Origin of the sequence: Pseudomonas sp. I3-I5, assembly GCF_022699445.1 — a bacterium.
GTDB lineage: Bacteria > Pseudomonadota > Gammaproteobacteria > Pseudomonadales > Pseudomonadaceae > Aquipseudomonas > Aquipseudomonas fulva.
In genome coordinates this window covers 2,011,575-2,067,325 of the sequence record NZ_CP093940.1, presented here as the reverse complement: position 1 = coordinate 2,067,325, position 55,751 = coordinate 2,011,575, and the positions used below count along the sequence as shown (strand labels likewise).

Here is a 55,751-nt window from a genome sequence, read left to right as displayed (position 1 = left end):
CACTGCTCGTGGACAAATTGACTTCGCCCAGCACCGACAGAACTGCCCAGGTCTATCGCATTCTCCTTGGCGAGCGCGGAGACTACTATCTGTTCATGAAAATCGGAGAGCAGCCAGGCCTGCTCAAGCCGTTGAGCAAGGAACGGGCTTTGCTGGCGGTGCGGGTCAATGGCTAATATGCTTTGGCGGTGGCCGATCAGGCATCTCACTAGGTGTCAGAATTCGAGAGCATGCGCTTGGTCGGCTTCTTGTAGAAAGCGTGTTTATCAGCGGCATGATGAACGTTGAACGATAGGAGATGACGCGCGCTGGCTGAGTAAAGGGTCGAAACTTACCGCTGAGTCAACGGACCTATCCGATTCGACTTTAATCTGCCCTGCCAGTTGCCAGTACCGTACTACGTGGGACATTTGAGGGCTGAATGTGCAATGAATAAAGGTCTACTGATCGGGCTGGTGGTGACCCTGCTTACGGGGTGCAATCATTATTTCAACAGCCCCTATGGAAGTCGCTGGGATCAACGAAATATCCCCTGTAACGCCACGCCACCTAATCAACCTGGGTGCTACGACAATGTGCACCAAGAGGGGCTGCTCAACAGGCTTTTAAGAAAGGACTAGTCATGCCTGCTTTCTTGGCCCGCTTGTTCAAGCGCACAGAGAAGCCAGGGCACGCTGAACTCAACCGTTCAACCGACTCCAGCCAGATCAGCCCTCCCTCCTCCGTGCCCTTCATGGACAACGACGAGACCACGCGCCTGACCACAACCTGCTCGATACGAAGCTACGACGTAAGCGCACCAGCCATTACACGTTGCAATTGAAGTTGCGTAATGGCTGACATCCCATCCAAGCGATTCCTAGATGGAGCGTTGATTTATCCTGGCCGATAGAGCTTCAGCGCTTTCTTTTCGCTCCGAATATCGATCTACCAAATAGCCCTCACGGCCACGAACCAGCAGCGTGAACTTCACCAGTTCCTCCATCACATCGACCACGCGGTCATAGTACGGCGAAGGTTTCATTCGGCCAGCATCGTCGAACTCCAGATACGCCTTCGGCACGGACGACTGATTCGGGATGGTCAGCATGCGCATCCATCGACCTAACACACGCATCTGGTTCACAGCGTTGAATGACTGAGACCCACCGCACACCTGCATCACCGCGAGTGTTTTGCCTTGGGTGGGCCGCACGGCACCCAGGGTCAAAGGAATCCAATCGATCTGCGCTTTGAATACCCCGGACATAGCGCCATGACGCTCGGGGGAACACCATACCTGTCCGTCTGACCACAGCACCAGATTACGCAGCTCTTGTACCTTCGGGTGTTCGACTGGCGCGTCATCCGGCAAGGGCAAACCTGACGGATCGAAAATCACCGTCTCGGCGCCCATGTACTGGAGCAGTCTAGCGGCCTCTTGCGTCAAGAGACGACTGAACGAACGCTCTCTGGTCGATCCATAGAGCAGAAGGATGCGTGGTTTGACATTCGACGCATCAGCCAGGTTAAGCTTATCGGCAGTGGGCAGATCCATCAGCAACAGATCGAGGGCAGGAAAGGCCTCGGCAGAGTCGATATCGAACTCGCTCATCACAATGCTCCAATCCGATCCAAAGCCTGCTTCAGGTCGTCGCCTTGAAGTGTCTTCAGATCCAACGCGAATAACGCTGCGAACCGCCTTTTGATGTGTTCAACCGTTGCGTCGAATGCGACCTGAATAGCCTCGTCGCTGCCATCCACTTCCGATGGGTCAGGCAGCCCCCAGTGGCTCTTGATGGCCGGGCCAAAATACACCGGACAGGCTTCGCTACTTGCCTTGTCGCACACAGTGATCACGATATCGGGTGGCGAGTCCGCGAACGCTTCTGATCCCTTGCTATAAAGGGCGGACGTGTCGACACCCAGTCCTTGCAGCGTGCTCACCGCACGGGGATTGAGTTTGCCGCTGGGGAGGCTGCCCGAACTGATGGCCGTGAAGCCGTCCGGCGCAACATGGTTGAACAGTCCTTCGGACAGGACGCTGCGACAGCTATTGGCCGTACACATGAACAGCATCTTCATAAGTTACTCCTACGTGCTGATGCTCAAGCGCACGGCAAGCGCTGCCAGTGTCAGCAGCAGAATGGGGAAAGTGATTACGCAGCCAACCTTGAAGTAGTAACCCCACGTGATGCGGATGTTTTTCTGAGCCAGGACATGCAGCCACAGCAGCGTCGCCAGACTACCGATGGGGGTTATCTTGGGGCCAAGGTCGCAGCCGATGATGTTGGCGTACACCATGGCTTCGTGGGCGAGCCCCGTCGCGCCACTGTCCTGAATCGACAAGGCAGCAATCAGCACGCTGGGCATGTTGTTCATGAAAGATGACAGCAGCGCAGCCGTGAAACCGGTGCCGAGTGTCGCAACCCACAGACCATGATCGGCGAAGGTGCCGAACAATGAGCCGAGTCCTTCTGTCAGCCCTGCATTCTTCAGGCCGTAGATCACCAGATACATGCCAAGTGAAAACAATACGACCTGCCAGGGTGCGTTGAGCATGACTTTGCGGGTCGAGATCACATGCCCTTTCGCGGCAATTATCAGCAACACCAGTGCGCATACAGCGGCGACAGCACTGATCGGTATGCCTAGGGGCTCAAGGGCGAACAAACCGACTAGCAGATGCAGCAACACCCACCAGCCAGCAATGAACGTATGGCGATCCTTGATGGCCTCTTCTGGTCGCGGTAGTTCTTCGGGTGAGTACGCCAGCGGTACCTCTTTTCGATAAAACAACCAAAGCATGCCTAGCGTCGCCCCGACACTGGCCAGATTCACCGGCCACATAATCGAGGCGTACTGACCAAATCCGATGTCGAAAAAATCGGCAGAGACGATGTTCACAAGGTTCGAGACAACCAGCGGCAAGCTGGCAGTGTCGGCAATGAAGCCGGCAGCCATCACGAAAGCCAAGGTTGCTGCCGGGCTAAAGCGCAGCGCCGTAAGCATTGCGATGACAATGGGGGTCAGAATCAATGCTGCGCCATCATTAGCAAACAGGGCCGAGACAGCTGCACCCAAGAGTACCATTAGTGCAAACAGGCGTGCCCCGCTGCCTCTCCCCCAACGAGCCACATGAAGCGCTACCCACTCGAAAAAGCCTGCCTCATCCAGCAGGAGGCTGATGATGATCACCGCAATGAACGTCGCCGTTGCGTTCCACACAATGTGCCAGACCACCGGGATATCACTGAGCGCAACAACGCCAGTTAGCAACGCGACCACCGCTCCGGCAGACGCACTCCAACCCACGCCAAGCCCTCGGGGTTGCCAGATCACCAGTACCAGCGTTACCAGAAAAATAGACACTGCCAACAACATCTCGGGTCTCCAATAACACTTAGCAACAGGAAACCTGGCGTACCGGGCGACCTTCCATGGAAGCAAGGCGACCTTGGTCATCACCGAGCCAAGTGCGGTTAGCCTCGAGCGTCGCCTGAAGTACATCCAGTGCCCATAGGGGCATTTCCGGATGAAGACGGTAGTAAACCCATTGGCCCTGCCGACGATCCTCCAGCAGCCCGCAGGTACGAAGCTGAGCCAGGTGGCGTGAGATCTTCGGCTGGCTGTCGTCGAGTGCCCAAATCAGTTCACAGACGCACAGCTCACCCTCAGCTGCGAGCATGAGCATGATCCGGGCGCGGGTTTCGTCACCAAGGCATTTAAAGAAAATAGGCGGCTGAATGAGCATGACCAACCTTTATATTCGATTCTACGCATATGCGAATTTACAGATATGTAGCCGCAATTGGAAGCGGCTCATCTCGCTTCAGGCGCCCACGTATGCGCAAGCAGATCAGGAAACTCGCTTACCCTTTGGGTTGGCAGACGACTAGGGACGTCTTTCAGGTAGGCGTATGGATCATGTCCATTCAGCCGTGCTGACTGGATCAGGCTCATGATCGCCGCTGCCCGTTTACCGCTGCGTAACGACCTGGCAAGGAGCCAGTTCGAACGACCGAGGGCCCATGGGCGAATCTGATTTCCCCCCTGATTGTTATGGATGGGCACATTCGAAGCGAACAGGTCAAAGAATTTGCGACGGGCATGGGCCATACAGCCAATGTCGAACAAGCCCTGTACGAAGCTGGCGTTGTAACCTGCAAAGTCATCGCAGACCAACTAGCGATTGCACGAGCCCAGAAAACGAGGCTGCATAGGAAATCCGCTTGATGGACCAGAAATGGTGTCCACTCAAACTTCGGGGGCTCCATGGCCTTCAGCAGTCGTGCGGGGAAGATGTGGTTGCCGGACGGTTACACTACGACTGCCATCACGCCAGCAATAGCGCCCTATCGGGGACAGCCACGCTAGCGACAGCGGATCGAGCACCAGCAGTTGCGACTAACGATCTGTCATCTTCTGGGTAACCAGGCCGCGAGTAGCCATATCACGCCTGTCGCCAACACCCAAGGCCACCTGCTCGCGGGATTCATCGCCATACCCACCAACGCGATAACGATCAATGCCCCCCCCGCCCATCGTTTGCGCGCTGGTGTAAACCATCTCTGAAACCGCCTAAGCATGGCCTGCACGTTTATCACCACCTGTGCTGCACTCTAACGATCGCAGTCTCTGTCGTCGTTCTGATTCACCGCGCCTTGTATCCGCATGAATTGACGTGTGCCGGAAAATTGCGGCCATCAGCTACTATGTCCCGGTTATCAGTAGGTCAGGGAAGAACACCCCGCGCCCGCTTCATTGCCTGCAAGGTCATGCGCTTGTGCTGCAGCGCTGACTGATCTTCGATCCTGCGCACCGCCAGCGCTCTCATTACCTCATAAGCAAGCGCATGACAGACAGGCTCAGTCACGCCATGCCCACGCTGCAGGTCGATAGCGGCTTGCCGACGCTCAATTTCCATCCTTGCTGGGTCATACTCGAACGCCGCAGCTCGCGCCTCGAGCATCACACTATTGGCGGCGGCCAGGTCGACATCCAGCATCCCAATGAGCGCGCACTGCTCACCTGTAATGGATGACAGCGCAAAACCCTTGTACTGAGCCTCACCCATAACCGACCGTACAGGTTGCGCAGTGCAGCTCGAAAGCACGACAGTGGCCATGAGCAGATATCGATAATTTTTCATCAGGTCACGTCAGGTCAAATACAGTGGATGAGCCATACGTTACAATTGGCCTCGTCAAAACCACGCTCCAGGCGCTGCTCGTTCGGCCACCCTACCGATGTGCCACGCTTAGACTCACTATCTTCCCTGCCACCCCTCTTTTTCCGCTATCACCCGTTAAGGATGATGCCATGATCATTCGCCAGGCTACTAATACCGACCATCCGCAGTTGCTCGACCTTTGGCTGCGCGCCGTTCGTGCCACTCACCATTTCCTACAGGAAGCCGATATCGAGGCGTTGTTTGCTCAACTGCGCGATAGCTACCTGCCGGCTGTCGAATTATGGATGGCAGAGGATGCCGTAAACGGCCCGCTTGGGTTCATCGGGCTTAACGTAAGCCACGTAGAAATGCTGTTTATCGAACCCAATCGGCGAGGTGAAGGCATCGGCCGCGCGCTACTGGATCACGCCCGGAGTTCACGCGGCCAAATTAGCGTTGATGTGAATGAGCAGAATCCGAAAGCGGTCGGGTTCTACCTGCATTATGGTTTTATCCAAACAGGCCGCTCCCCTCTCGATGGTGAGGGCCGCCCGTTCCCCTTGCTGCACCTGAGCTTGCCCGACTAGCACTGCAGCCGTGGGGTGCTGCTGGTCCGCTCATTGACCATTACGAAACCTTCATCGAAAACCAACTGCTCACCTAGGGAGGCAGTGAAATGATCAACCATCTGGATCACCTCGTTTTGACAACCATCGATGTCGAGGCATGCAAGGATTTCTATACCCGCGTCATGGGCATGAACCTGGAAATTTTCGGTGCCGGGCGCTTGGCTTTGCGCTTCGGTGAGCAAAAGATCAACGTACACGTGCGTGGCCACGAATTCGAACCCAAGGCTCACTTGCCAGTCTCAGGCGCGTTGGACCTCTGCTTCATCGCCTCGATCAGCCTTGAGAAAGTCGTGGCCCATCTAGAAGCACAGCAGTGGCCAATTATCGAGGGCCCCGTTCAACGCACCGGCGCCACGGGACCTATCCGATCCGTTTATGTGCGCGACCCGGATCTCAACTTGATAGAGATATCGGAGCGACTCTAGCAGGGTTTACAGGAGCAGAATGAAGCGCGATCCAGACAGGCCTGGGTGCTCTCGAGAAAACCAAGCAGGCTATCGGGTTGGGGCTTGCCGGTAACGGCCCCGACCGATCAGGAAAAGAGCTTGAACGCTACCCAGCTCGTCGCCAAAGCGAAGACTGCGCCCGCAGCAGCCGACAGAAAGATGCTGCGCGCTTGGTGCTGCGTGCCCTCGCGGACCTCACTGCCCAGCTGTGCCAGGTTCTCTTTCATCTGCTTGATAACTTGATCATGGCTCATGGTCGCCCTCGCTTGTGATGCCAGGTCACGCCTGTTGCTAGACCCTATGGCGATAGTGTCGGCCGAATTGGCGTAAAGCTCAAGACCACTCGGCAAGCCTGTTTCTCAGGACGGCAGGCTAGAGCTTTTGAATGAAGGCCGCAGCGGTAACGATGACGGTGACTAGCCCTCCCACCGCGACAAAGGGGTAAAACAGCGTCTCGCGCTTCATTTTGTTGGCCTCGGCGATCAATTTTCGCGCCTCGGCGGTGAGCTTGTGAATTTCAGCTTGGAGCTTCTCAAGCTCCAGCTCCTCCTTCTCGGTCATTGGCCGTCCTTTCGTGCCTTGAGCCGCACCCCGTCGTGCGTCCTCTGTGCTGCATTATGTGTTCTTAGGTTAGGGAATGCAGCACGCCACAGCATTCATTGATGCTGTACTCCTCAGTGGCGGGCACCATGGCCTTGAGCGTGGCCACCACGCGCTCGGTAGCAGTCAGCGACCATTGAAAAGCTATCCACCCCGGATAGGTCAACCGGCGCATGACCTGACCGCATCTGTCACGCGCTCCAACGGTGACTGCCAGGTGCGATAGAAGTGATAACGGACAGTCGAACCACTTGGTGCTGATGCCACATCGACCAAATGGATAGGCGTCTGCGCGTCAGGCGCCAAGACAGCGTAGCGGTCGCCAGATGTCTGCAAGATACCGCCGACACTTACCCCCAGCACCGTGGTGTTCTGCCAGGCATCTCGGATGCACTCGGCAACCTGCTGGGGTGGCCTTGACGACTTCAAGTCCAGCAGTGGCGGATTGCTTCGGGTGTCGCCAACGCTCGCACACCCCGCCAGCAATGCCAAGCCCGACCCGACTATGATGTTTCGCATATTTTCTATCTCCTGAAAGTCGAGACCGTATCAGCCCGGCATCTGCGCGCTCGACGGAACCGCTACAGACAGCCTTGCAATGCTGACAGGCGCTTTTTTGCGATCCAGTTCCCCAGCACCACGTAGTACTTTCCTTCAGACCCACTCGGTGCTGGCTGGATGTCTACGAAATACTCTGATACTTGCGTGAAGACGGTATAGCCGACATCGCGGCCTGCTTGAAGAGTGACGCCAGGTGTTCCACCAAAAATCGGCTGATTTTGCCATTCGTATTGGACACACTTCGCCAGCGCGGCGTCAGTTTTGGTCGATCTCAGAACTTTATAGGGACCAGCCTGACGAGCTTCATTCATGGTTGGAGCCATGCATCCCGCTAGCAAAGCCAAACCCATTGCCCCGATCAAGATTCGAATTTGATCCCTCCTTGATGATGCCGGGAATCTACCACAAGGCGGCGTGGCCCAGCCCAGATGCGAAAAGCCCAGAACAGAGCTGGGCTGATACAAGGAAATCTGCTTACTACTCGAACACTGGGCGCAAGAAGCTTCGCTCGTAATTCAGAATGAATTTCCTGTCGCTGGCCTCCTTGACCAATTCCATACATGCCGAATCGCCTGCCGCCTGCTGTCGATACTGCTCATAGGCAGCAAGGCTCTCGAAGCTGAACAGACAATAGGCGACATTGCTCGCCCCCTCAGAAGGCAGGAAATAGCCATGGTGCTGGCCTCCCATGCGCTCGACCAGAGCGATCCAGTGACGGGAATACGCCTCAAAAGCGGGAAGCTGGTAGGGATCAATCACATAACGAACATGGCAGGTGACCATGGAGTCATTCCTTTGCAGGCTTGAGTAAAGCGCAAACTCTAAGGCAATCCTGCACAGACTTCCAAGGATGACCACCTATCCCCCTGGACGCATCACCCGTAACCGTACGGCCTCATGCCGTCGTAGCGTTGTCTCCCAACGACCTGCCCCGGTCCGTTGCTGGAAATGGATGCTCAAGGAGGATCAACTTGAGCGAGCAACGCGCAATGACCTCCCACGAGGTCGGCGTGTGCGCTGCACTTCAGTCAGATGGCGCATTCTTTGCGACTCTCGCCCTCTCGCAGCGCAGTAAGAATAAAGACGTAGCTAATGTACCGATAGACGTCATGCCAGCCGATGGGATGTGATCAATCTGCAGAAGAGGATGCAGCAAGTCATAAGGAGAGTCGCCCTAAGCAAGATAGAGGAAGGAACGAAGACAGAAAGGGACTTGTGTGCTGCTGAACGACCAGGCTTTGCGTGCTATCCAGTTCGCCAGGCCATACGCCGACTGCCTCTGTTCTAAGTCCCGCATTTATAGCCCAACAGCTGGGTCACAGCGTTTACATGCTGATATCGACCTATGCCGTTGGCTCAACCCAAGCTCCGACTGGAGCAAGCTGGAAAAACTCGAAGGATTGGACGTATCAAAACCTGGCCGAGTGTTTCAACGACGACGCCACTGCCATCCTGAGCTTCGTAGTTCGCGCTGCCGCCTAACCCTGCGGCGCTGCCCGCCAGCACCCAAACAAAAAACGCCGCCTAGAGATAGGCGGCGTTAGAAATTCCCCATCAGGGCTTGAAACCCTTATCTGGTGTCTTCGGAGGTGGGATGTCCCATAGCCTGTCGCTGGATTCCTGCTGCGCCTTTGCTTTTTGCTCTTCTGTTGAGCCAAAGCAGCCGCTCAGCAACAGCGCAGTAACGGCGACGAGAATTGCGCCAATCATGGTGTGCTTCATAAGGTTCCTTCCTGTGAAATGGTCGGGCATTACATCAAAAATCGCCAATCGCCGCAAAGCATGGCGCTGAGCCAGTAGCCACCACCTGCCGTACTCAAAACATGAACGCTTCCATGGCGAACCGAATTCTTTGAAGGAGGTGAAAACGCCTCCATGTGGGTTTAATTATAACTAGCCTCCATATACTCTCTACTTCGCTGCAGGCACATTCCTTTTACGTAAGCTTCTGCGTACTCAAAGTGCCTCACCCATCGGAGTCTTCGACCAAATTCGACCCAAGATCTCTGACCTAATTGTAACACCGTAAATATAAACGCAACTGGGGAAACTATCAGTATCATTTTTCCAGGCAGATCACCGATAGACCTCACCATCACTAAAGATCATCGACTGCAACGGTGGTCTTTTCAGCTCAGCCAAGTACGCAACACTTTGTGATCTAGTCATGCTAGGAAACACCTCACCTTTAGGTATAGGTAACCTTGAGCAGGCTGGGCTGCCGATTGTTGGGCTGGACCTATGTCGATAGCGCCGACATCAATCAGCTGCTGGAAATCGCAGAGCTGCAGCTGGCATTGACGATCCACGATGACGCTGACATCCAGGATAGATGTATTCGGGCCGAGAATTTGGAACTGCACACCAAGCTAGCTGACTGGAACACCACAATCATTCCAGCGCTCAGCAGCGACCTTCGCGAAATCCTCGGACGCCCGAACCTTACTTGCCACCACATCGCCAAGGCTCAACGTATCATGGGGCTCACGATCGCACCCAATGCCGAAGTCAAGCAGGCCGTCGTGATTCACTGGCCTCTCGGGCACACCCTAAGGCACGGCGCGGATTGGCGTCAGCGTGTAACAGCCGAGCTGGCGAAGGCAGGTAATACGCTGAAAGCCTAATAGGAGTACAAATGTACTACACTCCGCTATACCCCCTTTCTCTCTACTCACTGCTGCGCTATGTCGATAAAGCCTGACCCGCCCCACATAAAACCATACTAGCGGCTCGGTTCCCCCTCGTGCCCAGCGAACAGCCAGCTTAGAGAAGCCTCTGCTTCAATTGGTTTGCATGCAAATTTGAGGCTGAGGCACAGGCTCCGGCATCAGGTTGGCATGTAACAGATCACCGTAACCCCAGACCAGCGTTCCCAAGACTGCCGCGATGGCGCAAACAGCGCGCCACAACGTGTAGTAACTGCCATGCGATCTTCGCATCTGCCTGTTGAGTCTGCTCACACCCTCGCCCAAAAGCGACTCGCCAAGAAGGGCAAATACAGTTATAACAGATCCCGACCGTGAAAATTGCGCAGCGTCTCCCTCAAACCACCACGTGATACTCCAAGCGAATGAAATAAACACCGCGATTGCAGCTGCATATAGGCGTCGCCTAACCTCAAACAATGATGCCGCTGCCTTGCCAGTTACCTCAGGCACGTACCTTCCATCATCAATTGAATCGCAAGATCCCCCGTAATTTTCCTCTTTCCTCTTTAGGGCGCCTTGAATCAGAAGTGTGGCAGCAACGCCTACGATCAGGGTTAGGTATGTTTTGCGCACGTGGCTATCTCTCTTGAAATTTGAATTATCTTAATTACTTGTCCGGCTAGTATATATGCCTGACGCATTTTTAATGGTGTATTTACGCATCAGTGCCGAGATATGGCGGCCAAGAAATCCGTAGGCCCAGCGCACAAACGGCGGCACGGTGGTGCCCGTTGATGAGGTGAGCGAATGACCCGCCTCGCCTTCTGCCTCCTGCTGTTGGCCACAGGCGCAAGCGCCGGGCAAACCTTTCATGTCGAGGCATTCGGGAACATCGACAGGGGCGGCAATTGTGTGCACGACGAGGAGCGCGGCATTACCTGCTACGTATTCTACGGCGGACACTTCGGCGGCATCAGCTGCATTTCCGACAGCCAGCCGCAGGCCAGCAATCAGCGCCAGCTCTCCCAGCACGAAACCCAACCCGAACCTCCACCTGCTCTGGCGCCTGGGCGCTGGATTGATGAGAGGTATGAGTTGTGAGGAAAATTCGAGATTTCTTGAAGGCTTTCATAGGGTGGGCTAGTTGGAAGATGGCCGACTCTCTGCATAAGACGTTCGGCGCCTGGCATCCGCATGATGCTATTGACGAAGACCTTGGCTACTGGGGCTAGACATGACCGACCGGATCGAAGCAGAAGGCTGGCTGCTGAGGCAGATCGTCAAGGACGTGGGCCAGTGGCAGAACCCCGCCAAATACCACGAGGCAGCGCGTTGGATGGCGTGGCGTACGCCTCACTGGAGGCTGAGGCCCTGGCCGCTGGAGTCAAGCCATGAGATCTTTGGGAGAAATCATCGAAGCTTCGAAATCGAGCGACTGCCCCGACTACGACGACCTGCGCCTATCAAACACCATCAAAATCACCATTCGTCCAAGTCGTGGAGACGTTGTATCTGGTGCTTGTACTCGCACACTATCTGATAGGTAGAACTCGCGGTCCCAGTGACGAGAGCACCTACCACGTCGCAATCTGCCTCTACGAACTTCTCCCACGCTGCCTGCGCCTGGGGCATCATGGCCGGTACATTTTTCGGGAGCGAGCCTTCATCGACATACCCCTTTGCGGTGGCCAGGGCCTTCTGGTACTTCTCTTCCACCGCGTCCTTGGCCGCCTCCCGCATTTCATATGCGCAATGAGCTGAATCCTGGGTGGTTTTGGTCTCCGGCTTTCTCAAGCACTGCTGCCAATCGGCCTCAAGCTTCGCCGCGTACTGACGCACCGCTGCATCCCGTGCTGCAATCTCTGCTTCTTCCCCGTGCAGCTCGGCGTGGGCTGCGCCCACTACTGCCAGCACCGCGCCAGCGATACCGGCCTTGATAACGGTCTTCATTGGTCTCATTTCCCTGAGTCATAGCCCGGCCGGCGTGATGCCGTTCCAGGCGGGTTTGGCTCGGCCAGAAGCCGGGCGAGGTGATCCTGACGCATTATATGCGTTGCCATTACCCTCGAGTTGGAGCACCGCAACATTTCAACCGCAATCAAGGCCTGATCAAAGCGCGCGATTAGCTTCGACAAGATCGTGACGCCCTGCGGTATGCCGGAGGACACCTTCTATGACCCTAGCCCTGATGTACATGGCCTACCTGATTTGCAGGGGGCCGCGATGAGCGCAGCGGTTGAAGTGCTCGACACATGCAGTGCCCGCCGCATGATGTGGTTCGACAAGGAAGACCAGCGCGCCCTGTTCGGCGACATCCGCGACGACGAACACCAGCGATGCGACAGCCGGATACTGAAGGTTGAGCCAGATGTGCTGATGGACTTTCGGAGTCTGCCTTTGGGGACGCCGCTTTGCGCTTGGTCGTGTTCGATCCGCTGCATCTGACCCGGGCCGACGTGGCTCGCTGGATGCGGGCAATGTACAGAGTGCTCACCAGTGAATGGCGGGAGGATATCCCCCAAGGCTTTGCCGAGCGTTTCCGTGTACTGGAACCTGAGGGAATCCTGATCTTCAAGTGAAACGAAGCCCAAGTGCTGGTTAGCACCAACCAGTCCCTTCGTGTTCCAACCTAGCAAAGGTGGGCTGTGGATCAACGAGCCAAGTGTTACAATCCGCCACTTCAAATCGGCGCTGAAGGCGCTGAACATCCGTGAACGCCGTCAGTACGACACCCGCCACACCTACGCAACCATGTGCCTGATGTCTGGGATGAACCCCGCGTTCATCGCGAGCCAGCTCGGCTACAGCGTCGAGATGTAGCTCTCTACCTACGCGAAATGGATCAGCTCCTCCTTGGACTGGAGGGAGCTGGAGAAGCTGCCGCCCCGAGTCGAATTGGCCCAAAATTGGCCCAGAACTGACGAGAGGGCCTAAATACACCTCTGGAACCCCCGCAGGACAAGCACTTGATCTCCACAGCAAACATCACCATGCAATTCGGCTCCAAGCCGCTGTTCGAAAACGTTTCGGTCAAATTCAACAATGGCAACCGCTATGGCCTGATCGGCGCCAATGGCTGCGGCAAGTCGACCTTCATGAAGATCCTGGGCGGCGACCTGGAGCCTTCTGGCGGCCAAGTGATGCTCGAGCCCAATACGCGCCTGGGCAAGCTGCGCCAGGACCAGTTCGCCTACGAAGAATTCACCGTGATCGATACCGTGATCATGGGCCACGGCCATCTCTGGAAGGTCAAGGCCGAGCGTGATCGTATCTATTCGCTGCCTGAAATGTCCGAAGAAGACGGCATGGCTGTCGCCGAGCTGGAAACCGAGTTCGCCGAAATGGACGGCTACACCGCCGAGTCGCGCGCAGGCGAATTGCTGCTGGGCCTGGGCATTCCGCTGGAGCAGCATTTCGGCCCAATGAGCGAAGTAGCGCCGGGCTGGAAGCTGCGTGTGCTGCTGGCCCAGGCACTGTTCTCGGACCCGGACGTACTGCTGCTCGACGAGCCGACCAACCACCTGGACATCAACACCATCCGCTGGCTGGAAACCGTGCTCACCGCGCGTAACAGCACCATGGTGATCATTTCCCACGACCGCCACTTCCTCAACAGCGTGTGCACCCACATGGCTGACCTGGACTACGGTGAGCTGCGCCTGTTCCCCGGCAACTACGATGAGTACATGACCGCCGCCACCCAGGCCCGCGAGCAGCTGCTGTCGGACAACGCCAAGAAGAAAGCCCAGATTGCTGAACTGCAGACCTTCGTCAGCCGCTTCTCGGCCAACGCCTCCAAGGCCAAGCAAGCCACCTCGCGGGCCAAGCAGATCGACAAGATCCAGCTGGCCGAGGTCAAGCCGTCGAGCCGGGTCAGCCCGTTCATCCGCTTCGAGCAGACCAAGAAACTGCACCGCCAGGCTGTGACGGTCGAGAAAATGGCCAAGGCCTTCGACGACAAGGTGCTGTTCAAGGACCTCGGTTTCACCGTCGAAGCCGGAGAGCGCGTCGCGATCATCGGGCCCAACGGCATCGGCAAGACCACCTTGCTGCGTACGCTCGTAGGCGAGATGACCCCGGACAAGGGCGAAGTCAAATGGACCGACAGCGCGGAAGTGGGCTACTACGCTCAGGACCACGCCCATGATTTCGAAGACGACATGACCCTGTTCGACTGGATGGGCCAGTGGACATCGGGTGAGCAGGTGATCCGCGGCACGCTGGGGCGCATGCTGTTCTCCAACGATGAGATCCTCAAGTCGGTCAAGGTCATCTCCGGTGGCGAACAGGGCCGCATGCTGTTCGGCAAGCTGATTCTGCAAAAGCCCAACGTGCTGGTGATGGATGAGCCGACCAACCACCTGGACATGGAATCGATCGAGGCGTTGAACCTGGCGCTGGAAAACTACCCAGGCACCCTGCTCTTCGTCAGCCACGACCGCGAATTCGTCTCCTCGCTTGCGACCCGCATCATCGAGCTGTCAGCCGACGGCGTGGTGGACTTCAGCGGCACCTACGACGAATACCTGCGCAGTCAGGGCGTGGTGGCTTGATTCAGCGTATTCACTGAGCGCTTTTCAGGCTGCGGGGCCTCGAGCGTCTGCTCGAAGAACGCAGCCGTCTCGCGTTGCAGCGAACGATGGATGTGCCGGCGGTCCACCCCCTCGGCATCCTTGCACAGCGCCGGCATGCGCAAGGCCTGCTCGGCGTCACAGCGCGCCATGAACACGAAATGACCGGCGCCTGCCAGCAGGCGGTAGTCAGGTGTGACGGGCAACTTGCGGGCCAGGGCTTGGGCGTTGCGATCGACGGCGACGAGCTGGTCCTTGTCGCCACTGTAGATGAGCACCGGTAGGTGCACATCGACCAAGGCGTGGCGTCCGAACAGCAGGCTCAGCGGCGCCATCAGCATCACCGCCCCGACGCGGGAATCTGCCTGGGGTGACAGTTCGCTGCGGTCGGCAATCAACACACCGTGGGTTTTGCAGGCGTCGTGATCATCGGGTCGCTCGAGGCAATATGCACGCAGGCGGTCAAGGTCAGGGCGCGCGCCGGCCAGGATCAAGGCGGTTTCGCCGCCGGCCGAATAACCGATCAATCCGACTTTCCCACCGTTCAGCCGAGGCCCAAGCAGCGCATCGCTGCGCGCAGCGGTGATGGCGGCGCTGACTTGCAGTGGCCGACCGTACAGATTGCTCAGGGTGCCCAACCGGCTGGGGTCGCGGGCATTGTCGCCTGGGTGGACCACAGCGACCACCACATACCCTTGCCTGGCCAGTGACGTTGCCAGGTAGTGCAAGGCCAGGGGGCTACCGGTGTTGCCATGCGAAAGCACGAGCAACGGAAAACGCCCCTGGGCCACAGGCACCTCTTCAGCCACCTCCAGCGCGTAACCGTCGATGTGGCTGGCCCGAGCATGCCCCTTGGCAGGATAGAACGCCAAGGCTTGCATGGGTCGGCTGTCTACCGGGTCGGTCAGCATCATATGATGCAAGCCGGCTACCCAGGGCGAAGCATTGGCTGCGCCCATCGAGCCAACGACCATGGCCAGTGCCAGCAAGCAACGAGGAAGGATCATGGGGGCTCTGCGCATGGCCGCTGGATAGGTTGAGCTTAATCGCTGCCCTTGCGTCAAAAATGAAAAACCGATGAAACATCGGCCGCGCCAGGGCTGATCCGTTTTGTGTTTGTGCCCGCCATCGAACCCGTGGCATATAGGCAGGTCAATCAGACGTCGTCGATCATTCGCAATCGTGGAGAGCCGAGCATGAGCACACCCGCTTACCAACCCCCGAAGGTATGGCGCAACGAAGCGGCCTCTGGTGGCCACTTCGCCAGTATCAACCGGCCGGTCGCCGGGCCTACCCATGACAAGGACCTGCCAGTGGGCGAGCAACCGCTGCAGCTTTATTCCTTGGCTACACCCAATGGCGTCAAGGTCACTATCGCCCTGGAAGAGCTGCTGGAACTCGGCCATGCCGGCGCTGAATACGATGCCTGGCTGATCCGTATCGGCGAAGGTGACCAGTTCTCCAGCGGCTTCGTGCAGGTCAATCCAAACTCCAAGATCCCCGCATTGGTTGACCGCAGCGTCGAGCCGCCGGTGCGGGTATTCGAATCGGGGTCCATCCTGCTGTACCTGGCCGAGAAGTTCGATGCCCTGCTCCCGCAAACTGCAGCCGAACGCACCGAAGCCCTGAACTGGCTGTTCTGGCAAATGGGCGCGGCGCCGTACTTGGGTGGTGGGTTTGGGCATTTCTACGTGTATGCGCCGGAAAAAATCGAGTACGCGATCAATCGCTTCACTATGGAAGCCAAGCGGCAGCTGGACGTGCTCGACCGCCGTTTGGGCGAAACCACCTACCTTGCCGGCGGTCATTACAGCATCGCCGATATAGCGGTGTGGTCATGGTACGGCCAGCTTGTGCTGGGCAACCTCTACAACGCTGCAGAGTTTCTCGCAGTTCACGAATACCCCAACGTTCAGCGCTGGGCCCAGGCGATCGCTGCACGTCCCGCCGTGCAACGCGGCACGCGCGTGAACCGGACCTGGGGTGATGAAGCCAGCCAGGTACCGGAGCGGCATTCGGCAGCGGATCTGGACTGAACGGCCTGCTGATCCTCGGGCGGCCCTGCTGGCGGGGCCGCCCAGGTGTCAATGAGGTGCCCCCATTCAATGCCCCCTTGCACGCACCCGTTTGCTCCTGCGCACACCTGCGTACGCTTTAACCTTCTTGTACACTCCCCGCATTAGCCTAATGCTGTTCACTTAGGGCCGCTGCGCGGCCCATCGCGGTCCCAACGATCTCAGATGAACAGCATTACCGCATTAGCTCAACCTGCATTTTCTGGTGAACGCATGATCGAGGTAACCGAGGTTTCCATCGCCGAGTTGCGCAGCGCGCTCGAGGCGGGCCGCACGACGGCGGTCGAACTGGTCAAGGCCTACCTGGCCCGCATGGACGCCTACGATGGCGCCGGCACCGACACCGCCCTCAACGCCGTGGTAGTGCGCAATCCCGATGCACTTGCCGAAGCCGAGGCCTCGGACGCCCGCCGGGCCCGTGGCGAGGTGCTTGGGCCCTTGGACGGCATACCCTACACCGCCAAGGACAGCTATTTGGTAAAAGGCCTGACCGCAGCGTCCGGTAGCCCAGCCTTCAAGCACCTGATAGCCCAGCGCGACGCCTTCACCATCGAACGGCTGCGCGGAGCCGGGGCCATCTGCCTGGGCAAGACCAACATGCCGCCCATGGCCAACGGTGGCATGCAGCGCGGCGTCTATGGTCGCGCCGAGAGCCCCTACAATGCGGCGTACCTGACCGCGCCCTTCGCTTCGGGCTCCTCTAACGGTGCCGGTACCGCGACAGCTGCGAGCTTCAGCGCCTTCGGCCTGGCCGAGGAAACCTGGTCCAGCGGCCGAGGCCCTGCGTCGAACAACGGGCTGTGCGCCTACACCCCCTCACGCGGGATCATTTCGGTCAGGGGTAACTGGCCCCTCACGCCGACGATGGATGTGGTCGTGCCGTTCGCCCGCACCATGCATGACCTGCTGGAAATTCTCGACGTGGTCGTGGCCGATGATCCCGATACCCGGGGTGACCTATGGCGGCTGCAGCCCTGGGTCTCGATCCCGAAACCCTCGCAGGTCCGCCCGACCAGCTACCTGGACCTGGCAGCAGGCACCGCCGCCCTGCAAGGCAAGCGATTCGGCGTACCGCGCATGTACATCAACGCCGACGAGCACGCGGGCACGTCGGAAAAACCGGGCATTGGCGGCCCTACCGGCCAGCGCATCCAGACGCGGGCAAGCGTCATGACGCTGTGGCAGCAAGCTCGCCAAGCCCTGGAAAAGGCCGGTGCCCAGGTTGTGGAAGTCGACTTCCCGCTGGTCTCCAACTGTGAAGGCGACCGGCCGGGCGCGCCGACCGTCTACAACCGGGGCATCGTCAGCAAGGCATTCCTGCACGATGAGCTGTGGGAGCTCTCCGGCTGGGCGTTCGACGACTTCCTGCGCGCCAATGACGACCCGAATCTCAACCGGCTGGCGGATGTGGACGGTCCACGAATTTTCCCACACGACCCTGGCACCCTGCCCAACCGTGAGGATGATCTGGCCGCCGGCATGGATGAGTACGTCAACATGGCCAAGCGCGGCCTGAAGACCTGGGATCAGATCGAGACCCTGCCTGACGGTCTGCGTGGCCTTGAACAGACTCGCAAGATCGACTTGGAAGACTGGATGCAAGCGCTTGGGCTCGATGCCGTGTTGTTCCCCACCGTGGCCGACGTCGGGCCGGCCGACGCCGATGTGAACCCGGCATCGGCCGACATTGCCTGGAGCAATGGCGTGTGGGTGGCCAACGGGAACCTGGCCATACGCCACCTGGGCGTGCCCACGGTCACCGTGCCCATGGGCGTGATGAGCGACATCGGTATGCCGGTAGGCCTGACCTTCGCGGGGCGGGCCTACAGTGACACTGCACTGTTGAGCTTTGCCGCAGCGTTCGAAGCCACCGGTTCACGGCGGATGATTCCACCCCGCACCCCGCCCTTGGGCTGACGGCACAACAGAGCGCCAGGCATCTCGCGAAAATCAACGTTATGTGTAAATATGCACAAACTGTTGATTCTAAGAGTTCGCATGGCCCTCTTACCCGAAGATGAACGCCGCTTGACCTTGAGCGTGCTCAAAGCCTCCATTGAGGCCTTGGGCAGCGTTGTCACACAAAACACCGAAATCCTGCTTCACGACCTGGACCATCCCGAACGGTCCGTCGTTGCCATCGTCAATGGCCACCTCTCCGGCCGGCAGGTGGGAAGCCCTATCCTGGCTGTACCGGAGCAGGATCAAGGCCTGAAAGCGTTGCTCAAGGCCGCGGCTGATCAGCAAGGCTGCGGGCCTGTCGTACTGCCCGACTACCCGACCGCCATCAAGGGCCGCACGCTGCGCAGCGCTACCGCGATCTTTCGCGACAGCGCTGGCCACCCCTTCGCCAGCCTGTGCATCAACACCGATGTCACGGGCTTGGAGGCTGCCATGGGCTTTTTACAAAGCTTCGCGCCCATGGGCAGCGCGCCCGCGCCGGCGGAGCCCGCCGACATGGAGGCGCTGATGACCGAGATCATCCAGGCGGCCCTGCATGGCACCGGCCAAGGCCGCATGACCAGGCAAGCCAAGATCGAAGCGGTGCGCGTGATGCAGGAACGCGGGCTGTTCATCGTCAAGGGCGGCGTCGAGAAAGCGGCCAACGCCCTCGGCGTGACCCGGTACACCGTCTACAACTACCTCGAACATTTGCGCGGAGCCTCCCAGTGACCTTGCACATCCCTACCCCCCTTATCGAATCACGCCCACTGTCGCTGGCTGCCGATTGCACAGTCTGGCTCAAGCTCGAGGCATTGCAGCCCTGCGGCTCCTTCAAGCTGCGCGGCGTCGCCCACGCCTGTGAGTTCCACCACGGCCGCGGCGCTAAACGGTTCGTGTCGTCGTCAGGCGGCAATGCCGGGCTCGCCGTCGCCTATGTCGGGCGCAAGCTCGGCCTTCCCGTGACCGTTGTCGTGCCCGAGACCACCACCGCGCGCGCCCAGCAATTGCTGCGCCTTGAAGACGCGGAGGTCATTGTCCACGGGCAGTCCTGGCAGGAGGCCAATGCGTTGGCGCTGAGCCTGATGGGCGACGATGCCGCGTTCATTCACCCGTTCGACGATCCGCTGCTGTGGGAAGGCCATGCCAGCCTGGTCGACGAGGTGGCAGAAGCCGGCATCAAGCCCGATGCCGTCGTGCTTTCCGTGGGCGGCGGCGGTTTGCTGAGCGGCGTCGTGCAGGGGCTACAGCGCAATGGTTGGGCCGATGTGCCGGTCCTGGCCGTGGAAACCCAGGGCGCAGCCTCCTTGCATGCCGCCATCGAAGCCGGCGAATTGGTGACGTTGGAGCGGCTGGATACGATTGCCACCACGCTGGGCGCGAAACAGGTAGCCGAACACGCGTTTCTCTGCACCCAGGAACATCCCGTGCAAAGCCTGCTGGTCAGTGACCGGCAGGCCCTGGAGGCGTGCGAGCGCTTTTTGCTGGATCACCGTCTGCTGGTCGAGCCGGCCTGCGGCGCCGCTTTGGCGGTGGGGTATGACGCCGGCGCACTGGCAAGCTACCGCAATGTACTGGTGGTCGTGTGCGGGGGCGCCACGGCAACCTTGGCGCAGATCCAGGCGTGGCGGGCAGCGCTCGAGGCATGAAACCAGCCTGCGGGTGCGGGGAGCGGCCCTGAACCCGCTCCTTGCGTCACAGGCTGCAAAGTGCACCTGACGAAACGGCTCATAAAAAAGCCCGTGATACACACGGGCAACTGAGCACCAACGCAATAACCTGTGTTCTCAGCCCTTCTTCAATGCCTGCTCTTTGTGCATGGCCATGTGCCCGGTCTTGTCGCTCTTGACCTCGTACTGTGGCTCCTCCTTTGAGCAATGGCGCTGACGCCCCATGAATTCGACATCCTGGGTATGCACTTTCTCGACGGTGCCATGTATGACGCCGGCCTCTGAGTTCCAGTGCACCTTGTCACCTTTCTTGAAGGCATTGCTCATCGATTTCTCCTTGCACCCTGCGTGGGAAGATTGAGAGTGTCATCTGTCGTTGTTCTACTGAGCACGCCGAACGCAAAAAGATTCAGTCACGGCGACGCTGCCCGGACGAAATGCAATTGCACCCTTTCGATCTGCGGCGAGTGAAGGCACAATGCGTGTCCTTTTTTTGGCCGGCCTTGCCGAGGGCCTCTAAATGATCAATACGCCGTACTACCTCATCGACAAGACCAAGCTGCTGAGCAACATGCAGAAGATCGCCTATGTGCGCGAACACTCGGGTGCCAAAGCGCTGCTGGCGCTCAAGTGCTTCGCCACTTGGTCGGTGTTCGACCTGATGCAGCAGTACATGGACGGCACCACGTCGTCTTCGCTGTACGAGCTCAAGCTCGGCCGCCAGAAGTTCGCCGGTGAAACCCACGCCTATAGCGTGGCGTGGGCCGACGACGAGGTCCAGGAGATGCTCGAGAACTGCGACAAGATCATCTTCAACTCCATCGGCCAGCTGCAACGCTTCGCCGAGCAGTCCGAAGGCAAGGTCCGGGGTCTGCGCGTCAACCCCCAGGTCAGCAGCTCGGACTATCAGCTGGCCGACCCGGCGCGCCCGTTCAGCCGCCTGGGGGAATGGGACCCGGCCAAGATCGAGACCGTGATCGATCAGGTATCAGGCTTCATGTTCCACAACAACTGCGAGAACGGCGACTTCGCCTTGTTCGATCAGATGCTGTCCCGTATCGAGGAACGTTTCGGCCACCTGCTGCACAAAGTGAAATGGGTAAGCCTGGGCGGCGGCATCCACTTCACCGGCGAAGGCTATGCACTGGACGATTTCTGCGCGCGCCTGAAGGCGTTCTCGCAGACCTATGGCGTGCAGGTCTACCTGGAGCCAGGTGAAGCCGCGATCACCCAGAGCGCTTCGCTGGAAGTGACTGTGCTGGACACGCTGTACAACGGTAAGCACCTGGCCGTGGTCGACAGCTCGATCGAAGCGCACATGCTCGACCTGCTGATCTACCGCCTCAACGCCAAGATGGCGCCCAACGACGGCGAGCACACCTACATGGTATGCGGCAAGTCTTGCCTGGCCGGCGATATTTTCGGTGAATACCAGTTCGAACGCCCGCTGGCGATCGGCGACCGCCTGTCCTTCGTGGATGCTGCGGGTTACACCATGGTCAAGAAAAACTGGTTCAACGGTTTGAAGATGCCATCCATCGTGGTCAAGCAACTCGACGGCAGCGTCGAGGTGGTACGCGAGTTCGGTTTCGAAGACTACGTTTCCAGCCTGTCGTAAGACAGGCCTCGTCTGTAAGGAGCAACAGGTAAATTGAAGAAGAACGTTCTTATCATTGGTGCAGGAGGTGTCGCCAAGGTGGTGGCCCACAAGTGCGCGCAGCATAACGACGAACTGGGTCGTATTGCCATCGCGTCACGGAACATCTCCAAATGCCAGGCCATCATCGACAGCGTCAAGGCCAAGGGTAGCCTCAAGGTACCCGCCGACATTCAGGCCTTTTCGCTCAATGCCCTCGACGTCGAGGCAACCAAAGCATTGATCCGCGAGACCGAATCGCAAATCGTGATCAATGTCGGCTCCGCGTTCCTGAACATGTCGGTGCTGCGTGCGTGCATCGATACCGGCGTCGCCTACCTGGATACCGCTATCCACGAGGAGCCGGGCAAGATCTGTGAAACCCCGCCATGGTACGGAAACTACGAGTGGAAACACCTCGAAGAGTGCCAGGCCAAGAACATCACGGCCATTCTCGGCGTCGGTTTCGACCCGGGTGTGGTCAACAGCTACGCCAAACTGGCGCAGCAGCAGTATTTCGACCGCATTGATTCGATCGACATTCTCGACGTCAATGCAGGCTCGCATGGCAAGTACTTTGCCACCAACTTCGACCCGGAAATCAATTTCCGCGAGTTCACCGGGCAGGTGTGGAGCTGGCAGAACAGCCAGTGGACCAGCAACACCATGTTCGAAGTCAAGCGTACCGATGACCTGCCCGTGGTGGGTTCGCAAAACCTGTACCTCACCGGTCACGATGAAGTGCACTCCATCTCCAAGAACCTGAACGTACCCAACGTCCGATTCTGGATGAGTTTCGGCGAGCATTACATCAATGTATTCACGGTCCTGAAAAACCTGGGCCTGCTCAGCGAGCAGCCAGTCAAGACCGCAGAAGGCCTGGAAGTGGTACCGCTTAAAGTGGTCAAGGCCGTGCTGCCTGATCCTGCGTCCCTGGCGCCCGGCTACACCGGCAAGACCTGCATCGGTGACCTGGTCAAAGGCACCAAGGACGGGCAGCCCCGTGAAGTGTTCATCTACAACGTGGCCGACCACGAAGAGGCGTACGCTGAAACGGACAGCCAGGGCATTTCCTACACTGCGGGCGTGCCACCGGTCGCCGCTGCCTTGCTGGTCGCCCGCGGCGAGTGGGATGCCAAGCGCATGGTCAACGTCGAGGAGCTGCCCGCCGAGCCGTTCCTCAAGGCGCTGGACATGATGGGCTTGCCAACCCGGGTGAAGGATGAAAAAGGTGACCGTCCGTGGGACGCTGAAGCCTGATTCACCCCAGAGGGCGCCGTTGAGGCGCCCTCTTCCGTTATCGATCAGCCCACACTGAATCTTTGTTAACCACTTAAATCCCTCAGCCGTCCGCTGTCCAACCATTCATCGGATAACCCACGAATTTGCTCGGATACCCCGCCGCGCGGCGTTCAACCCTTGCAATTGACCCTGGCCCTCAATACTGTATGAATACTCAGTACGACAGGTAAGAGTCATGCAACTGATCGCCAAACTGGGCATTCTTGCCGATGCCGCCAAATACGATGCATCGTGCGCCAGTAGTGGTGCGCCAAAACGCAGCTCGCGTGGTGACACTGGTTTGGGCGCTACCAACGGCATGGGCATTTGCCACAGCTATACACCCGATGGTCGCTGCGTGTCTCTGCTGAAAATTCTGCTTACCAACTTTTGCCTGTACGACTGCCAGTATTGCGTCAACCGACGTTCGAGCAATGTGCCTCGCGCACGGTTCAGCCCCGAAGAAGTGGTACGCCTGACCTTGGACTTCTACCGGCGCAACTGCATCAGTGGCCTGTTCCTGAGCTCGGGCATCATTCGCTCGGCCGACTACACCATGGAGCAGCTGATCAGAGTGGCGCGATTGCTGCGCGAAGAACATAACTTCCGTGGCTATATCCACCTCAAGACCATTCCGGACGCCGATCCGCTGTTGATCGAAGAAGCAGGCCGCCTGGCCGATCGCTTGAGCGTCAACATCGAGCTGCCCACCGACGACAGCCTCAAGCGCCTGGCACCGGAAAAACAAGCGTCGACCATTCGTCAAGCCATGGGCGTGATTCATCAGGGGCAGCAAGCGGTGGCCAACGAGCCTCGCGCTCCGCGCTTTACCCCTGCCGGCCAAAGCACCCAGGTTATTGTCGGGGCCGACAGTACCGACGACAGCACATTGCTGCGCAATGCCGAATCGCTGTACCAGGGGTACGGCCTCAAACGCGTCTACTACTCAGCCTTCAGCCCTATCCCCGACAGCCCGGGCAGCGTGCCACTGGCCGCCCCGCCTCTGCTGCGTGAACACCGCTTGTACCAGGCCGATTTCCTCTTGCGTGGATACGGTTATAAAGCCGGCGAGCTGTTGGGCCAGACCGGCAACCTGGCGTTGGATATCGATCCCAAGCTGGCATGGGCACTGGCTAATCGCGAAGTGTTCCCGCTGGATGTGAACCGCGCAGAGCCCGCGCTCCTCGCTCGCATTCCAGGGATAGGCCTGCGCAGTGTGCAGCGCCTGGTCGCCTTGCGTCGCGAGCGGCGTATCCGCTATGACGACCTGATTCAGCTGCGCTGCGTGCTCGACAAGGCGCGGCCCTTTATCGTGACCAGCGATTACCGCCCAGCCCAGGCCGACCTACGCAGCAGCCTGCTGCGTGCCCGCCTGCGCGAGCCACAGGCACCGGTTCAAATGGGGCTGTGGGGGTGATTGCGCTCGATTGCGATGACCTGTTCGGGATCTGGCGTGAGCAAGCCAGGTCCCTGCTGAGCCATGGCATCGATCCATCGCAAGTCACCTGGTCGCAGGGGCCCATGACCGACATGCTGGCGGACACCACCACGCTGCCGGCGGGTACGGGCCCGTTTCGGGCAAAGGTGCCAGCGGCCTTGCTCGGTCAACTGGAAGAAGCGGCACGCTATCACGGCGAGCAGCGGTGGAACCTGTTGTACGACGTGCTGTGGCGGGTCGCCCACGGCGACCGCACGGCGATGCTGGCCGGTGATCGGCTGGGCAGCGAACTGCATCGACGCATCAAGCAAGTCAGCCGCGAAGCCCATCATCTGCATGCGTTCTTGCGGTTCGTGCCGCTACCTGAAGCGCTGGTCGAGCACTTGCAATTGGACCTGGTCGCTTTTCACGAACCTGCTCACGACATTCTGCAAAGCGCCAGCCCCCATTTTGCCGACAGGCTGGGACGGCTGCGGTGGCTGATCGCAACGCCGCGCGATGGCATCCGCTATGACGGCCGCCACTTCGACTATCAACGCCGCTGCCCGGAGCTCTGGCAGCAATGGGCGCAGCACGCAGAAGACCCTGGCGCCGAGTTGTGGCGTACCTACTACCGCCATACCTTCAACCCCGCCCGCCTGAATCCGAATGCCTTGCGCTTGCATATGCCTGGCCGGTTCTGGCGCCATTTGCCAGAAGGGATGCTCATCCCTCAACTGGAGGGCCTGGCGCGCCAAGGCAAGCAGCGTGACGGCCAGGCCGTGGAAGTAGCGGCCCAAGCTGGCAAGCAGATCAACAAGTCCTCCCGGGAAGGTTGACTGCTAGCAGGCAACCAAAGCGTCTGCGACAAACCCTGTCTCGAGCCGAACGTTCCGCGTGCCCTGCCGTCTTAACCTGAGCCGGTGCCGACACGCAAAGAGGACGCGAGATGACCCAACCCGACCCGTCATACGTCAAATGGCTTGAAGAACGCTCCATGCTAAAGGCATCCCAGGAGCGGGCCAGCCTGTACTCCGGGCAAGCGCGCCTGTGGCAACAGCCCTACGCCCAGGCACAGCCGCGCCGTGCGACAGAAATCGCCTCCGTCTGGCTCACGGTCTACCCCGATGCGATCATCGCGCCGGATGGATGCTCAGTGCTGGGTGCCTTGGCCCATGAAGCGCTATGGAAGCGTCTGTCAGACATTGGTATTCAAGGGGTGCACACCGGGCCGATCAAGCGTTCCGGCGGCATCAGCGGACGCGAGGTTACGCCGAGTGTAGACGGCAACTTCGACCGTATCAGCTTCGACATCGACCCGCTTTACGGTACCGAGCAGGAACTGGTGCAGATGAGCCGCATGGCCGCTGCCCACAATGCCGTGACCATCGATGACCTGATCCCTTCGCACACTGGCAAAGGCGCCGACTTCCGTCTGGCCGAGCTGGCGCTGGCGCCCTACCCTGGCCTCTACCACATGGTCGAAATCCGTGAAGAGGACTGGGGGCTGCTACCTGACGTGCCCGAGGGCCGCGATTCGGTCAACCTGCTCCCAGCTCAGTGCGACGAGCTCAAGGCCCGCCACTATATCGTCGGCCAGCTGCAACGGGTGATCTTCTTCGAGCCAGGCGTCAAAGAGACTGACTGGAGTGCCACGGCGCCGATCACGGGCGTGGATGGCAAAACCCGCCGCTGGGTTTACCTGCATTATTTCAAGGACGGTCAACCCTCCCTGAACTGGCTAGACCCGACGTTCACGGCGCAGCAGATGATCATCGGCGATGCCCTGCACGCCCTGGACTGCCTGGGCGCACGTGGCTTGCGTCTGGATGCCAACGGTTTCCTTGGCGTCGAAACCCGGGCCAGCGGCACCGCCTGGTCGGAAAGCCATCCCTTGTCGCTGGTTGGTAACCAGTTGATCGGTGGCATGATCCGCAAGGCAGGAGGGTTCAGCTTCCAGGAGTTGAACCTCACCCTCGATGACATCGCCCAGATGTCCAGCGGCGGTGCCGACCTGTCCTACGACTTCATTACCCGACCGGCCTATCAGCACGCGCTGCTGACCGGCGACACCGAATTCCTGCGCTTGATGTTCAAGGAAATGCACGCCTTCGGCATCGACCCGGCCTCGCTGATCCATGCCTTGCAAAACCATGACGAGTTGACGGTCGAGCTGGTGCATTTCTGGACACTGCATGCGCATGACATGTACCTGTACAAGGGCCAGACCTTGCCAGGCAGCATCCTGCGCGAGCATATCCGCGAGGAGATCTACGAGCGCCTGTCCGGCGAACACGCACCTTACAACCTGCGGTTCGTCACCAATGGCATCTCCTGCACCACGGCCAGCTTGATCACCGCCGCCCTGGGAATCCGTGAGCTTGATGACATCACCCCCGAGCAGGTCGAATCGATACAGAAGCTGCATTTGCTGCTGGTGATGTACAACGCCATGCAGCCTGGGGTGGTGGCCATATCCGGCTGGGACCTGGTAGGCGCCCTTCCCTTGCCGGGCGAAGCGGTGGCTGAGCGAATGACCGACGGCGACACTCGCTGGATTCATCGCGGCGGTTATGACCTGGCAGGTCTTGACCCAGAGGCGCAGACCTCAGTGCGGGGCATGCCGCGTGCGCGCGCGTTGTATGGCAGCCTTGATGAACAACTGGAGCGCAGTGACTCGTTCGCCAGTAAGGTCAAGAAGCTGCTCGCGGTTCGCCAGGCGTATGGCATCGCCACCAGCCGGCAACTGCTGGTGCCGGATGTGACTTCGCCTGGCCTGCTGGTGATGGTTCACGAACTGCCTGCAGGGCGCGGTACCCAGATAACCGCCCTGAACTTCAGCCAGGACGAGATCAGTGAAGAACTGCAACTGACCGGCTTCACGCCAGGCCCTGTGGTGGACATGATCAACGAAACGGTCGAAGGCGATTTGACCGAGGACGGGCGGTTGATGGTCAACCTGGACCCTTACGAAGCGCTATGCCTGCGCATCGTCAACAGCAGTGGCCACGTCTGAGGTGCTGTGACTTGCATTTGCAAGCGCCTGGGCATAGTTTGCGCAAGTCAACTTACCTGTGCCCAGGAGCAACGCAATGTACACCGGCATCGTCCAGGCCGTCCGCCCTCTGCTTGATATCGCCCGTCACCCTGGCCACAACCAGTTCACCATCGACCTCACCCCGGCACTGCTCGACGATCTGAAGATCGGTGCCAGTGTCAGCGTTGAAAGCACTTGCCTGTCGGTCACCGAAATCGAAGGCACGCAGGTGCGCTTCGACGCCATGACGGCAACGCTGGAACGCACCAACCTGCGAAACCTGCAGCCCGGCCAAGGGGTAAACATCGAGCGCTCGGCAAAAATGAATGCGGAGGTGGGCGGCCACCTCATGGCTGGCCACATCGCCACCACTGCAGACATCGTCGACATCTCCATCGCCAACGCCGGTGCATACATCAAGTTCCGCATGCCGCCCGAATGGGCCAAGTACGTCTTTGCCCGTGGCTTTATTGGCGTCAATGGCTGCAGCCTTACCGTCGCCGACATCGACGACAACGTGGTCACCATCAACCTCATTCCAGAAACCCTGCGCCAGACCACGTTCACCCGTTATCAGAAAGGCGACCTGCTCAATATCGAAGTCGATCACCACACCATGGTGCTGGTCGATGTCGTGGAGCGCACCATTCGTAACACCCTGGCCCGCGAGCAACGGTAGACCCGAGGACTGCACATGCTGCCAGCCACCACGGCCACACCTACCTCCAAGCGCCATCGTGTCCACAGGTTACGAGGCCGCGTAGGGTTGGGGCTGGTGGCCGGCCTGTCGGTACTGGCAGGGATGACCGATGCCATCGGTCTGTTGGCCTTGGGCGATTTCGTATCGTTCATGAGCGGCAACACCACCCGCCTTGCCGTCGCCATCAATGACGTCGATGGCCCGATGATACTGCGCCTGGCAGGTGCGCTGTTGGGCTTCGTGGCCGGCAATACCCTGGGTGTGGTGCTGGCACACTCATGCCGGCGCCGTGCTTGGCCAGTGTTGCTGGTGGTAGCCGTTCTGCTCGGGTTTGCGGGGATGATGCCCGCGCCGAATACCTCAGTGCCTTTGTTGGCCGCCACATTGGCGATGGGGATGATCAATGCAGTGGTTGAACAGGTCAACGGTCTGCCGATTGGCCTGACCTACGTTACTGGTGCCCTTTCGCGCTTTGGTCGTGGCCTGGGCCACTGGATGCTGGGCGCTCGCCGTCATGGCTGGCGGGTGCAACTGGTGCCGTGGCTGGGCATGTTACTGGGGGCCGCCTGTGGCGCTTGGTTGCAGAAACACCTGGGTCTTCAGGCTATGGTCGGCAGTTGCCTCTTGACCTGCCTGCTGACCCTGGTGTCGCTGCTCATTCCTCGTGCCTGGCAGCGAGGCTACATGCCTCGCTGATCAGTCGATACGGGGATGCTGCTGCACCAGCAGCTTGCGCTTGGCCTCCAGTTCAGCAATCTGGGTATCGATGTCTTCGATTTTCTGCTCGATATTGTCGTGGTGCTCCTGAAGCAGCTCGCGCGCCTCATCGATGTCGGAGGCCGCTGGCGCCGCGCCACGCAACGGCTTGTTGGCCGTTTCCTTCATGGTCACGCCGGTGATGAAACCGATCACGGCAATCACCATCAGGTAGTAAGCCGGCATGTACAGGTTGCCGGAGCTTTCCACCAGCCAGGCGGCCAGGGTCGGGGTAAGGCCTGCAATCAGCACCGAAATGTTGAAAGCACTGGCCAGGGCGCTGTAGCGGATATGTGTCGGGAACATCGCTGGCAGGGTCGAAGCCATCACACCGATGAAGAAGTTGAGTAGCACGGCCATCAGCAGCAGGCCTGCGAAGATCAAGCCCAGCACGCCGCTGTTGATCAGCATGAAGGCAGGAATCGCCGCCGCAAACAGGCCGACGCTGCCCAGAATGATGAAGGGCCGACGGCCAAACTTGTCACTCAGAAGGCCGATTATCGGCTGCACGAACAGCATGCCCACCATGATCGCGATGATGATCAGTACACCGTGATCTTCGCTGTAATGCAGGTTGTGGGACAGGTAGCTGGGCATGTACGTCAGCAGCATGTAGTACGTGACGTTCGTCGCGATCACCACGCCGATGCAGGTGATCAGGCTACGCCAGTGCTTGGTCGCCACTTCCTTGAACGACACCTTGGGCCCGGAAGCCAGGCCTTCACGGTCACCTTGCTCCAGTTTGTCGACATGCTGCTGGAAGGCTGGGGTTTCCTCCAGCGCATGACGCAGGTACAAGCCGATCATACCCAGTGGCAAGGCCAGGAAGAACGGCAGGCGCCAGCCCCACTCGAGGAATTTCTCCTCACCCAATACGGTGGAGATCATCACCACCACGCCGGCGCCCAGTACGAAGCCGGCGATGGAGCCGAAGTCCAACCAGCTGCCCAGGAAACCACGCTTGCGGTCAGGCGCATACTCGGCCACGAAAATCGAAGCGCCGGTGTACTCCCCCCCTACCGAGAAGCCCTGGGCCATCTTGGCCAGCAACAGCAGAATCGGCGCCCATATGCCGATACTGGCATAGGACGGTATCAGGCCAATGGCGAATGTGCTCAAGGACATGATGACGATGGTGGCGGCGAGAATCTTCTGTCGCCCGAAGCGGTCGCCGAGCGCGCCGAAGAACAAACCACCCAGTGGTCGGATCAGGAACGGCACGGAGAAAGTGGCCAGCGCGGCAATCATTTGAACGCTGGGGTCGGCATTGGGGAAGAACACTTTGCCCAGGGCATAGGCGACGAAGCCATAGACGCCGAAGTCGAACCACTCCATCGCATTGCCCAGCGCAGCGGCGGTAATGGCCTTGCGCATCTTGGCGTCATCGACGATGGTGATGTCCTTCAGGCCAATCGGCTGAACCCTTTTCTTGCGAGATTTCATTTATTTATCCCTGACGGTGACTGCTCTAAGGGATCAGATACAAAGGGACACTAAATAATTCAGCGCTTAGCGTTTTTTTGTGAAACGCAGGCTTAAAGAGGGATGCGAGCTTTTGCGGCGCTGGGTCATTGGGGCTGCTGCGCAGCCCCAATGACCACGTTTTCAAATACCTTCCAGCGCCAGGTCCATGGCAAAGTAGGTCAGGATCAAGTCGGCGCCCGCACGCTTGATCGCCCCAATGCTCTCGCGCATGACGCGGCCCTCATCGATGGCACCAGCCAGTCCACCGAACTTGATCATGGCGTACTCGCCACTGACTTGGTAGGCCGCCAATGGCAGGCGCGAGGCGTTACGAATGTCGGCAATCACATCCAGGTAGGCACCCGCCGGCTTGACCATGAGTACGTCGGCGCCCTCCTGCTCGTCGAGCAGTGATTCGCGCACCGCTTCGCGGCGATTCATGGGGTTCATCTGGTAGCTCTTGCGGTCGCCCTTGAGCGCCGTACCGCCCGCTTCGCGGAAAGGCCCATACAAGGAAGAGGCAAACTTGGTGGAGTAGGCCATGATCGCCGTGTCATGGAAGCCTGCGCCGTCCAGCGCACTGCGAATTGCCTGGACCTGCCCGTCCATGGCCGCCGAGGGCGCGATGAAATCAGCACCTGCCGCGGCGGCAATCACGGCCTGCTTGCCGAGGTTGGCCAAGGTGGCGTCGTTGTCCACGCCGTGGTCATGCAGCACGCCACAGTGGCCGTGGCTGGTATATTCGCAGAAGCAGGTATCGGACATCACGACCATTTCCGGCACCGCATCCTTGCAGATCCGCGACATGCGCGCGACCAGGCCGTTTTCATTCCAGGTGTCGCTGCCCACGGCGTCCAGATGGTGGGAGACCCCGAAGGTCATCACCGAACGAATGCCAGCACGGGCGTAACGCTCGATCTCCTGCGCCAACAGCTTCTCGGGGATGCGATTGACCCCAGGCATGCTCTTGATCGGCACGAAGTCATCGATACCCTCCTCCACGAAGATCGGCAAGATCAGATCATCGAGGCGGAACTCGGTCTCCTGAAAAACGCTGCGCAGCGCTTGACTCTTGCGCAGACGGCGGGGACGGACGGACGGGAAAAGAGTGGACATGACAGCTCCAGAAAGATGAACGGCTTATACCTTAAGCCCGAGCCGCGACACTGGAAAGGCCAAATGACGAGATATTGTCTTGCGTCAAAGGCAATGACCGTCGCGCGGGCCAAAACCTGGCCAGCGCAGCCTGATGTATGGCGTTCGCCCGCACCGGCAGGTTGGATGTGTCAGCGCAGCCAGGGCGGCGGTGGCTCTTGAGCCTGGGGTTGCGCCTGCTCGGCCTCGGCTCGCGCTTCACGGCGGCGGGCATCGTCCAGCCGGGCGGCATCGATCTCGCGCATGACCCCCGCCACGTCCGCTGCCTGCTCATCTTCAGCGAACAACCCCGTGAGCGGGCTGTCGGGACGCAATTCGCCGGCTTCGTACAGGGCCCACATTTCCTGCGCATAACGGGTGGCTTTCAGCTCAGGCGCAAAGCGTCCGAAATAGTGCGCCATGTTCGACACATCGCGCTGCAGCATGCTGAACGCATGGTTGTTGGCCGCAGCGTCCACTGCCTGAGGCAAGTCGATGATCACCGGCCCGTCTGGGCCCAGCAGTACGTTGAACTCCGAGAGGTCGCCATGGACGAGCCCCGAGCAGAGCATCAGTACGATCTGACTGATCACGAACCGGTGATAGTCCCGCGCCTGGTCCGCCTCGAGGTGAACATCGTTCAGCCGGGGCGCAGCATTGCCATCGGCATCGGTCACCAGCTCCATGAGCAGCACGCCATCCTGGAAGTCGTAGGGCTTGGGTACCCTGACGCCTGCCCCGGCCAGCCGGAAGAGCGCGGCCACCTCGGCGTTCTGCCAGGCATCCTCGGCCTCCTTGCGCCCGTACTTGCTGCCCTTGGCCATGGCCCGGGCCTGACGGCTGTTTCGCACCTTGCGCCCTTCCTGATACTCGGCCGCCTGGCGGAAGCTGCGCTTGTTGGCTTCCTTGTACACTTTGGCGCAGCGTACCTGGTTGCCACAGCGCACCACGTACACGGCGGCCTCCTTGCCACTCATCAACGGCCTCAGTACCTCGTCGACCAGGCCGTCCTCAATCAGGGGTTCGATTCTCTTGGGTGTCTTCATCAGGCTGTGTTCGGGTCCTGGCTGTGATGCGGCCTATCCTCTCACAGCCGAGTCGTACTTGCTTGCCCATGTGCCACGCAAGCCGATAAACAAGCAAAGCAATGCAACAGGCGCCAGATGAATTATTCTTAAATCGCCTGCTGGCCGTTCTTTGGCACAATCAGGCTTTCATCTGGATGCCCGGGAACCCGCATGCCTCGCGTACTCACCATCGAAGACGACGCCGTCACCGGTCAGGAAATCGTCGCTGAACTCAACAGCCATGGCTTGGACGTTGACTGGGCCGACAATGGCCGCGAGGGCCTGGCCAAGGCCATCGCCGGCGGTTATGACCTGATCACCCTTGATCGCATGTTGCCGGAGGTGGACGGGCTGACCATCGTCACCACCCTACGCAATCTCAAGATCGCCACGCCCATTCTGATGATCAGCGCGCTGTCGGACGTGGATGAACGGGTGCGGGGCCTGCGTGCAGGCGGCGACGACTACTTGACCAAGCCGTTCGCCTCGGACGAGATGGCAGCGCGCGTCGAAGTCTTGCTGCGCCGCAACAGTGTGCCCATGACTCAGACTAAGCTGCAGGTGGCCGACCTGGAGCTGGACCTCATCACCCATGAAGCCCGGCGCGGCGAGCACACGCTCAATTTGCTCCCCACCGAGTACAAACTGCTCGAATACCTGATGCGTCACAGCGGTCAGGTCATCACGCGGATGATGATCTTCGAGGAAGTCTGGGGGTATCACTTCGATCCAGGCACCAACCTCATTGACGTGCACATCGGCCGCCTGCGCAAGAAGATCGACCTGCCTGGCCAGTCGCCGTTGATCCGTACCGTACGGGGCTCCGGTTATGCCATTGCTGAACCCGTCTAAAGGCTGGAGTTCGTCCACGAGCCGGCTGCTGGCGCTTTACAGTTTTCTGTTCGTGGCCTGGAGCAGCATCCTCATGGGGGTGCTGTACTTCGAGGTTTCCAGCTACCTGAACAAACTCACCCGGCATTCGATGCTGCAGCGCCAACACCTGTTCGCGCACATGAGCGGCAAGCAACTGGACGACGCCCTGATCGCCAGCCAGGCGTTCGAAGAACGCAGTTTCGATGCCTATGGCCTGTTCGACGCGCAACTCAACCCGTTGGGCGGCAGTGTGCGTGCCCTACCCCCTGAGCTGGCACTGGACGGCAAGATTCACGAGCTCAAGCGCTGCCTGAATGCCGACGATCCGAACATGCCGCGCCATAGCTGCGATGCGGTGGCGATCAAGGTGCAGGATGGCCGTTGGTTGGTGTTGTTCCGGGACAACGGCTCGTTGTTCGTCGTCACACGTATCATCCTCGACGCCTTGCTGTGGGGCATCTCGTTGACGCTGATCCCGGGTTTTGCAGGTTGGTACCTGCTCAGGCGCAGGCCGCTCAAGCGCATCCGTGCGGTACAGGCCCAGGCCGAACTGATCGTGGCGGGCGACCTGACCCATCGCTTGCCGCTGTCGGCACGGCGCGATGAGTTGGACATGCTGGCTGCCATCGTCAACGCCATGCTCGACCGCATCGAGCGCCTGATGCACGAGGTCAAGGGTGTGTGCGATAACATCGCCCACGACCTGCGTACGCCGCTGACGCGGCTGCGCGCGCAGCTGTACCGCATACGCCAGCAAAGCGATGCCGATACCGCCCAGGCGGAGGCGCTGGACCAAGCCATTGGTGAAACCGATACGCTAATGGCCCGTTTTCGCGGGCTGTTGCGGATCAGCGAGTTGGAAGATCGCCAGCGTCGTGCAGGGTTCACGCAGCTGGACCCACATGACCTGTTGGTGGAACTTCACGATTTCTACCTGCCATTGGCGGAGGACGGTGGCATCCAATTGACCTTGCATCAACCAGGGCAGCTGGCAGCGCTGCATGGCGACCGCGAGCTGTTGTTCGAGGCGCTGGCCAACCTGGTGGGCAACGCTATCAAGTTTACGCCTGAAGGAGGACAGGTACAGATCGCAGCCTCCCAAGATGACACGGGCGTGCACTTAGCTGTGGAAGACACGGGACCTGGCATTGCGGAACAGGAGCGTACTGCGGTGCTCAAGCGGTTCTATCGCAGCGACGAGGGGCATCGGCATGCGGGCTTCGGCTTGGGTCTGTCCATCGTGGCGGCGATCGTGGACTTGCATGGGTTTGGTTTGGAGATCGGTGAAAGTCGGCTGGGAGGGGCGAAGCTGGTGTTGCATTGTCCTCTTGCGGGCTTGGTTAAGTAAGCCGGTGCAGGGCTGGCAATCGTTGCGGTGGTGCGGGCATGGAGCGGACTTGTAGGGGGCGCTGGACCGGCGCGGGGACCCGCGCAGTAAATCCAAAAGTTCCTATTTCGTGTTTGAGTCTTTTAGGGCCGCTTTGCGGCCCATCGCGGCACTAGGCCGCTCCTACAAGTTGCTAGATACCCAGCAGATATCGTGACCACTGTTCCGAATATAACCATTACGCGTACCCAGATGGCTCCACTAAGGAGAGTTTAACGGTTTACTGTTGATCTTGATCTTGCTCTTGCTCTTGCTCTTGCTCTTGCTCTGGCTCTTGCTCTTGCTCTTGCTCTTGCTCTTGCTTTTGATCTTCGCGACTTCAGAAGGCCGAACGCAGGTCTTGCGGAGGGAGATGACAGGCATGGATGCCTGTCAAGCGCTGGGCCCCAGGATGGGGCCTACAGCGCGGTCCTCCCGGGAGCAAGACCGGAGTGAGGGAACCCCGAAGCGCAGCGTAGGGGCCGTATGAATGGAGCGCAGCCTTTTTTGGTTACTTTTTGTGGCGTTTGACAAAAAGTAACTCGCCGTAAGGGCGAAAAGGTGATTAAGCGTCGCCATCGCAAATGGACTATGCGCTCTATCAATACCCACACGAACCCAATCAAACTTCAAACTTCAAACTTCAAACTTCAAAGCGTGGGCGCATACAGCAAGTTGGTATTCATTGGCGCGGGTGGCGCACAGTCACCCTTCCGCCCTTACGGCGGCTCACTTTTTGTCTTGTCAAAAAGTAAGCAAAAACCGCCTGCTCCTATCATCCGGCCCCTACGCTGCGCTCCGGGGTTCCCTCGCTCCGGGCTTGCTCCCGGGAGGACCGCGCTGCAGGCCCCATCCTGGGGCCCAGCGCTTGACAGGCATCCATGCCTGTCACCTCCCTCCGCAAGCCCTGCGCTCGGCCTCCTGAAGTCGCGATCTGCGGCGCCTGGACTACCGCGCGCTTAGAAGCAGAAGCAGAAACAGAAGCACGTAGCGGTAAGGGCAAGGGCAAGGGCAAGGGCAAGGGCAAGGGCGACTAGCTTGGCAATCTTGGAGTCGAGGCGCGCTAGACATGGGTTGCGAGCAACCCAATCAGCTCGCCCCCCAGATCAGTCCGCCAACCGCCAGGTCGTCCCGCCTTTGCTGTCTTCAAGCACCACACCCATGGCCGTCAACTGGTCACGGATGCGATCAGACTCGGCCCAGTTCTTGTCGGCCCGCGCCTGCAACCGCGCCTGGATCAAACCCTCGACCTGCGCTGCGTCCACCTTGCCTTCAGCGCCCGCACGCAGGAAGTCATCGGCCTCCAGCTGCAACACACCCAGCACGTCACCCAGCTCACGCAAACGCCCCGCCAAGCCTGCCGCTGCAGACACATCGCTCTCGCGCAGGCGGTTGATCTCGCGGACCAGATCGAACAACACGGCGCAGGCTTCCGGCGTACCGAAATCGTCGTTCATCGCAGCAGTGAAACGCTCGACGAAAGCATCCCCACCGCTGGCCGGGACACGGGGCAGGCCACGCAAGGCGTGGTAGAACCGCTCCAGTGCACCCTTGGCATCACGCAGGCTGTCCTCCGAATAGTTGATCGCGCTGCGGTAGTGGCTCGCCACCAGCAGATAGCGCACCACTTCAGGGTGATACTTTTCCAGCACGTCACGAATGGTGAAGAAGTTGTTCAGCGACTTGGACATCTTCTCGCCGTTGATGCGAATCATGCCGCAGTGCATCCAGGCGTTGGCGTACGGCTTGCCGGTTGCAGCTTCGCTCTGGGCAATTTCGTTCTCGTGGTGCGGGAACTCAAGGTCGCTGCCGCCGCCATGGATGTCGAAACTCTCACCCAGGCAGCACGTGGACATCACCGAGCACTCGATGTGCCAACCAGGCCGGCCAGGCCCCCAGGGTGATTCCCAGCTGGGTTCGCCTGGCTTGACGCCCTTCCACAGTACGAAGTCCAACGGGTCCTGCTTGGCCTCGCCGACCTCGATTCGCGCACCGATGCGCAGGTCTTCGATCTTCTTGCGCGAGAGCTTGCCGTAACCCACGAACTTGCCGACGCGGTAGTACACGTCGCCGTTGCCAGGCGCATACGCATACCCTTTGTCGATCAAGGTCTGGATCATGGCATGCATGCCGGCAATGTGATCGGTGGCGCGTGGTTCCTGGTCCGGAGGTAGGATGTTGAGGCGGCGTTCGTCCTCATGCATCGCGTCGATCATACGGGCGGTGAGTGCGTCGAAGGTTTCTCCGTTCTCGTTGGCCCGGTTGATGATCTTGTCATCGATGTCGGTGATGTTGCGCACGTACGTCAGGTTGTAGCCGCTCTTGCGCAACCACCGGGTGGCCAGGTCGAAGGCCACCATGCTGCGACCATGGCCCAGATGGCAGTAGTCGTAGACGGTCATGCCGCAGACGTACATGCGCACGTTGTTGCCGTCCAACGGTTTGAACGGCTCCTTGGTCTTGGTCAGTGTGTTGTAGATCGTGAGCACGATGGTTCCTCAGCTGCCCCAGGAGTCACGCAATGTGACGGTGCGGTTGAATACCGGGCGGCCCGGCTGGCTGTCCTTGAGGTCAGCACAGAAATAGCCTTCGCGTTCGAACTGGAAGCGATCTTCTGGCTGCGCCTGGGCCAGCGAGGGCTCGGCACGGCAGCCGCTGAGCACTTGCAGCGAATCGGGGTTGATGTTGTCGAGGAAAGTGCCACCCTCCTCGGTCTTCTCAGGGTTCGCCGAACGGAACAACCGATCGTACAAGCGGACTTCGCACTCCACGCTGCCTTCGACCGGCACCCAGTGGATCACGCCCTTGACCTTGCGGCCTTCGGGGTTCTTGCCCAGGGTGTCGGGATCGTACGAGCAGCGCAGTTCGACGATGTTGCCATCGGCGTCCTTGATCGCCTCGTCGGCGCGGATGACGTAGCTACCGCGCAGGCGCACTTCGCCGTTGGGCTCAAGACGTTTGTAGCCCTTGGGCGGCTCTTCCATGAAGTCGTCACGGTCGATGTACAACTCGCGTGCGAACGGCAGCACGCGCACCCCCATGTCTTCCTTAGGGTGGCGCGGCAGCTCGAGCTGCTCGGTCTGGCCTTCGGGATAGTTGGTGATCACCACCTTCAAAGGGCGCAACACGCACATGGCGCGGGGTGCAGTGCGGTCCAGATCGTCGCGGATGCAGAACTCCAGCATGGACATGTCGACCACGCCGTCCGAGCGGTTGGTACCGATCATTTCGCAGAAGTTGCGGATCGATGCTGGTGTGTAGCCACGGCGGCGGAAGCCCGACAGCGTGGACATGCGCGGGTCGTCCCAGCCCTCGACGTGTTGCTCGTCCACCAGTTGCTTGAGCTTGCGCTTGGAGGTGATGGTGTAGTTGAGGTTAAGACGGCTGAACTCGTACTGGCGCGGATGCGCCGGCACTGGCAGGTTGTCCAGGAACCACTCATACAGCGGCCGGTGACCTTCGAACTCCAGGGTGCAAATGGAGTGGGTGATGCCTTCGATGGCATCCGACTGGCCGTGCGTGAAGTCGTAGTTGGGGTAGATGCACCAGGTATCACCTGTTTGGTGATGGTGCGCATGGCGGATCCGGTAGAGGATCGGGTCCCGCAGGTTCATGTTGGGCGACGCCATGTCGATCTTGGCGCGCAGCACGCGCTCGCCGTCCTTGAACTCGCCGGCCTTCATGCGCGCGAACAGGTCGAGGTTTTCCTCCACGCTGCGCTCGCGGAACGGGCTGTTCTTGCCTGGCTCCTTGAGGTTGCCGCGGTATTCCTTGGCCTGCTCCGGGGTGAGGTCGCACACGTAGGCTTTGCCCTGCTTGATCAGCTCGACGGCCCAGGCGTGCAGTTGGTCGAAGTAGCTGGAGGCATAGCGAACGTCACCGGCCCAGTCAAAGCCCAGCCACTTTACATCGCGTTGGATGGCATCGATGTATTCCTGGTCTTCCTTGGCAGGGTTGGTGTCGTCAAAACGCAGGTGACAGACACCCCCGAACTCCTTGGCCAGGCCGAAATTGACGCAAATCGACTTGGCATGTCCGATGTGCAGGTAGCCGTTTGGCTCTGGCGGGAAGCGGGTGACGATGCTGGCGTGCTTGCCCGAGTCCAGGTCGGCCTGGATGATCGGCCGCAGGAAGTTCGCAGGGACAGCGGGGGCGCCTTTGGCAGCGGCGTTGGGCGCGTTGTCGGCAGTGGGCTTGCTCATAGGATCCTTGAATGCACGTAGCCGGCCTGGGTAGGCCGAATGAATCAAAGGGCCTATCATAGCCGAAGCAGTCAAGCTGCCGACAGTCGGGCTCCGCCAAACTGGCGTGTTTTATCACGCCTTTTTGCCGCAGCCTTGGCAAAATGGCGCAAGCGCGCCATGTGTCCCCAACACCTGATGCCGCGTCTGGTTAGTAATCAGCGCCCAGCGCATCCCAATTTCCGATTGCCTTGAAAAAGCGAGTTTCAGCATGTCCAAAGTCAAACTGAGCACCAACCACGGCGACATCGTCCTGCAACTGGACGCCGAGAAAGCGCCGCAGACGACCGCGAACTTCGTGCAGTACGTCAAGGAAGGCCACTACGACGGCACCGTTTTCCACCGTGTCATCAAAGGCTTCATGATTCAGGGCGGCGGCTTCGAAGCCGGCATGTCCCAGAAGAAAACCCGCGCCAGCATCCAGAACGAAGCCGACAACGGCCTGAAGAACAAGAAGTACAGCATCGCCATGGCGCGCACCATGGACCCGCACTCCGCCTCGGCGCAGTTCTTCATCAACGCCTCGGACAACGATTTCCTCAACCACAGTGGCAAGAACACTCAGGGCTGGGGCTACGCCGTGTTCGGCGAAGTGATCGAAGGCCGTGAAGTCGTCGACGCCATCGAGAAGGTTGCCACGGGCTCGAGTGCTGGCCACCAGGACGTACCCAAAGACGACGTGATCATCGAGATAGCCGAGATCATTGAGTGATACTGCTGATCTCTGATCTGCACTTGCAAGAAGAACGCCCGGACATTACCCGGGCGTTTCTTGATCTGCTCGAAGGTCGTGCTCGCCAGGCCCAGGCACTGTACATATTGGGCGACTTTTTCGAAGCGTGGATCGGCGACGATGCCATGACCGCTTTCCAGCAGTCGATCTGCCAGGCCATGCGCCGACTCAGTGACAGCGGCACAACGCTGTACCTGATGCACGGCAACCGCGACTTTCTGATTGGCCAGGCCTTTTGCGAGGCCGCAGGTTGCACCCTGCTGAGCGACCCCTGCGTGGTGGAGTTGGGAGCAGAACGGGTGCTGCTGATGCACGGCGATACCTTGTGCACCCGCGACCTGGGCTACATGAAAATGCGCCGGTTACTGCGCAACCCTGTAAGCCTCTGGTTGCTTCGGCACCTGCCGCTGTCGGTTCGGATGAAATTGGCACGCAAGCTGCGCAGCGAAAGCCGCGCACAGACGCGAATGAAGTCCACGGAGATCGTTGACGTCACGCCCGAGGAAGTGCCCAAGGTCATGGCAGCGCACCACGTGCGAACGCTGGTGCACGGCCACACCCATCGTCCGGCGATTCACAAGCTGATGGTGGACGGGGAGCCGGCCCGGCGCATCGTGCTGGGCGACTGGGACAAGCGGGCCTGGGCCTTGCAAGTGGACGCGCAAGGGTTTCAGCTGGCGCCGTTCGAGTTTCCCTGAGCGCTTGGGCGCTACCTGCTCGACAACGGGATAGCCCGCCTGAGCGCAGCATCAGGCGTCGGCCTGATGCTCATACGCAACGCGCGACGCTCACAGTCAAGGCATGCGGGAGACCAGCAAGGCTCGTCTCCCGTACCGACAATCACTGAACGCCTGGCCGCTCATCTCGCTCACGGATAATCATCGCCCGGTACGCCGGATCGGCCTTAATCTGCTTCTCTGTAAACGGCATATCATGCAGCTGACCAGCGGCGAACGCCTTGGTCTGATCACTGGCATGCGGCGAGACCGCCTCGCTCGATTGGGAGAACGCCAGCAGACCACGTGCCTTGGGGCCATCGTCAGTAAAGCTGACCAGCTGTAGGTAGCTGGTGCCGCTGACAACCAGACGCTTGCCCTGCCCCATCGGCACACTGTACATGGCGTTGTACACGCCAAGTGCCTGGGGGCCGCCCGGCACTGGCGTGCCATCATGGGCCTGTTGCACCTGCCCCCACCGCGCCATCGGGTCGATCCCCTCCTCGGCCACTTGACGGAGCGAGGCAAGGGCCGCCTGATGAACCACCTTGCTCACCGATGCCTGCTCCACCGCTAAACCACGCGGGGTATGCACGGGATCGTTGCGATCGAACGCTACTCGCCATACCTGCGGTTGTTGCTCAAGTGCATCGTAGATGTTTTGAAAGTGCACCAGCCCCATGTTGCTCTGCTGGTTGGCCTTGCCGTTCCAGCTGGCCAGGCTACGGCACACTGGCTCGACATCTGTGGGGGCACGCTTGCACCAGTTCAACAGATCCGGCAGCAGCAAACGCGCAAGGTAGACTTCATCATCGGTCACCATGCGCTGTAGGTCGTCCACACCAAGTAGCGCTTTGCCTTGCAAACGTTCCAATGCGAAACGCCCGCGCATGCCCAGAGGCTGATCACTGCGGCTGACCAACGGGGAGTAGCCTGTCAGCGGCTGCGCAGGGTTGGTCATCCAGGCTGGATCATTGGAATTCTGGACGAAGTCATCGCGTTCCAGGCGCGGCATGAGTTCAGCCGGAACCGTACCGGGTTGGGCGGCGCGGCCGTCAACCTTCCAGTTACACAGGCTGCGGGAACCGTCGAGCACGACCAACGGGCCTGCGTGTTCGCCCCCGCAGGCATCGAGCAATGCCTGGTCGACATAGGGCACCACCGACTGGTTCAGGTAGGTCGTCTTGCCACCTTCATCCACAGCGACGGTGTTGACCCATGGAATGCCATGCAGCTGCTCGACGGAACGCGTCAGCGCCGCCACGCTGTCAGCGCGATTGATCTGGTACCACTGCTGCAAGACGCGGGTGTTGTCGCTGTTGGCATCGCGCAGGCTGTAAGCCGTATGTCTGTCCCAATCCAACCGCCCTGGCCACTGGACGATCGGGCCAAATGACGAGCTGTACAGAACACGCTCAACTTTCTGCAATCGGCCATCGGCGGCCTTGACCATGATGCTGATGCTTTGACGGGTCAGCGGCAGCGACTTGCCGTCGAGCATGTATCGGGTTGGGTCCTTTGGATCGAGTTGCAGGCGAAACAGGGTGAAATGCCTGGACGTGTCGACGGTGTGGGTCCACGCAAGGTGGCGATTGAAGCCAATATTGACCATCGGCAGGCCTGGCAGCGCTGCGCCCATCACATCGAGCTCACCGGGGATGGTCAATTGCATCTGGTAGAACCGCATGCCTCCCACCCAAGGGAAATGCGGGTTGGCCAACAGCAAACCTCGGCCATTGAGCGAACGCTGGGCACCCACTGCAATGGCGTTGCTGCCGCGCTGGGTGGCAAAGCGTTGCTGCTGCTCCAACGCTTGCCCATAAGCGACGGCGGGTCGCTGGGCATCGTTCTGGGGCGGGTGCGCCCCGGCCAGGGCCTCGACGAACTGCCCGACCCCACCTTCTGCAAGTAACCGCCGGGTAAGCTTGACCAGGTCTTGGCTGGTGATGGCGCGCACCCACGCGCCATCTCCACATTCCGCAGGCAAGCCCTGCTGACGCCGCTCGGCCAGTGCTCGATTGAAACCACTGGCATAACCCGCCAGGAGGGCCTGGATGGCAGCGGGCTGTGCCTCCAGAAAGGCCTGCACCTGAGCCGGCGCGTTGAGCCACGTGAAGAACACATCGCTGGCCAGGTTCTCGCGCTGGTCGACGGTCCGGCCTTGGCTACCAAAATAGCGCGAGCGCTCACCACTGACCGTCAGCACCTGGTCAGCCAGCAAACAAAGGTTGTCCTGGGCATAGGCATAGCCAATGCCATAACCGAGCCCTCTTTCGTCTTTGGCCACGATATGCGGCACGCCATAGGTAGTGCGACGGATCTGGGCGCTGGCGTCTTGCGCTACGGTTTCGGCCTGTGCGGTCAAGGCCGCAACCATGAGCGCTGCGGCTAAACCGGCACAACGACTTGAGCGGATAAGTGGGGACACGGGCACTCCTCGAATACGGTTCATGCCGGTGAAACGAACGAACGTGGGTAGAGTTTAGGCGGCCTCCGCGCTCAGGCCTGGCACCAGCGCGCAGAGCCCAAGACATGACTGGAGAAGAGGCCGCTTGATCTGGAAACCCAACGAATGATCAAGTTTTTTCTGCTTTTGCATTGCAGATTACATGCGCTCATTCGTCTTATTCAAAGAGGCACCCATCGTTCGGATTCGTCCAAGAAAAGGAGCATTCACATGTACAACCCGCCAACTCCGATACATGCCACGACGGGGCAGGACGCGCAGATCGACGAACGAACCGGCAACGAGCAGATACGCGAGTTGCTGCGCAGCTTCGGCCTGCGTACCAGCCTGATACGGCTGAAAGTGATAGACACCCTGCACGCGGCGCAGCGAAATGGACGAAGCATTGGGGTGCGAGGTGTGCATGCGCAACTGGAGCAATTGGACATACCGCTGTCATTTCTCAGCGTACGAGAAGTGCTCAAGCGGTTATGCGCCGAAGGCGTGATTCAGCTAGGGGCCGACAAATGCTACAGCCTTGATCCGCAGGCCCGCGCCCTGTTGGAGCGGACTATTTCGCCCTGAGCAGCTGGGCCGGCCCACTGGCCCGGCAAGCATCAGCGCCTGACTTTGCGTCGTAGTATGCCGTTGATCACGACCACGACCACGGCAATGGCGATAGCCAGCATCTGGAAGGTCTGCTCGCTGATCGTACCGGCTTTTTGCAAGTGGGAAAGACCGATCATCAGCCCGAGGACTACCAGAATGATCAGGAGAGAATATTTCAGGCGCTGCACGTGTGTCATCAGGGTTCCTTGCTACATCCGGGACAGATGGCTTTGCTCAAGCCGCGCAGATGATACAACGTTCGCCCGCCCCGGCGCTGCATTTCCTGCTGCCTGATAGCATCGCCAGCTGAAAAAATACGGCTTCATCACACCTGTGGGGAGCCCCATGAACAAGCGCCTGTCAACACTCTTGCTGTGCCTGGCTGCCACGCCACTGCACGCTTTCACTACAACTGAAGTCCCTTGCGCAACACTGCTCGATCTTGGGCACACGCTGAGCCAGCAAGCAGGGAGCAGCCAGTGGCAACAGTTGTGGCAACGGGTCCGAAAGGCTGGCTACCTGAGTCCTGACAACACCTCGTTGCGCTTCGAGGTGCCCTCCGCTGTATTGCCAGCACTTGCGCAGCAGACCCTGGCCGGGGCCGACCATGTACGGCCTGTGTCCCAGACCCAGGCGATCTACCGCCGGACCTTCGATGACCGGATTATCGGATCCCGTAAAGGGCAGCCCCTTCACGCGCTCTGCGTGCAAGTGGACTGGAGGTCCGTGCCATCGGAGCTGCGAAACGTTGAAAAGGCGCGCGTGAGCAGCGCCAGTTTACTCAGTGCCTATCCCTGCGACTGAGGTGCGAGGGCCCAAAATGCCATACGTTGTGCTCACCCCCCTGACAACAGTCGATCCTCAAGCGCTTACATGCTTTTTTCCTACACGGTGAGACTGCGCTGCCTGCATAAGCTAGTAACCGAAGCTACAACCCTCACCCCTAATGGCGCCTAGCGGGTCCCGCCGGCAATCACTGAAAATCCAGCCACACCTCGACGTTATGCCGCTGGTGATCCCTACCATTTTCGAAGGAGCGTCATATGGAAACGCCAGACTTGAGCCACATCGACGTCAGCCAATTGCCGCAATCGCTACAGGCATTGATTGAGTGCATAGGCATAGAAAACGCGTACCAGCTGACCTGCGCGTTTGGCGGTAGGCCTAAGTACATTCCAAAGCACCGCGATCGTACCAAGCTTGCTGATGTGTTACCGGCTGAGGCACTCGACGCCCTGATCAAGCGCTTTGCAGGTGTCGCGCTCGAGATTCCCAAGGCTGATCATTTCGTCCGCCAACTGCGCAACCAACAGATTCAGAAAGAAAGCGCCAGCGGATTCTCGCGCAGCTTGTTGGCCAATAAGTACGGGCTGAGCCTGCGCCAGATCGGCAACATCCGCCGTCAGGATTTGCCATTGCGATAAGCGACGCTTTATCAACTCATACCCCCCCTCAACCTGAAACCTAAGAAGAGAACCCAGTATGTCTATAGATAACAGCTTAATCGGGTCTGTCATCAACGCCCTGCCCATGGACCGCATGATCGCAGGCCCATTGCAGGCCATGGTCCAAGCCCAGGTCACCGCCAGCAAATCCTACGCAGACTTCCTCATGCAAGTCTGCGTACAGGACGGCAAGGCGGTCGCCATTCAGTTCGATTACGACGAGACCATCGTCGACGAGCAGGGCCAATCAAAGGGCGTGGTCAAGAAGACGCTGCAAGTGCCGCTGATGGCGGCGATCACCCACCCCAACATCGCCATCGAAAACGGTACTGTCGAATTCGAGCTGGTCATCAACCAGATGTCCGAAGACACGTCGGCCAGGGATGTGAACGCAGAAGCCGCCGCCTCCTTGGGTTGGGGGCCTTTCAAGCTCAACGTCAAGGGCAGCGTAAGCCACAAGTCCTCGCAAACTCGCAAGACCGACACCCGGGCGCGCTACGCATTCAACACGACCCTCAAGCGACAGGATCCACCGGAGGCAATGATGAGGGTGATCGACTTCCTCACGGAGGCCGCCACCAAGCCCGTTCTTGCAAAGGATGCCACGCAGCAAGAGCGCCCTTCGAATCCGCCATCTGAGGCTCAGGAAGAGCGCAATCGCCCAACGGCATGACCACCGTCGACGCACTCACGGCGTGACGCGACCTGTCCCCCTGAAGGTTCTTCAGGGGACCCACTTGGCCCAATGAGTCGACCCCATGGACAAGAGCCCCGCCCCCATGACCTCCATTGACCTGCGCGAAATCACTCGCGGCCTGCAGGAAGCTGCGAGCGCCGCCAACAGCATGATCGCGCAACAGTACATTGAACTGTTCGATCGTTTTTTCGACTGCAATCACCAAGAGCTGGGCGCACCGATGACCGCGAAGATGGTCGAGGTGGCCATGGATGGGCAACACTTGATGCGCGTGCCCCTTTTTGCGCTGGTTTCCCCCAAAGGGTTGGCGCTCGAACGGATGCAGGTCGACCTGTCGGTTCGCGTGCAGAATACCGAAGCACGCCGAGCTCTCACCCCAGCCGATGGAAACCGCTCGGCGAGTTTCAAGGTCACCATTGGCGGCCATGGCCGCCAAGGGGATAACCGCGATCCCGACGAAGTGCAGATCCGCATGCAGTTCCAGGCAAGCGAACCGCCCGAGGCTTTGAACCGGCTGATCGAGGAGTACACGAACTTGATCACCCCAGTTCGCGCCCCGGCTTCAGCGACACCCCCCTCGCCCACCAACGAGTTCATCGAGGCGGCGACGATCCGTTGATTCCGACACCATCTGCTCAGCCCGACCCTCGGCCAGGTCAGGCCGTCAACCTTGGGTGGCGACTAGAAGTCCCGTTTGTAGAAGACGTCCAGCGAGCTTGCCACTCCACTGGCAGCCTCGACATACACCTTCTTACTGAGCTTGTAGCGCAGGGCGATGGTGTTCGCCGGCTCGAATACCCCTACCCCATAGCGCAGGCTGAGTTTCTCGGTCAGGTTGCCGCTGGCCACCACACTGGTAGTGTTGCCTGAGCCCTCGGTATCGAGCTGGAAGTCGTCGATGCCCAGACGCGATGCCACATTCCCCGTGATCCCTGCGCTGCCAGCCAGTCCCAGGCCCAATGCGGCCTCGGCCAGCATGTTGTTGTCTTCACCCGATGCTCCCAACGGACGGCCAAGCACCAGGTAGGACAACGCTTGCTCCTGGCTCATGGCAGGCTCGGAGAACACCGTACTGGTCGGTTGCTCGGCGTTGCCGCTCAAGCGGATGCCGGCAATCACGTCATCAACCTGGCGGATCGCTTCGATGTCCAGGTAGGGCTGGTCGATCGGACCGGCAAACAGCAGCCTGGCGCGGCGGATGGTCAGCCGCTGGCCGTAGGCGCGGTAGCGACCATCGGCCAGGCTCAACTCGCCGCGCGTATCGAGATTGTCACCGATATGCACGTGCCCCAGCAGGTTGGCAGTCAGGCCGAAACCACTGAACGACAGCTTGCCTCGTCCTACCTCTACATCGATATCCATGGCCATGGCCATGGGCGGCTTGCCCTCCTCGGTCTGGTTGCCCACGATGACCGTGTCGTCGGAAACCTTGACCGTCGAGGGGGGCAGCTCGCGCACCGTGATCTTGCCGTTGGGCACCTGCACCTTGCCTGTGACTGCCAACTTGTCGTCGATCAGTTGCAAGGTAAGGTCCGGCGCCACCTCCAGGGTGGCATAGGGTTCGACCGTGACGGGCAACTGCTGCCCTTGCACGCGGATGTTCATCCCCAGCGCCTGGCCCCAGGTCAGGCTACCATCGACCTGGCCGCGCCCGGTGCTGCCGCTGCGCCAGGTGCCGGCAAGCTGCACCTGTTCACCCGCGATCCGGGCCTGGAGGCTGAGGTCCTGGAACTGGGTCGGCAGTTCGGCGCCGGTGATCTGGCCACCGCTCAAATTCACACTACCGTTGACTTGCGGCGCCAACAATGTGCCGGACAGCTGCCCGCTACCCTTGAGCTCCCCAGCCAGGTGCTCCACCATCGGCACGAAGGGACGGGCGACCGAAAGGTCGAGACCAGCCAGGTTGAAATCACCGGACAACGGCTTGTCCTTGCCCAGTGGGTCAATGCGCGTTGTGAGATTCAGCTGCCCCAGGCGCTCCCCACGGAATGCAAGACGCGTATCGATACGCCGCGGTGCCAAGGTGCTATCCAGTCGCAGGGTCTGGTAGGGGAAATCGACCCAGCGATTACCGTCATTGACGCGCAATGTGCCGCCACTGGCGTCCACTACCACCGTACCCTTCGGGCCGCTGGCGGGCAGGTCCAGGTTGATGTCGGCATTGAGCAGACCCTGCCATGCGAAATCCTTGGGCATCCACTGCGCGAGGCTGTCCAGCGGGAAGCGCTTGAGGTGGTACCGCAGGCGTGGCTCAGGCGCCAACCGTTGATCGTCACCACACAGACTGGCCTGCCCGGATCGCCAGCAATGGGCACCGAAATCCAGCTGACCGCTGGCCAGGCGCTGCAATTTGGCAGGCGCCTGCAATTGCCAGTCTTGTCCGCCAGCCTGTACCCGCCCAGTGGCCAGGCGGCCGCGCCAGTCACCATCGTCCAGTTGCCCGTCCAGCCCCACGTCCAACTTCAGCTGCGGGCCGTTCAACGCCAGCGTCAATGCTTGTCGTCGCATGTCGCCATTGCCGACCGCTTGCAGCGTACCGAGGTCGGTATCACCCGCCTGAATGCCCGTGACCTTCAAGTCGATATTGGCCCGTTGCCTGTCGTCCAGACGGGCCGACAGGTTCAGTTGCTGCAAGCGATTCTCGGCCTGGGCCAACCCGGTACCGCGCAGAGCCAGTGTGCCTTGCGGCGCCTGCAGGGTGCCGGCCACGTCCAGCTGCCCCTTGACCTGGCCCTGCAGCTCGGGCCACAGCTGCACAAGGCGTGGCAGGTCGATGTCCACCTTGCCGGCCAGGCGCTGTTGCAGGCTGCCACTGCCGTTTATGCGGTTGTCGCCCAGTTGTACGCGCAAGGCTGCCAGGGTCCAGCGCTGCCCGGCCCCGTCCGCCTGAACGTTGAGTACAGCGGGTTGACCACGCAGGCGGCCCTTGAGGTCAAGCTGTGCGTCGAGCGACAGGTCATCGCCCTGCACCTGGCCTTTGCTGCGCAACGGCCCGGCCAATGTTCCAGGGAGTTCCGCCACCCAATAGGCCGGGTTCAACGCCGACAGTTGCAGGTCGACGTCCCAGGCGAGTGCTTGGGCGAAGCGTACGGCCACACGGCCAGTTGCCTTGCCTTGCCCCGCAGTGAGCGCCAGCGTTGGCAAGGTGACCTGCTCAAGGTCACCTTCGAAGGGGCTTGCCACCTTGAAAGCGCCGGCAGGCCCGTCCAGATCGCCATCGAAGCTGCCTTCATAGCGACCGTCGCGGTAGCGGACCTCTGCATTCAGGCGCTTGAGCGTCACCTCGGGTGGTGTATCCAATGGGTACAGGCGCAGCCAGGGGAAGTCCTGCCAAACCAATTGCGCGTCCGCTGCCAGGCCCTCCTGCCAGTCGACCTTGGCTTGCAGCTTCACCTGCTGGCTATCGCTTGCGTTGAGATCAAGGCCCTTGACCACGGCGCCCTTGCTGTCGACCACGCCGGACAAGGCCAGAGCGATGGGCGACTGCTCGGCTGGCAAGTTGGCAGAACCGGTCAATGCATAACCCGTCTCCAGGTTCCCATCGGCCAGCAGCACCAGGTCATCGAGCTGCAGGGTGTCGGGCAGTGCTTCCGACGGTTTGAACGCTTTGGACTGAATGCTCAAGCTGGCGGGCAGGTGTTCGGCCAACGCCTGGACCTTGCCTGCAAGAGTGGCATCCAGGTACCCACTGCTAGTGCCGGTCAGGTCAAGCGAGCGTTGCAATTGACCCGTGGCCTGCAATGCCAGTTGCCATGGCTGGTCACCCATGGCAGGGAGCTGCACCTGGGCCTGTAGCTGCACAGGCCAATCGCCTTGGGGCTTCACGTCACCTTGCAGGTCCAGCTTCAAATCGTCGCGGGTCAGATGCAGGCTGTCGATGCGCATGCCCTCACCGGTCCAGTGCGCAGCCAGTTGCAGATCACCAAGCAGGTCGCTGCCATCCAGACGCAATTGCCCGATCTGCACCTCGCCCAGTTCGATGGCAAGCGGCAAGTCCACTGTGGGCAATTGCAGCGGGCCGTCGTCACTGACGTCGGTCGAAGGGGCAAACGCCATGTCGATACGTTCTGCGTGCAGCTGATCGATGCACAAAGCCCCACGCAGCAGGCACGCCGGGGACCAGTTCAGCAAGGGCGCCTGCACCAGAACCTGGGTTTGCCCATCGACGTAGGAAAGACGAGTCGCTTGCCAAGTGCCCGCCAGCCGTCCTGCGAAGCCCTCTACGCTCAGCCCGGGAACCTTGCCCAGCGCCCACCGGCTGCCGCCCTCTGTGCCGATCAGCAACGCGATGGTCAGGGTCAGGATGCTCACGAGCCCCAACAGGCCCAGCAGCATGTATTTGATTACAGGTTTCAAAGCTCAGGCCCCATGGAAAAGTGCAGGCGGATGCCGCCGTCGTCGTCCAGGGCCTTGGCCAGGTCCAGGCGTAGCGGCCCTACCGGTGACACCCAGCGCACGCCGAAGCCGACGCCCGTCTTCAGGTTGGGCAATTCGAAGTCATTAAACGCATTGCCCTGGTCGACGAAGGTTGCCAGGCGCCATTTGTCCGTCAGGGAATACTGGTACTCGACGCTGCCCGCCACCAGGTAGCGACCACCGATGCGATCCCCATCGCTGTTTTTTGGCGACAGCGTCTGGTAGTCATAGCCGCGCACGCTCTGGTCGCCACCGGCGAAAAACCGCAGCGAAGGCGGAACGCTGTTCTGGAAACCGTTGGTGGCACTACCGCCAAACTGCACGCGGCCCAGCAGACGGTGATTCTGGCCTACCGTCGTAAGCCCTTTGAGCAACACGTTGCCGCGCAGCAGGTTCGTATCGGAGCCGACACCTTCCTTGGCCACTTGCGCTTCGAACTGCACGCGATAGCCATTGTGGGGGTCTATGCGGTTGTCGCTGCGCAGAAACGAATAGCTGATACCGGGCATCAGCAGGTTGCTCAGGCCCGCATCGTCCCCCAGCCGGTACTCTTCGCGTTGGTACTTGAGCGATATGACTCGCTGCCAGCCATTGGGCAGCTTGCTGTGCCATTCAGGGCCTACCGTCAACAGCTTGCTGAGGGTGTCGGTACCCGCCAGTTCCTCGTTCTGGTACCCCCCGGCAAAACGCAGTTTGTCCGTCAATGGTGGGTCCAACGGGATGTCGTACCACAACCCCACGTTTTGCCGCGGCGCCGACAGCTCCGCTTCCCAGCCATAGCTGTGCCCCTGAGGGTTGACCCAATGGCGAGTCCAGTTGGCCTTGCCGCGCGGACCGACGTCGGTGGAGTAGCCAAGGCCCAGGCCTAATGTACGGGGTTTGCGGGTTTCCAGGCGCACATCGACCGGAATGTTCTGGGCGACAGCGGCCGTGGGCGCGGCGTCTACGCGCACGCCCTCGAAGTAGCCGCTTGATTGCAAATCGTTGTTGAGTTCGGCAATCAGCTCCGAATCATAGGGTGTACCGGGCTTGAACGAGACCATGCGCTGCAGCAGATCGTCGTCCAACGGCGTATCGCCACTGAAGGTGACCGCGCCCAAGCGGTACCGCGGCCCACTTTGGTAGACCAGATCGATATCGGCCACGCCAGCACGTGGATCGACGGCCAGGCGCTGCTGGCTGAAGCGGCCTGCGAAGAAGCCATAACGTGAGGCCTGGTTCTGAATGACACGCTTGGCATCTTCATAGACGCCGTGGTTCAGTGGCTGGCCAGCGCGAAGGGCGCCGCCGGAAGGCACCCTGAAGGCGGTCATGTCACTGGCCGGCCCCTCGACGCGCACGGTTACGTTGCGCAGGCGAATCGGCTCGCCAGGCACGATGTTCACCACCAATCGCGGTGAACCGTCATCACCGCTAGGCGGCTTGACGTCGGTGCTTATCTGGGCCTGGTAGTAGCCCAGCGCCTGGGCCGCTTTGCGCGCCTGCTCCTCGGCCCCGCGACTGAAACGCAGCAGCGCTTGCTCGTCGCGGTCACCCAAGCTACCGATATAGCCCTCGACATTGGCCTTGAGCGCCTTGTTGGCCGGTTTGACCGTCACCACCAATTCGCTCTGGCCCCATGCAGCAAAGCTAACGGCCCAGATCACCAGGCCCCAGCGAACTCTTCCTGAATATGTCATCCCGCGCATGCTACCAGACCAACAGTGTAAAAGAAGCCAACCCAAACGCCATTCACGCCAATGGCTCACCGGCCTGAGCGTTGTCATACATCAAGACGCGTTGGCGTACTGTCCCAATGGCGACCTCACCGGTCTCGACAAAGCCTTGGGTGTGATAAAACGCCACGTGTTCATCATTGCCCGTGTCGACGACGATGCCTTGGGCATCTCCATCATTTCTGCACCAGTGTTGTACCGCATGTAACAACTGGGTCGGATACACCTGGCCTTGTAGCACTGGCAACACACCCAGCAGCGGTAACACGTGCACCTGATCGGTAGGCCGGCACGTCGAGACGGCCGCCTGGTAAGCCATGAAGCGCCGGGTGGCACGCACCCCTGCGCCAACCATCATGCGCAAACGCCAGGCCCAACTGTCTGCCACACCCAGTCGCCGCAGGGGCGGGACGATCAGCGCGACGCCGATCAGACGATCGTCGAGTAGCAGGCCGACGGCGGGCAGCTGCAGGTAAAAATGCTGGCGGACCCACTCGCGCAGCAGTGTGCGCAGGCGCCGCTCATAACCGGGGCGATGCGCTTCGAGCAGATAAGCGAAGGTTGGGTCGTCCCGGTAGACGGTGTACAGCAGTGCCCGGGTTTCGCGGCGGTAACCGGAATCGAGCAGGCAAACGCGGGCCTCGGCGGCAGGGGCTTGAGACATGGAGGGGAACCTTCTGGGCTGGCTGATAGGCCTTGGAGGCACAATGCCGCCCATCGTTCACCTTGGCGCTGCACCAGTAGCGCCTACGCGCCACCATGCTGGTGATCAACGCCGATGTCGGCTAGCATCGCGCCTTTTTACCGGGATCGTCTCTGCATGAAGATCGTCTGTTTCAACATCAACGGCCTGCGGGCGCGCCCACACCAGTTGGCCGCCCTGGTCGAAAAGCACCAGCCGGACATCATCGGCCTGCAGGAAACCAAGGTCAGCGACGATCAGTTTCCGCTAGCCGAGGTCCAGGCCCTGGGCTATCACGTGCATTACCACGGGCAAAAGGGCCACTACGGTGTCGCCCTGCTGTCGCGCCAGGCACCCTTGAGCCTTCACAAGGGGTTCGCAACGGACGAAGAAGACGCTCAGCGCCGTTTCATCTGGGGCACCTTCGCCGACCATCAAGGCAACCCCATCACCGTCATGAACGGCTATTTCCCGCAGGGCGAAAGCCGTGACCACCCCACCAAGTTTCCGGCCAAGCAGCGTTTCTACGCCGACCTGCAAGCACTGCTCGAAGGCCAGTTTCGCAATGACCAACCCGTGCTGGTGATGGGCGACATGAACATATCGCCAGAAGACTGCGACATCGGTATCGGCCCAGACAATGCCAAGCGCTGGCTCAGGACCGGCAAATGCAGCTTCCTGCCAGAGGAGCGTGAGTGGATGGAGCGCTTGAAAGGCTGGGGCCTGGTAGACAGCTTCCGGCATCTGCACCCGGGTGTCGACGACCGCTTCAGCTGGTTCGACTACCGCAGCCGTGGCTTCGAAGACGCGCCCAAGCGCGGCCTGCGCATCGACCTGATCATGGCCTCGGCAAGCCTGGTCCCGAGGATCAAGGCTGCGGGAGTGGATTACGAACTGCGCGCGATGGAGAAACCGTCGGACCATGCGCCCATCTGGCTAGAGCTCAGCTAAGCCAGCCTGGGCGCGCACGGGGTCTCGTCCGGCTCACAACGTCGTGCGCAAGGCCTCCCCGATGCCGACACCCCGGCCATCATCGGCGGCGCTGACCAGGGCGAAATTGTACGCACCGTGGGACCAGTACCGGGCCTGAAGCTGACCATCGATTCGCTGCCCTTGCGGCATGCGCCGGAAGTGCTTGCCGGGTGAGCGCAGGAACAGGCTGATCCTGCGCCCCACCCCATCTTCGAACACCACCAGCGCCGCCGGCCCTTGCTCGTTACTGAGCAGTCGGGCGCCCACGGGGGTGAACCCGTAGCCTGCCAGGTCAGGCAGTTGCCCCACCTGATCAAAGTGCGCTTGCAGCCAAGTGCGCAATTGATCGGAATCACGCGCCTGGATGTCCAGCGCCTGGCTGTCGGCGAACAAGCGGTGAGCCTGCACGGCATCAGCCATGGGTTTTACGTCAGCAAGGCTGGCATCGCGCGCCTGCCACCCACCGAGCCCGCCTACGCCCAAGGCCACTACGATCGCGGCAGCACTTGCCCAGCGACGCTGCAGGCGGTGTCGCGCCTGTCGCCGCAGCTGATCCCGATCAACCAGCGTGCTCGCCCGCGGCTGCGCAAGGCCCGCCAGGCCCGTACGCAATTGGCGCGCATCGGCGAGCCAGCCTTCAACGCGTTGCGCAGCCTGGGGATGGCTGGCCAGCCAGGCCTGGACTTCGGCGCGGCGCACCGGGTCCAGGCGGTCATCGACGTAGGCATGAAGCTCTTCTTCACTAGGAATAAGACGTGTCATTTCAATCTCCGCAAGGCCGGTGGTCGAGGGCTGTCCTCGGTCAATGCGCGCAGGGCATCGCGCGCGCGCGACAGGCGTGACATGACAGTACCGATGGGAATGCCCAACGTCTGGGCAGCCTCCTTGTAACTCAGACCTTCAACGCTCACCAGCAACAGCAAGGCACGTTGCTCGGTCTTGAGTCGGCCGAATGCCTGCAAATCCGCCTGGGCCAGCACGATGTCCTCAAGATTGTCGCCAGCCACTTCTTCGGCCGCGCTGCTGCTGGCGAACCAGGAGAGCCAGCGGGCGTGCAGGCGTTCTCGCCGTTTGCCATCCAGAAACAGGCGATAAAGGATGGTGAACAGCCAGGCGCGCAGGGCATCGGGATCCTGATGCTGCTGACGCCGGCTCAAGGCACGCTCGACCGTGGCCTGCACAAGGTCATCGGCACTCCCCGCCTCGCGAGTCAGCCAGATGGCGAAGCGGCGCAGTCGGGCCAGCAGCGCTCGCCATTGTTGGTCGTCCAAGTCCTGCATGGAAAGTATCCGGGCAATGATGGGGCAGTGTAGGGAACAGACGCGCTGGAGAAAAAGTTATTCCCACCCGAGGAATAACTTTTTCAGTGCAGCGTCGTACTGGCACCTTTCGTGAAATCAACGGGACTGACCATGAACCAACCTTTGCAGGGCCAGGCCAAGGCCTGGCGTCTTGCGGCAATCGGCGCGTTAATGCTGGCTGCCGGTGCGGGCTTTGCCTACAGCGCCGGCTGGCTTGGCCCCTCCGCGCTCACACCACAGCGCATCATCGATACGTTCGAGGCCCAGGCTGGGCATTACCCGGGTTATCGCAAGAACCACTCCAAAGGCCTGTGCGTGAGCGGCTATTTCCAGGCCAGCGGGCACGCGGCAAGCTTGTCGACGGCACGGGCGTTCACCCAGGCGCGCGTGCCGGTGATAGGCCGCCTGGCCATTGGCGGTGCCAACCCGTTCGCGCCTGACACCGGCATCCCCGTGCGCAGCCTGGCAATCGAGCTCTCCACCGATGACGGGCAAGTCTGGAGGACCGGCATGAACAATCCGCCCGTACTGGCAGTGAGTACGGCCGAGGCGTTCTACGAGCAGGTGCTTGCCAACACCCCGGACCCGGCGACGCGCAAGCCGGACCCTGCCAAGGTACAGGCCTTCTTTGCAACCCACCCCGAAAGCGCCGCGTTTCGGCAATGGGCCGCCAGCTACAAGCCCAGCGACAGTTTCGCCAACACCCAGTACCACAGCATCAATGCATTCAAGTTGATCGATGCCGACGGCAATG

Annotated in this window: 56 protein-coding genes and 3 pseudogenes (2 of these 59 cut by a window edge); 31 read left to right on the top strand and 28 right to left on the bottom strand. The window is 60.2% G+C overall.

Annotation, left to right across the window (positions count from 1 at the left end):
• Together MOP87_RS09435 and MOP87_RS09430 are read left to right on the top strand one after the other, a co-directional pair.
• Nucleotides 1–21: the final stretch of a hypothetical protein gene (locus MOP87_RS09435; protein WP_242810441.1), read on the top strand. The gene continues 156 nt to the left of window position 1, outside the view; only the last 21 of its 177 coding nucleotides appear in the window; its start codon lies beyond the left edge, outside the window; the stop codon is at nt 19–21.
• Nucleotides 18–176 (top strand): hypothetical protein, encoded by a 159-nt coding sequence (locus tag MOP87_RS09430; protein WP_242810440.1) that lies wholly within the window; start codon nt 18–20, stop codon nt 174–176. Before MOP87_RS09435 ends, MOP87_RS09430 begins: the two co-directional genes overlap by 4 nt.
• 683 nt (nt 177–859) lie before the next feature.
• Here MOP87_RS09430 and arsH read toward each other — a convergent pair.
• From arsH to MOP87_RS09400, 6 genes and pseudogenes are all read right to left on the bottom strand, one after another.
• The gene (arsH, locus tag MOP87_RS09425) at nt 860–1,537 is read right to left on the bottom strand and encodes an arsenical resistance protein ArsH (RefSeq protein ID WP_230396049.1); all 678 of its coding nucleotides are present in this window, start codon (nt 1,535–1,537) and stop codon (nt 860–862) included.
• 56 nt (nt 1,538–1,593) lie between these two features.
• Nucleotides 1,594–2,064: an arsenate reductase ArsC gene (locus MOP87_RS09420; protein ID WP_059184053.1), complete on the bottom strand. Its 471-nt coding sequence runs from the start codon at nt 2,062–2,064 to the stop codon at nt 1,594–1,596.
• A gap of 9 nt (nt 2,065–2,073) precedes the next feature.
• Complete coding sequence (locus MOP87_RS09415) at nt 2,074–3,363, bottom strand: arsenic transporter (RefSeq protein ID WP_242810439.1); 1,290 nt, start codon at nt 3,361–3,363, stop codon at nt 2,074–2,076.
• Nucleotides 3,364–3,382: 19 nt separating this feature from the next.
• Complete coding sequence (locus MOP87_RS09410) at nt 3,383–3,733, bottom strand: metalloregulator ArsR/SmtB family transcription factor (protein ID WP_059184055.1); 351 nt, start codon at nt 3,731–3,733, stop codon at nt 3,383–3,385.
• A gap of 68 nt (nt 3,734–3,801) precedes the next feature.
• Nucleotides 3,802–4,188 (bottom strand): annotated as a pseudogene (locus tag MOP87_RS09405) (transposase); the annotation flags it as partial.
• A 526-nt stretch (nt 4,189–4,714) separates the two neighbouring features.
• Entirely contained in the window at nt 4,715–5,107 is a 393-nt protein-coding gene (locus MOP87_RS09400; protein WP_242810438.1) for a hypothetical protein, read from the bottom strand.
• 194 nt (nt 5,108–5,301) lie between these two features.
• Between MOP87_RS09400 and MOP87_RS09395 the strand changes: the two genes are divergently transcribed.
• Together MOP87_RS09395 and MOP87_RS09390 are read left to right on the top strand one after the other, a co-directional pair.
• Complete coding sequence (locus MOP87_RS09395) at nt 5,302–5,739, top strand: acetyltransferase (RefSeq protein ID WP_206406112.1); 438 nt, start codon at nt 5,302–5,304, stop codon at nt 5,737–5,739.
• A gap of 89 nt (nt 5,740–5,828) precedes the next feature.
• On the top strand, nt 5,829–6,206 hold the full coding sequence (locus MOP87_RS09390; protein ID WP_027916390.1) for a VOC family protein: 378 nt from the start codon (nt 5,829–5,831) through the stop codon (nt 6,204–6,206).
• Between the two features lie 107 nt (nt 6,207–6,313).
• Here the strand turns inward: MOP87_RS09390 and MOP87_RS09385 are convergent, their stop codons facing one another.
• The 6 genes from MOP87_RS09385 to MOP87_RS09360 all read right to left on the bottom strand — a co-directional run bounded on the left by MOP87_RS09385 (nt 6,314) and on the right by MOP87_RS09360 (nt 9,110).
• Nucleotides 6,314–6,481, bottom strand: a complete 168-nt coding sequence (locus tag MOP87_RS09385) for a hypothetical protein (RefSeq protein ID WP_165919287.1) — start codon at nt 6,479–6,481, stop codon at nt 6,314–6,316.
• Between the two features lie 118 nt (nt 6,482–6,599).
• On the bottom strand, nt 6,600–6,788 hold the full coding sequence (locus tag MOP87_RS09380; protein ID WP_027916391.1) for a hypothetical protein: 189 nt from the start codon (nt 6,786–6,788) through the stop codon (nt 6,600–6,602).
• 201 nt (nt 6,789–6,989) lie between these two features.
• Nucleotides 6,990–7,346: a hypothetical protein gene (locus MOP87_RS09375; RefSeq protein ID WP_027916392.1), complete on the bottom strand. Its 357-nt coding sequence runs from the start codon at nt 7,344–7,346 to the stop codon at nt 6,990–6,992.
• 62 nt (nt 7,347–7,408) lie between these two features.
• Nucleotides 7,409–7,699, bottom strand: a complete 291-nt coding sequence (locus MOP87_RS09370; protein WP_242810437.1) for a hypothetical protein — start codon at nt 7,697–7,699, stop codon at nt 7,409–7,411.
• A 166-nt stretch (nt 7,700–7,865) separates the two neighbouring features.
• The gene (locus MOP87_RS09365) at nt 7,866–8,171 is read right to left on the bottom strand and encodes an NIPSNAP family protein (RefSeq protein WP_242810436.1); all 306 of its coding nucleotides are present in this window, start codon (nt 8,169–8,171) and stop codon (nt 7,866–7,868) included.
• Between the two features lie 771 nt (nt 8,172–8,942).
• The gene (locus MOP87_RS09360; RefSeq protein ID WP_154665212.1) at nt 8,943–9,110 is read right to left on the bottom strand and encodes a hypothetical protein; all 168 of its coding nucleotides are present in this window, start codon (nt 9,108–9,110) and stop codon (nt 8,943–8,945) included.
• A 482-nt stretch (nt 9,111–9,592) separates the two neighbouring features.
• Here MOP87_RS09360 and MOP87_RS09355 point away from each other — a divergent pair, with 482 nt between their 5' ends.
• Nucleotides 9,593–10,012: a hypothetical protein gene (locus tag MOP87_RS09355; protein WP_197874503.1), complete on the top strand. Its 420-nt coding sequence runs from the start codon at nt 9,593–9,595 to the stop codon at nt 10,010–10,012.
• An 831-nt stretch (nt 10,013–10,843) separates the two neighbouring features.
• Entirely contained in the window at nt 10,844–11,137 is a 294-nt protein-coding gene (locus MOP87_RS09350; protein WP_049696011.1) for a hypothetical protein, read from the top strand.
• A gap of 378 nt (nt 11,138–11,515) precedes the next feature.
• On the opposite strand, the gene MOP87_RS09345 is transcribed toward MOP87_RS09350, so the two are convergent.
• Nucleotides 11,516–11,986 carry a lysozyme inhibitor LprI family protein gene (locus MOP87_RS09345; RefSeq protein ID WP_028687862.1) on the bottom strand — a complete coding sequence of 157 codons (471 nt, stop codon included), beginning with the start codon at nt 11,984–11,986 and terminating at the stop codon, nt 11,516–11,518.
• A gap of 273 nt (nt 11,987–12,259) precedes the next feature.
• On the opposite strand from MOP87_RS09345, the pseudogene MOP87_RS09340 reads away from it, so the two are divergent.
• The 3 genes and pseudogenes from MOP87_RS09340 to MOP87_RS09330 form a co-directional block, all read left to right on the top strand.
• Nucleotides 12,260–12,612, top strand: a pseudogene (locus MOP87_RS09340) (SAM-dependent methyltransferase); the annotation flags it as partial.
• 43 nt (nt 12,613–12,655) lie between these two features.
• Nucleotides 12,656–12,970 (top strand): annotated as a pseudogene (locus MOP87_RS21785) (integrase).
• A 32-nt stretch (nt 12,971–13,002) separates the two neighbouring features.
• Nucleotides 13,003–14,589 carry an ABC-F family ATPase gene (locus MOP87_RS09330; protein WP_023533837.1) on the top strand — a complete coding sequence of 529 codons (1,587 nt, stop codon included), beginning with the start codon at nt 13,003–13,005 and terminating at the stop codon, nt 14,587–14,589.
• Here MOP87_RS09330 and MOP87_RS09325 read toward each other — a convergent pair.
• A complete protein-coding gene (locus MOP87_RS09325; RefSeq protein ID WP_242810435.1) occupies nt 14,571–15,614 on the bottom strand; it encodes a dienelactone hydrolase in 1,044 nt (347 codons plus the stop codon). The genes MOP87_RS09330 and MOP87_RS09325 overlap by 19 nt on opposite strands.
• Nucleotides 15,615–15,803: 189 nt before the next feature.
• On the opposite strand from MOP87_RS09325, the gene yghU reads away from it, so the two are divergent.
• From yghU to MOP87_RS09305, 4 genes are all read left to right on the top strand, one after another.
• Nucleotides 15,804–16,643, top strand: a complete 840-nt coding sequence (yghU, locus tag MOP87_RS09320) for a glutathione-dependent disulfide-bond oxidoreductase (RefSeq protein ID WP_049696072.1) — start codon at nt 15,804–15,806, stop codon at nt 16,641–16,643.
• A 252-nt stretch (nt 16,644–16,895) separates the two neighbouring features.
• On the top strand, nt 16,896–18,599 hold the full coding sequence (locus MOP87_RS09315) for an amidase (protein WP_027916463.1): 1,704 nt from the start codon (nt 16,896–16,898) through the stop codon (nt 18,597–18,599).
• An 81-nt stretch (nt 18,600–18,680) separates the two neighbouring features.
• Nucleotides 18,681–19,355 (top strand): PAS domain-containing protein, encoded by a 675-nt coding sequence (locus tag MOP87_RS09310; RefSeq protein WP_027916464.1) that lies wholly within the window; start codon nt 18,681–18,683, stop codon nt 19,353–19,355.
• Complete coding sequence (locus tag MOP87_RS09305; protein ID WP_110607352.1) at nt 19,352–20,272, top strand: pyridoxal-phosphate dependent enzyme; 921 nt, start codon at nt 19,352–19,354, stop codon at nt 20,270–20,272. Before MOP87_RS09310 ends, MOP87_RS09305 begins: the two co-directional genes overlap by 4 nt.
• Before the next feature lie 138 nt (nt 20,273–20,410).
• Here the strand turns inward: MOP87_RS09305 and MOP87_RS09300 are convergent, their stop codons facing one another.
• Nucleotides 20,411–20,620 carry a DUF2945 domain-containing protein gene (locus MOP87_RS09300; protein ID WP_027916466.1) on the bottom strand — a complete coding sequence of 70 codons (210 nt, stop codon included), beginning with the start codon at nt 20,618–20,620 and terminating at the stop codon, nt 20,411–20,413.
• Between the two features lie 193 nt (nt 20,621–20,813).
• Between MOP87_RS09300 and nspC the strand changes: the two genes are divergently transcribed.
• The 7 genes from nspC to MOP87_RS09265 all read left to right on the top strand — a co-directional run bounded on the left by nspC (nt 20,814) and on the right by MOP87_RS09265 (nt 29,060).
• Nucleotides 20,814–21,911, top strand: coding sequence for a carboxynorspermidine decarboxylase (nspC, locus tag MOP87_RS09295; protein WP_027916467.1), 1,098 nt, complete (start codon nt 20,814–20,816; stop codon nt 21,909–21,911).
• A gap of 33 nt (nt 21,912–21,944) precedes the next feature.
• Complete coding sequence (locus tag MOP87_RS09290) at nt 21,945–23,189, top strand: saccharopine dehydrogenase family protein (protein WP_028687860.1); 1,245 nt, start codon at nt 21,945–21,947, stop codon at nt 23,187–23,189.
• A 217-nt stretch (nt 23,190–23,406) separates the two neighbouring features.
• Nucleotides 23,407–24,627, top strand: coding sequence for a putative DNA modification/repair radical SAM protein (locus tag MOP87_RS09285; RefSeq protein WP_242810434.1), 1,221 nt, complete (start codon nt 23,407–23,409; stop codon nt 24,625–24,627).
• Nucleotides 24,618–25,466 (top strand): TIGR03915 family putative DNA repair protein, encoded by an 849-nt coding sequence (locus MOP87_RS09280; protein ID WP_027916469.1) that lies wholly within the window; start codon nt 24,618–24,620, stop codon nt 25,464–25,466. The genes MOP87_RS09285 and MOP87_RS09280 overlap by 10 nt, the downstream gene beginning before the upstream one ends.
• A gap of 110 nt (nt 25,467–25,576) precedes the next feature.
• A complete protein-coding gene (treS, locus tag MOP87_RS09275; RefSeq protein WP_104926122.1) occupies nt 25,577–27,643 on the top strand; it encodes a maltose alpha-D-glucosyltransferase in 2,067 nt (688 codons plus the stop codon).
• A 76-nt stretch (nt 27,644–27,719) separates the two neighbouring features.
• Nucleotides 27,720–28,343, top strand: a complete 624-nt coding sequence (locus MOP87_RS09270) for a riboflavin synthase subunit alpha (RefSeq protein ID WP_242810433.1) — start codon at nt 27,720–27,722, stop codon at nt 28,341–28,343.
• Between the two features lie 15 nt (nt 28,344–28,358).
• Nucleotides 28,359–29,060 carry a YoaK family protein gene (locus tag MOP87_RS09265; RefSeq protein ID WP_027916472.1) on the top strand — a complete coding sequence of 234 codons (702 nt, stop codon included), beginning with the start codon at nt 28,359–28,361 and terminating at the stop codon, nt 29,058–29,060.
• Here MOP87_RS09265 and proP read toward each other — a convergent pair whose 3' ends face one another.
• From proP to MOP87_RS09250, 3 genes are all read right to left on the bottom strand, one after another.
• Entirely contained in the window at nt 29,061–30,563 is a 1,503-nt protein-coding gene (gene proP, locus MOP87_RS09260; RefSeq protein WP_027916473.1) for a glycine betaine/L-proline transporter ProP, read from the bottom strand.
• Nucleotides 30,564–30,725: 162 nt separating this feature from the next.
• Nucleotides 30,726–31,700 carry a porphobilinogen synthase gene (hemB, locus tag MOP87_RS09255; protein ID WP_027916474.1) on the bottom strand — a complete coding sequence of 325 codons (975 nt, stop codon included), beginning with the start codon at nt 31,698–31,700 and terminating at the stop codon, nt 30,726–30,728.
• A 170-nt stretch (nt 31,701–31,870) separates the two neighbouring features.
• On the bottom strand, nt 31,871–32,764 hold the full coding sequence (locus MOP87_RS09250; RefSeq protein ID WP_145131262.1) for a PA4780 family RIO1-like protein kinase: 894 nt from the start codon (nt 32,762–32,764) through the stop codon (nt 31,871–31,873).
• 192 nt (nt 32,765–32,956) lie between these two features.
• Between MOP87_RS09250 and MOP87_RS09245 the strand changes: the two genes are divergently transcribed.
• Nucleotides 32,957–33,637, top strand: a complete 681-nt coding sequence (locus MOP87_RS09245; RefSeq protein ID WP_027916476.1) for a response regulator transcription factor — start codon at nt 32,957–32,959, stop codon at nt 33,635–33,637.
• Nucleotides 33,615–35,006, top strand: a complete 1,392-nt coding sequence (locus MOP87_RS09240) for a HAMP domain-containing sensor histidine kinase (RefSeq protein ID WP_027916477.1) — start codon at nt 33,615–33,617, stop codon at nt 35,004–35,006. The genes MOP87_RS09245 and MOP87_RS09240 overlap by 23 nt, the downstream gene beginning before the upstream one ends.
• 240 nt (nt 35,007–35,246) lie before the next feature.
• Here the strand turns inward: MOP87_RS09240 and MOP87_RS09235 are convergent, their stop codons facing one another.
• The 3 genes from MOP87_RS09235 to MOP87_RS09225 all read right to left on the bottom strand — a co-directional run bounded on the left by MOP87_RS09235 (nt 35,247) and on the right by MOP87_RS09225 (nt 39,226).
• Nucleotides 35,247–35,408 (bottom strand): hypothetical protein, encoded by a 162-nt coding sequence (locus MOP87_RS09235; protein ID WP_242810432.1) that lies wholly within the window; start codon nt 35,406–35,408, stop codon nt 35,247–35,249.
• 722 nt (nt 35,409–36,130) lie between these two features.
• Nucleotides 36,131–37,513, bottom strand: a complete 1,383-nt coding sequence (gene cysS / locus MOP87_RS09230; protein ID WP_027915573.1) for a cysteine--tRNA ligase — start codon at nt 37,511–37,513, stop codon at nt 36,131–36,133.
• Nucleotides 37,514–37,522: 9 nt separating this feature from the next.
• Nucleotides 37,523–39,226 (bottom strand): glutamine--tRNA ligase/YqeY domain fusion protein, encoded by a 1,704-nt coding sequence (locus MOP87_RS09225; protein ID WP_059184066.1) that lies wholly within the window; start codon nt 39,224–39,226, stop codon nt 37,523–37,525.
• 250 nt (nt 39,227–39,476) lie between these two features.
• On the opposite strand from MOP87_RS09225, the gene MOP87_RS09220 reads away from it, so the two are divergent.
• Nucleotides 39,477–39,977 carry a peptidylprolyl isomerase gene (locus MOP87_RS09220; protein WP_242810431.1) on the top strand — a complete coding sequence of 167 codons (501 nt, stop codon included), beginning with the start codon at nt 39,477–39,479 and terminating at the stop codon, nt 39,975–39,977.
• Nucleotides 39,974–40,696, top strand: a complete 723-nt coding sequence (locus tag MOP87_RS09215; protein ID WP_110607497.1) for a UDP-2,3-diacylglucosamine diphosphatase — start codon at nt 39,974–39,976, stop codon at nt 40,694–40,696. Before MOP87_RS09220 ends, MOP87_RS09215 begins: the two co-directional genes overlap by 4 nt.
• Before the next feature lie 142 nt (nt 40,697–40,838).
• Here MOP87_RS09215 and MOP87_RS09210 read toward each other — a convergent pair whose 3' ends face one another.
• Nucleotides 40,839–43,091: an acylase gene (locus MOP87_RS09210; RefSeq protein WP_242810540.1), complete on the bottom strand. Its 2,253-nt coding sequence runs from the start codon at nt 43,089–43,091 to the stop codon at nt 40,839–40,841.
• Nucleotides 43,092–43,391: 300 nt separating this feature from the next.
• Here MOP87_RS09210 and MOP87_RS09205 point away from each other — a divergent pair, with 300 nt between their 5' ends.
• Nucleotides 43,392–43,745, top strand: coding sequence for a fe2+ zn2+ uptake regulation protein (locus tag MOP87_RS09205; protein ID WP_242810430.1), 354 nt, complete (start codon nt 43,392–43,394; stop codon nt 43,743–43,745).
• A gap of 32 nt (nt 43,746–43,777) precedes the next feature.
• Here the strand turns inward: MOP87_RS09205 and MOP87_RS09200 are convergent, their stop codons facing one another.
• The gene (locus MOP87_RS09200; RefSeq protein WP_023533551.1) at nt 43,778–43,966 is read right to left on the bottom strand and encodes a hypothetical protein; all 189 of its coding nucleotides are present in this window, start codon (nt 43,964–43,966) and stop codon (nt 43,778–43,780) included.
• A gap of 148 nt (nt 43,967–44,114) precedes the next feature.
• On the opposite strand from MOP87_RS09200, the gene MOP87_RS09195 reads away from it, so the two are divergent.
• The 4 genes from MOP87_RS09195 to MOP87_RS09180 all read left to right on the top strand — a co-directional run bounded on the left by MOP87_RS09195 (nt 44,115) and on the right by MOP87_RS09180 (nt 46,530).
• Complete coding sequence (locus MOP87_RS09195) at nt 44,115–44,573, top strand: hypothetical protein (protein ID WP_242810429.1); 459 nt, start codon at nt 44,115–44,117, stop codon at nt 44,571–44,573.
• A gap of 239 nt (nt 44,574–44,812) precedes the next feature.
• A complete protein-coding gene (locus tag MOP87_RS09190; RefSeq protein ID WP_027915566.1) occupies nt 44,813–45,193 on the top strand; it encodes a Mor transcription activator family protein in 381 nt (126 codons plus the stop codon).
• 58 nt (nt 45,194–45,251) lie between these two features.
• Nucleotides 45,252–45,887 carry a DUF2589 domain-containing protein gene (locus MOP87_RS09185; RefSeq protein ID WP_027915565.1) on the top strand — a complete coding sequence of 212 codons (636 nt, stop codon included), beginning with the start codon at nt 45,252–45,254 and terminating at the stop codon, nt 45,885–45,887.
• An 85-nt stretch (nt 45,888–45,972) separates the two neighbouring features.
• Nucleotides 45,973–46,530, top strand: coding sequence for a DUF2589 domain-containing protein (locus tag MOP87_RS09180; protein WP_028687738.1), 558 nt, complete (start codon nt 45,973–45,975; stop codon nt 46,528–46,530).
• Between the two features lie 62 nt (nt 46,531–46,592).
• Here the strand turns inward: MOP87_RS09180 and MOP87_RS09175 are convergent, their stop codons facing one another.
• Genes MOP87_RS09175 through MOP87_RS09165 form a run of 3 tightly spaced genes read right to left on the bottom strand, consistent with a single transcriptional unit; the run spans nt 46,593 to nt 52,706 of the window.
• Nucleotides 46,593–50,267 (bottom strand): translocation/assembly module TamB domain-containing protein, encoded by a 3,675-nt coding sequence (locus MOP87_RS09175; RefSeq protein ID WP_242810428.1) that lies wholly within the window; start codon nt 50,265–50,267, stop codon nt 46,593–46,595.
• Entirely contained in the window at nt 50,264–52,006 is a 1,743-nt protein-coding gene (locus tag MOP87_RS09170; RefSeq protein WP_027915562.1) for an autotransporter assembly complex family protein, read from the bottom strand. Before MOP87_RS09170 ends, MOP87_RS09175 begins: the two co-directional genes overlap by 4 nt.
• 52 nt (nt 52,007–52,058) lie before the next feature.
• Nucleotides 52,059–52,706 carry a GNAT family N-acetyltransferase gene (locus tag MOP87_RS09165; RefSeq protein ID WP_023533510.1) on the bottom strand — a complete coding sequence of 216 codons (648 nt, stop codon included), beginning with the start codon at nt 52,704–52,706 and terminating at the stop codon, nt 52,059–52,061.
• Between the two features lie 156 nt (nt 52,707–52,862).
• Here MOP87_RS09165 and xthA point away from each other — a divergent pair, with 156 nt between their 5' ends.
• The gene (xthA, locus tag MOP87_RS09160; protein WP_023533543.1) at nt 52,863–53,675 is read left to right on the top strand and encodes an exodeoxyribonuclease III; all 813 of its coding nucleotides are present in this window, start codon (nt 52,863–52,865) and stop codon (nt 53,673–53,675) included.
• A 33-nt stretch (nt 53,676–53,708) separates the two neighbouring features.
• Here the strand turns inward: xthA and MOP87_RS09155 are convergent, their stop codons facing one another.
• A complete protein-coding gene (locus tag MOP87_RS09155) occupies nt 53,709–54,458 on the bottom strand; it encodes an anti-sigma factor (RefSeq protein ID WP_110607493.1) in 750 nt (249 codons plus the stop codon).
• On the bottom strand, nt 54,455–54,976 hold the full coding sequence (locus MOP87_RS09150) for a sigma-70 family RNA polymerase sigma factor (protein WP_027915559.1): 522 nt from the start codon (nt 54,974–54,976) through the stop codon (nt 54,455–54,457). Before MOP87_RS09150 ends, MOP87_RS09155 begins: the two co-directional genes overlap by 4 nt.
• 126 nt (nt 54,977–55,102) lie before the next feature.
• Between MOP87_RS09150 and MOP87_RS09145 the strand changes: the two genes are divergently transcribed.
• On the top strand, nt 55,103–55,751 hold the 5' portion of the coding sequence (locus MOP87_RS09145) for a catalase family peroxidase (protein WP_128611111.1). The gene runs 404 nt beyond the window's last position; only the first 649 of its 1,053 coding nucleotides appear in the window; it begins with the start codon at nt 55,103–55,105; its stop codon lies off the right edge, out of view.

Excerpts from the sequence above, each read along its gene's own strand:
- MOP87_RS09390 (WP_027916390.1), top strand. The coding sequence starts at position 5,829 with ATGATCAACCATCTGGATCACCTCGTTTTGACAACCATCGATGTCGAG.
- xthA (WP_023533543.1), top strand. The coding sequence starts at position 52,863 with ATGAAGATCGTCTGTTTCAACATCAACGGCCTGCGGGCGCGCCCACAC.
- MOP87_RS09420 (WP_059184053.1), bottom strand. The coding sequence starts at position 2,064 with ATGAAGATGCTGTTCATGTGTACGGCCAATAGCTGTCGCAGCGTCCTG.
- MOP87_RS09315 (WP_027916463.1), top strand. The coding sequence starts at position 16,896 with ATGATCGAGGTAACCGAGGTTTCCATCGCCGAGTTGCGCAGCGCGCTC.
- treS (WP_104926122.1), top strand. The coding sequence starts at position 25,577 with ATGACCCAACCCGACCCGTCATACGTCAAATGGCTTGAAGAACGCTCC.
- MOP87_RS09300 (WP_027916466.1), bottom strand. The coding sequence starts at position 20,620 with ATGAGCAATGCCTTCAAGAAAGGTGACAAGGTGCACTGGAACTCAGAG.
- MOP87_RS09210 (WP_242810540.1), bottom strand. The coding sequence starts at position 43,091 with ATGGTTGCGGCCTTGACCGCACAGGCCGAAACCGTAGCGCAAGACGCC.
- MOP87_RS09415 (WP_242810439.1), bottom strand. The coding sequence starts at position 3,363 with ATGTTGTTGGCAGTGTCTATTTTTCTGGTAACGCTGGTACTGGTGATC.
- yghU (WP_049696072.1), top strand. The coding sequence starts at position 15,804 with ATGAGCACACCCGCTTACCAACCCCCGAAGGTATGGCGCAACGAAGCG.
- MOP87_RS09195 (WP_242810429.1), top strand. The coding sequence starts at position 44,115 with ATGAACAAGCGCCTGTCAACACTCTTGCTGTGCCTGGCTGCCACGCCA.
- MOP87_RS09325 (WP_242810435.1), bottom strand. The coding sequence starts at position 15,614 with ATGATCCTTCCTCGTTGCTTGCTGGCACTGGCCATGGTCGTTGGCTCG.
- MOP87_RS09385 (WP_165919287.1), bottom strand. The coding sequence starts at position 6,481 with ATGAGCCATGATCAAGTTATCAAGCAGATGAAAGAGAACCTGGCACAG.
- MOP87_RS09365 (WP_242810436.1), bottom strand. The coding sequence starts at position 8,171 with ATGGTCACCTGCCATGTTCGTTATGTGATTGATCCCTACCAGCTTCCC.
- MOP87_RS09205 (WP_242810430.1), top strand. The coding sequence starts at position 43,392 with ATGTACAACCCGCCAACTCCGATACATGCCACGACGGGGCAGGACGCG.
- arsH (WP_230396049.1), bottom strand. The coding sequence starts at position 1,537 with ATGGATCTGCCCACTGCCGATAAGCTTAACCTGGCTGATGCGTCGAAT.
- MOP87_RS09380 (WP_027916391.1), bottom strand. The coding sequence starts at position 6,788 with ATGACCGAGAAGGAGGAGCTGGAGCTTGAGAAGCTCCAAGCTGAAATT.
- MOP87_RS09310 (WP_027916464.1), top strand. The coding sequence starts at position 18,681 with ATGGCCCTCTTACCCGAAGATGAACGCCGCTTGACCTTGAGCGTGCTC.
- MOP87_RS09240 (WP_027916477.1), top strand. The coding sequence starts at position 33,615 with ATGCCATTGCTGAACCCGTCTAAAGGCTGGAGTTCGTCCACGAGCCGG.
- MOP87_RS09345 (WP_028687862.1), bottom strand. The coding sequence starts at position 11,986 with ATGAAGACCGTTATCAAGGCCGGTATCGCTGGCGCGGTGCTGGCAGTA.
- MOP87_RS09220 (WP_242810431.1), top strand. The coding sequence starts at position 39,477 with ATGTCCAAAGTCAAACTGAGCACCAACCACGGCGACATCGTCCTGCAA.
- proP (WP_027916473.1), bottom strand. The coding sequence starts at position 30,563 with ATGAAATCTCGCAAGAAAAGGGTTCAGCCGATTGGCCTGAAGGACATC.
- MOP87_RS09170 (WP_027915562.1), bottom strand. The coding sequence starts at position 52,006 with ATGACATATTCAGGAAGAGTTCGCTGGGGCCTGGTGATCTGGGCCGTT.
- MOP87_RS09370 (WP_242810437.1), bottom strand. The coding sequence starts at position 7,699 with ATGAATGAAGCTCGTCAGGCTGGTCCCTATAAAGTTCTGAGATCGACC.
- MOP87_RS09410 (WP_059184055.1), bottom strand. The coding sequence starts at position 3,733 with ATGCTCATTCAGCCGCCTATTTTCTTTAAATGCCTTGGTGACGAAACC.
- nspC (WP_027916467.1), top strand. The coding sequence starts at position 20,814 with ATGATCAATACGCCGTACTACCTCATCGACAAGACCAAGCTGCTGAGC.
- MOP87_RS09235 (WP_242810432.1), bottom strand. The coding sequence starts at position 35,408 with ATGCCTGTCATCTCCCTCCGCAAGACCTGCGTTCGGCCTTCTGAAGTC.
- MOP87_RS09200 (WP_023533551.1), bottom strand. The coding sequence starts at position 43,966 with ATGACACACGTGCAGCGCCTGAAATATTCTCTCCTGATCATTCTGGTA.
- MOP87_RS09270 (WP_242810433.1), top strand. The coding sequence starts at position 27,720 with ATGTACACCGGCATCGTCCAGGCCGTCCGCCCTCTGCTTGATATCGCC.
- MOP87_RS09285 (WP_242810434.1), top strand. The coding sequence starts at position 23,407 with ATGCAACTGATCGCCAAACTGGGCATTCTTGCCGATGCCGCCAAATAC.
- MOP87_RS09265 (WP_027916472.1), top strand. The coding sequence starts at position 28,359 with ATGCTGCCAGCCACCACGGCCACACCTACCTCCAAGCGCCATCGTGTC.
- MOP87_RS09400 (WP_242810438.1), bottom strand. The coding sequence starts at position 5,107 with ATGGCCACTGTCGTGCTTTCGAGCTGCACTGCGCAACCTGTACGGTCG.
- MOP87_RS09155 (WP_110607493.1), bottom strand. The coding sequence starts at position 54,458 with ATGACACGTCTTATTCCTAGTGAAGAAGAGCTTCATGCCTACGTCGAT.
- MOP87_RS09150 (WP_027915559.1), bottom strand. The coding sequence starts at position 54,976 with ATGCAGGACTTGGACGACCAACAATGGCGAGCGCTGCTGGCCCGACTG.
- MOP87_RS09180 (WP_028687738.1), top strand. The coding sequence starts at position 45,973 with ATGGACAAGAGCCCCGCCCCCATGACCTCCATTGACCTGCGCGAAATC.
- hemB (WP_027916474.1), bottom strand. The coding sequence starts at position 31,700 with ATGTCCACTCTTTTCCCGTCCGTCCGTCCCCGCCGTCTGCGCAAGAGT.
- MOP87_RS09185 (WP_027915565.1), top strand. The coding sequence starts at position 45,252 with ATGTCTATAGATAACAGCTTAATCGGGTCTGTCATCAACGCCCTGCCC.
- MOP87_RS09165 (WP_023533510.1), bottom strand. The coding sequence starts at position 52,706 with ATGTCTCAAGCCCCTGCCGCCGAGGCCCGCGTTTGCCTGCTCGATTCC.
- MOP87_RS09225 (WP_059184066.1), bottom strand. The coding sequence starts at position 39,226 with ATGAGCAAGCCCACTGCCGACAACGCGCCCAACGCCGCTGCCAAAGGC.
- MOP87_RS09350 (WP_049696011.1), top strand. The coding sequence starts at position 10,844 with ATGACCCGCCTCGCCTTCTGCCTCCTGCTGTTGGCCACAGGCGCAAGC.
- MOP87_RS09395 (WP_206406112.1), top strand. The coding sequence starts at position 5,302 with ATGATCATTCGCCAGGCTACTAATACCGACCATCCGCAGTTGCTCGAC.
- MOP87_RS09190 (WP_027915566.1), top strand. The coding sequence starts at position 44,813 with ATGGAAACGCCAGACTTGAGCCACATCGACGTCAGCCAATTGCCGCAA.
- MOP87_RS09245 (WP_027916476.1), top strand. The coding sequence starts at position 32,957 with ATGCCTCGCGTACTCACCATCGAAGACGACGCCGTCACCGGTCAGGAA.
- MOP87_RS09250 (WP_145131262.1), bottom strand. The coding sequence starts at position 32,764 with ATGAAGACACCCAAGAGAATCGAACCCCTGATTGAGGACGGCCTGGTC.
- MOP87_RS09375 (WP_027916392.1), bottom strand. The coding sequence starts at position 7,346 with ATGCGAAACATCATAGTCGGGTCGGGCTTGGCATTGCTGGCGGGGTGT.
- MOP87_RS09360 (WP_154665212.1), bottom strand. The coding sequence starts at position 9,110 with ATGAAGCACACCATGATTGGCGCAATTCTCGTCGCCGTTACTGCGCTG.